The organism is Cytobacillus sp. Bac17 (genome assembly GCF_024519925.1).
Taxonomy (GTDB): domain Bacteria; phylum Bacillota; class Bacilli; order Bacillales; family Cytobacillaceae; genus Cytobacillus; species Cytobacillus pseudoceanisediminis.
On sequence record NZ_JALJRC010000014.1, the window covers coordinates 1 to 57671 of the forward strand.

The following is a 57671-nucleotide window of genomic DNA, read 5'->3' on the forward strand; positions in this document are numbered from 1 at the left end:
GAATAGAATCAGTAAGATCACGTTCGAACTGATCTGTGAGTTCCCTCGCCACATCAGCACTGTACAAGACTTGACACACCTCATAATGCAGGCGAAAACTTCTCATATCATAGTTTGCTGAGCCTACGGCAGCAACCTCCTCATCTATGATCAACACCTTGGTATGTATCATTCCTTTGTCGTACTGGTAGATTTGAACTCCAGCTTCTATAAGTTCTCCGTAATAAGTACGGCTTGCAAGACCCACGATTTTTTGATTATTGTGGCGAGGAACCAGCAATCTTACACGGACACCACGAGTTACTGCTGTCTTTAATGCCATGATAATATCCGTTTCTGGTACAAAATAGGGTGTTGTTAAATCAATAGTCTTGGTCGCCTGTGTTATACATATAAAGTAAGCTTGCCGAATGACTGGGGTAGGAATTCCAGGGTTTCCTTCCAACGTATGGATATACGCTTTATGCAATGACCTAGTTTTTGCGGATATGTCCATTTCTTTATCATCAAGGGTGCTCAACTCTGATCCCAATTCGGCTGACCATTTGGAATCATCTGCTCTGCCATTTGAATTGATTTTCGTTACCTCTGATTTTGTTTTCAAATTTATTTTTGATTTTATCCGTTCCGGCACAGCGATTTCCCAATGAACATCAAAGACAGGCTGCAAATCGGCTGATGCTTCTCCTATGACTTGCAAATGAGTATCCCGCCAGAAGCCAACGTCAGGTTTCAATCCTGTATATTCATATCCTATGTTAATGCCACCATTAAAAGCTATCTTTCCGTCGAGTATGGCCATCTTACAATGATCCCGATAATTCCAATTGGACAAAAACCAGGGAAATCGCAAAGGAAATATTGTCCTGCATTCTATCCCTGCTTCAACCATCTGCCGGATTTTTTCACGCGGGAACTTATAACTCCCCAAGCCATCTCTCATAAAACGAACCTGCACTCCAGTTAATGCTTTTTCGATTAGCAGTTCTGTGATGCGACTACCAATTTGGTCATTCCGAAAAATGAAATATTCCAGATCAATTGTTTTTTGAGCATCTTGTAGGGATTCAAGGAGTTGTTCATATTTCGCTATTCCATTGTTAAACACTTGGACTCGGCCCATTCGAAGCCCATTCACAGTGAAATGCCGTAAAGAATCGGCAATTACCGATGCTGAAGCACCGAATGTCTCAGGTAATTTGTTAGATTCATTTTTAGAACAGGTCAATCTTTTTCGATGAATAAACTTAGGGTTTGATGTGCTAAGATATAGCAAGAAACCAATGACAGGCAAAAGAAGGACGATTATTATCCAATTCAATGCCTTCGCAGGCCTAGGTACTTCCCAAATTGCTATGAATAAGATAAAGAACATATTTAACAGGTATAGATAAAAAATCCACTCCAACTGGAATCCCTCCTTCTGTTTCTCTTAACATGTACAAACTATGTAACCAGTATACGTATGGAATATGAAGGGATTGTCTGTTATATATTATGGACTACCTTTATAAGAACTTTTATAAGATATTAAGAACGAAAAAAAGAGAATTAAGGTTGGATAAGTTCTGACATCACGAAAGGCGTAATGATCTGGGCACTGTCCTAACTAGAGACTTAGTTGAAAATTACCATCTGGTAAATTCCTAAATATAGGTATAATTTTTTATAAATTTGGAAAATTAAAGTGGTAAATGCAATAAGGAGGAACTGTTCATGCAACAGCAACAACCAAATCAATCTCAAAGTCAGCCGCCGGTCTTTCAAGAGCCACCACAGGTGCTCACAGGAAAAGATTTTAATTACTTAAAGGACATGCTATCGTGGAACCTTTTAGGATTCAAAAAGGCACATTTTGCAGCAGGCCAGTGCCAAGATTAACAGATCGTAGTAGCCCTCGAAAAGGCATGCATGATGCACGAAAGACATTATCAGCGCATTTTGCAGCATTTGGAGCAAAATGTGAACCAAATGAATCAATAAGGGGACATACAAAATGAATAACAATCAAAACAAGATTCAATATCCAGAAACACCTATACCAAAACACCTGAGATGAATGAACGTGACTTCCTAAACGATATGCTTTCGTATGAAAAGTACATTACGGCATCGTATTCTACGGCAATGAATGAGGCAAGCCACGCTTCGCTTTATCAGGACATTCACGCGATTTTCGACGAAACGAAGAATTTGCAGCGTGAACTGTATAATCTGATGTTTCAAAAGGGATGGTATTCGCTTGAAGCGGAACAGCCACAAAAACTTCAACAGGCGGCACAGCAGTTTACAGGGTACATGTCCCAGTTTCCGCATAATCCTCCAATTGAATAAGGTCGTAAAAAGCTATGGTAACCAGTCCATAGCTTTTAAATTATTTAATTTTTCATATAGACTAACCTTAGTTAAACCGTTGTAACTTTTCCAGAAAATCCATTTGGCGAATAGGGGATTGCTTGTGAAGGATTTTCCTAGCAATATGATGTCAGAACCCAGAATTAGGAACCACTTGGGGATGAATTCAAAAATTTCAAGGTGTTTTTTAACTACAAAAGGCTACTTTTATAAAGGTTCATTGCCTTTTGCCTGACATGGGGTCAATAGGGGGAGTATTTCAGATTATTCATTTTGGGCTGCTTCCAGTGCATTCTTTACATCAATTAAGCCATTGCCGAAATCGCTATCATTTCCTGGGATTCCTAAATCATATGCAGAATTCTTAATAATGTCTATTACTTCTCTGTTAGTTAAATTAGGGTTTGCAGAATCAAGAGGCCAGCAAGTCCTGCCACATGAGGCGAAGCCATAGAAGTACCTGATAAAGCTGCATACTGCTGGTTAAAATAGGTGCTCGTAATTTGGACTCCGGGAGCTGAGACATCAATATAATCCCCGTAATTTGAGATAGATGCTCGTCGTCCTGTGTTGTCGACAGCTGACACACTTAAAACTTCAGGATATGCTGCTGGATAGCTCGGTTGTATAGTATTTTCATTTCCTGCTGCAGAAATCATGACTACATTTTTATTGTATGCATAATCGATTGCCTCTTTCAAAAGAGAAGAAGGCTGATAATTGCCTAAACTCATATTAATGACATTTGCTCCATGGTCCACTGCCCAAATAATCCCTTTTGCTATATCAAAGGTCGTTCCATATCCTTCAGCACCCATTGCCTTTATAGGCATTATTTTGTTATACCAAGTGATGCCAGCAATGCCTTCTTGGTTGTTTGTTTCCGATGCAATGATTCCGGATACATGGATGCCATGGCCACTGTCATCATCAGGAAAGTCGTTATTTTCCAGAGCATTGTATCCATTTGTTAATCTTCCGCTCAAATCAGGATGGTCCAGATCAACCCCAGTGTCTATAACAGCAATAATAATATGTTCATCCCCTGTTGTAATATCCCAGCCTGCTTCGGCTTGAATGATCGGTAAGTTCCATTGATATTGTTCGCGGTATAGCAGATTATTAGGAAGTCCAATTTTATTTTGCAGATAAAGATAATTGGGATAGGTGTACCACGGAAATTAACTGTACCCATTACTCTGGTGCCTATAATGGAATTAATGGTAAGTATACCTCTAATGATTGGTCTTCCAGCTATAGAAGCATCAATACCCCATACAGATGGAAATGGGATACTAATCATGGTTTGAGTGCGGTTTGCAAAGTGGTCCTCTCCCTTATTCAATTTTAAAATATTCTTATAAAAACACATATTAGCGTTTTAGAAACATTTAATAAAATCTTTTATTAACTTCCCATGATTCAACTGTTTTAAAAGCAGTTTGTGGGTCATATCCTTTTCCCAGTAAATAAGTCATTGTTGCTTCTTGCAAACCATAATTCAGAAAAGGTATTACAGTACGCAAAGTTTCACTTTTTACCCCCCATAGGGAGTATAAAAACTGGGGTATGAAAAGGGGTATAAAAACATTTGGTTTCTTAGATCCTTCCTTATAAATACTTCGAACTTAATGCTATCTTATAAATAAGGTAATATTTGGGTTGTTTGTACCATTAAAAATCCATATTTGCCTATCTGAAAATAAAATATAAGAAGGAGTAAATAAGAGAAAACATTAATTTATATTGGGAGGAAATCGTCTTAAAATTAGTCGTTAACATCTTTTTTGTTAATGGTTAATGAATGATCGGTATCTCTAACAGCAGCATAAAAAATATCTTTGATTTGAAGATATCCCTTTGCCTTTAGTTCTTCCTTTAACCACTTTTCATTTTTGTTGATAAATTTTAAATTACGCTTTTGCACTTTCCCTTCAATGACAACGGCTATGGGTAATCCGCGGTATTCCACTTTCATATGTAAATCTTTTGGAGTAATAGGAACTAATTCTTTTCTTGGAAAAATGCTAATTTCACCTGTTGCTTCCAAAATCGCATATTCAATATCGTGAATATCCGGATATCCTGATGTTCTTAAATTAGACAACAGCTCAGGTAAAGGATATCTACTTTCCTTTAAATTTCGATAGATAATTTTCCCGTGTTTAATTAGAATAGTCGGTTTTCCGATAATAAAAGGGTTTAACTTATTTAATAAACTTAACTTTGATATAAATAGATGAATGCATGTTATTACAATGATTCCAATAATCCCCTCCATCACTCCGTTTACTTTAATAGAACCAAAAGCTAAATAAGATAAAAATAGAATCGCTCCAAAATCATGAGGGGTAAGTTGGGCTAGAGCTGATTTCCCTAAAATTTTTACTGCTACAATAAACACAATATAGATAAAAATAACTTTAACTAAAAAAATAGACACTTCTAACACCTCGTAAAAAAATTCACCTTAGTCCGAAATTGGACTAAGGTTTTTAAACTTTTTTCAATTAAAAATGGTATCTTTTTTTCGTCATGTATGAATCTAAGCTAAATCCTTATCCTTTTAAAATAGGGGTCACTTTATCAATGGCTTCTTGTAATTTTTCACTGTTTAACCTATACATTTGTTTGGCCTCTTTTGATTCCGTTCCAAGAGCAAATAGTTCTAAGTCTGCTTGACATTTTTTCAAGGTTGAAAGAATTAAGGGTCTTTCTTGTGGGGGTGCGACTTGTAATTTATCGTCAAACAGATCAATCGTTAACTCTCCGTAAGAATTAACCTGTCCCAGAAATACATTTTCAATCGTTACCCCTAGTTTTTCTAATTCAGTTTGTAGCCAAGCCCGACTTCGTCCAATCGTGGCTAGTGGTTCATCCATTATTGCACCATCCATAATAATGGTCTGAGGCTCCTTGATTGAAGCAACCTTCAAGTTTATATCCTTTGCTGTTAAAGGTTGATTTTCTTTCTTTAGCATCACAGATAAATCACCTGTTGCCTCTAAAACAGCAAATTCTACATCAGAGACTTGAAAGACATCTTTCCTGCGAAGTAGCTCTAACAGTTCATCTGTCGTATATCTTTCCTTTTTTAAATTATCTTCCATAATCTTCCCATCTTTGATAAATACAGTTGCTTTTCCTTCTATAAAATTGCGAAAACGTTTACTTTTTAATGAAATTAAACCAGCGAAAAAGGGAATAGCCGCAAAAATGACAATTCCAATGATTCCATGAAAAATGTTCCGTTCCAGTCCCATAGCCACTTCAGCACCTATACTTCCAATGGAAATACCGGTGACATATTCAAAGAAAGATAGTTCGGAAATTTGCTTTTTCCCTAACCATTTTGTAATGAAAAATAAAACAGCAACAAATAATGCTGAGCGTACAGCTATATCTAACCATTCAGGCACTGCTTACACCCCCTGTAAATATAGTTTTTCTAGAAACCTTTGTACTGAAGTTCCTCTCCTTCTAGTTCTCCTACTCTTTTTTTTAAATCTTTTGTTACTTCGTGTATTACCATCATAGCCTCATGCAAAGTTCGCTTCGATTCATCATCAAGAGTCCGTAATGCTAAACTTGAGAGACTTGCTTCTACCCCTTTTAGACTGGCAAAACACTGTTTAACATCTGATCCTACTGTCATCCTAATTCTCCTTATCCTTTTGGCTTAAAAATTAAAGCTCCTATCATGCCGAAAACAATGGAAGCTGAAATACCAGAACTAGTTACTTCAAACATTCCTGTCAGTACACCAACTAACCCATGTTTTTCTGCTTCCTGCATCGCACCATGAACAAGCGAATTCCCAAAACTTGTAATCGGAACGGTAGCCCCTGCCCCAGCAAAATCAATCAAAGGCTCGTATAGTCCAAATCCATCTAAAAGCGCCCCAATCACTACAAGAGCACTTAAGGTATGACCTGGTGTCAATTTAAATACATCAAACATAATTTGCCCAATGATACAAATTAAACCGCCTACGACAAAAGCCCAAAAATAGATCATGTTAATTGTTCACCTCCGTATTCAATTGACACTGCATGGGCGATACAAGGAATTGTTTCATTTTGCTGAAAGGACAACGGTGAAAGCAAAGCACCTGTAGCCACAACTAACATTCGTTTAAATTCACCTTTTTTCATGCGGTTTAATAAATGCCCATAAACTACCGTTGCTGAACAGCCTGCACCGCTTGCCCCTGCAAGAACGGGTTGTCCTTCCCGATAAATCATAAGGCCACAATCTTGGTATTGTTCTTCACTAATAGGAGTTCCATGCTTTTTAAATAGATCCATGGACACTTCCTGTCCGATTTGGCCAAGGTCACCGGTTACAATTAAATCGTAATAAGATGGCTCAACATTTCGTTCCTTTAAATGGGCTTCAATGGTATCAACCGCAGCTGGCGCCATAGCTCCTCCCATGTTAAATGGATCTGTCAATCCCATATCGATTACACGACCAATTGTGGCAGATGTGACATGAGGTCCTTCCCCAGAATCACTTAATAGGGCTGCACCTGCACCAGTAACCGTCCATTGTGCCGTAGGTGGCTTTTGTCCACCATACTCAGTTGGATACCGAAATTGTTTTTCAACAGCTGTATCATGACTGGAAGCTCCTGTTAACAAATATTTCGCTCCTTTTGTATTTACAATATAAGCACCTAGAGCCAGTCCTTCCATCGAGGTAGAGCAAGCACCGAATAAGCCAAAATAAGGCGCTCCAATCGTTCTGCTAGCGAAACTTGTTGGGGTGATTTGATTGATTAAGTCCCCAGCTAGGATAAATTGAACTTGATCCTTTTGTATGCCCCCTTTTTCCATGGCTTTTTGGCAAGCCTCTTCAAAAAGGATTTTATGTGCTTTCTCATAGGAATCCTGCCCAAGCCATAAATCAGCATGAAGATTATCGAAATCATCTGGGATAGCACCATTGGCTTCAAATGGTCCACCAACGGTTCCAGTGGAGATAATGACAGGCTTTTGTTCGAAGATCCATGTACGATGACCTGCTAGCATTATAAACCACCCCACTGGATTAAAGTGGTTTTAATTAAGGCAATGACAAAAGCAGAAAAAACACCAAATAAAATAACCGCCCCCGCTAATTTAAACATGTTGCCACCTACGCCCAGTACAAATCCTTCGGTTCGATGCTCAATGGCAGGCGATATAACCGCATTGCCAAAACCTGTTACAGGTACAGCTGTTCCAGCCCCACCAAATTGGGCCATTCGATCATATACGCCAAAACCAGTAAGAAGCATTGTAATAAAAATTAACGTACCCACCGTCGGATTTCCGGCCGTTTGCTCAGTAAAATCGAAATAATAAATGTAAAAGTCTGAAATAAGCTGACCAATCAAACAAATAAGTCCACCGGTTAAAAAGGCCTTAATGCAATTTTTAACAACCGGTCTTTTGATCTCTCGTTGTTTTTGCAATTTTTGATATTCCTGTTGCACAGGAGTAAGTTGTTTCTTTTGATTGTTAGACATAACTCGATCCTTCCTCTTTAGGTTTGTTCCTTCATAAGACTTTTCAGTTTGTTCAAATCATTTTTTAAGTTCTTCTTATTCATATCGTTTTTTTTCAGTCTTTGCTCGACCTTTTCAAGCTCCCAGAATATTTTTTTATCAGTCGAAACAAAAACTTTATAGTCCGGATATATTTTTTCTAAGTCGGATTTTACTGACTTCTCGATACTCTTTAATCGAAATCGATCAAAATTCTCAACTTTAATCGCTGCCATAAGCTCTTTATCAGTATTCACAGCTTTTACGTCTGTAATATCTTCCTTGGCAATTATCTTTTCTTTCGCATGATTGGCAACGGATTGATCAATTGGCTTACTTGTATGTACTTGTGAAATACCAAAAGTACTATTACCTTGAATAAATTCATTTTGATTACCATTACATCCTGATGCGAAACCAATGACCATTATAATAAAAAGTAGGTTTTTCAATGTGGTTATTTTATCTTTCAAAAAAATCACCTCCATGTTTTTCCATTATTTGAACAGCTGAAAAAAGGTTGGTTAAGAGGCCAACCTTTTTTCGCCTTACTAATTACTGTTGTTTGTATTGAGGTTCTTCTTGTTCGATTTGTTGAACACGTGGTTCAATGCTGTCTACAACGGATTGGGTTTGCTTAGCTGCATCTTGGTAAAGTTGCTTAGCTTGTTGATTATCTGTACCAAGAGCAAATGTTTCAAAACTTGCTTGAGCACTTTTCAATCCTGCTAGAGCTGTTTTAACGTCATTTATTACTGTCATGATAATTTCCTCCTTGAATTATTTTTTACTCTTTTATTTTGCTTTATGGAGAATTTTTTATTCAATGATTTTTGGGAAATTTAAATCTAAATTATTTTTGACGTATAGCTCCATTTTTTCGATAATAACCCCTTTTCCATATCCCCATCATTTCTTCTATTTCTTGTTGACAGCAATAGCTCTTATAACTTTTCATTTTTTCTTTTCTCAACTTCAATTTCTTTTACACCCCTACCTTTATAAAATAAGATGATTGTATTTCCTGAAAGGACTAATATTTTTCCCATTTTTCGGATATTATCCCAAAGTTTCAAGAGTTTTTCCCTCTTAATCATCCTATTTATGGGTATTTAACATTGAAAATGTAATAACAAAGATAAACGCATGCATTTGTCGCCGTATTAAGGTTTGTCTAATACATAAAAAGGAACTGTTTTGTTATTAACATCAAATTTTTCATACATTTTAGAAGGTGAAAAAATGACAACAAAACAAAAAAGGAAAATCCTTTCAACGTTTAACGTTAAAACCAAAAAAGGACATTGAAGAAATAAAACTTGGGATTAAACTGGGAGACAAAAGGAAACCAAAAATCCGACATTGGGCGAAAGAGATGTATAGCTATATTTGATGGGGATTAATACAGAATTACAGGTAGGTGACATTGTCAAATTAAAAGTTGGAGATGTGAAAGGGAAAAATTACTTTTATATTCTGGAAGGCAAGACAACAAAAAACAGAAAGTAAATATTAGTATGCTATCTAATAGAATTGATAAAAAAATTGGATACATAATTGTTTCAAACTAAAAAGAATCAATATCTCTACATAAGAATACAGGGAAAAAAGTGTTTATAATACTCATTAGAAGGTATGATAAAGAAGGAATTGGCAAACTTTGCACCAAAGATTCACTGTAAGCCAGTTTCTTTTTTGGATAGGTTTTTAAAATCGTGTTTTAATCAAATATTAAATTATGGCTCTTATCACAAAAGGCAAAGGGATATCATCAAATTAAAGATATATTTTAGGCTTCTGTTAGAGATACCGACCATTCACTAAACATTAACACATTTGATATTAGCGACTAATCTTAAAACGATATCCCCTCTCTATATTAATCCTTTTCTAGACTTGATCGGCAAATAGAGAGATTTAACCTGAAAGTCGAGGCGGCTGCACTTGATTCGGGGTACCTTACAAATCCTATTTGTAAAGGCTTATCTGAGAATTCATAAAGGTAGTCATCAAACAAGAACTAGATGATTAACTCCCCTCTATCTATTTCAACTGAATTGGTGTCCATTTTTATGATCAAAAATAAAGTCCTCTATAAAGAGCGATAGTGCTTCTACAATTCTCAAACCTTTTTAAATAGCCGTTTAATAAGCAGTCAATCTCGTATGTTAGTTGTTACCTTATAAAACTACACAGCTAACTCGTTTCCTTTGCGTATCCAATGAACTCTTTAATATTGTCAAACCGGGGGTCATCCCGTTTTACGACAATAAGTTCGGAATCTTCATGGTGACTGATATTAAATTAAAAACTGTCCAAATTTTCTTTTCTATTGGCAGTAGGATTTATTAACCAGTAAAGTTATTTGGAGAGACCATATAAACAAGCGTATATCCATCGGGTTCGCTGTTTGCTAATTCACCCCTACCAATCCAACCTTCACCTTTTTGACACAATACACCCAAGAGAATTAAAAATGAAGGCAAAAAAACCACCCACGATGTTGTGAGGGGTCTCATTGTGTTTATATGTGTTTATAAAGTTTGTTGATGTCAATGAAAAAACGTGTTAAGAATCGAAAAAGAAAGCTTGTATGTACTTGTGAAATACTCAAATCGTTATTATTTTCACCCAACTGATTCTGGCTTTCGTTACATCCTGATCCTATTCCGATAACCGTTAATACTAAAAGACCGATCTTTAATTGTTTTATTTTATATATCATGAATAATCACCTCTGTGTTTCATCCATTATTGAGAGAGTAAAAAGGTTGGTTTACTCGACCAACCTTTTTTTGTCTTTTAATTATTGTTGTTTGTATTGAGGTTCTTCTTGTTCGATTTGTTTAACGCGAGGTTCAAGGCTTTTTAGAACGGATTGGGTTTGTTTAGCAGCATCTTGGTAAAGCTGCTTAGCTTGTTCATTTTCCGTACCAAGAGCAAATGTTTCAAAGCTAGCCTGCGCACTTTTCAATCCCGCTTGAGCTGTCTTAACATCATTTATTACTGTCATTGAATAACGACTCCTTTAATGTTTTTAATAACCTTTGTTAGAATGATGAAAAATGGTTTTCTTTATAATTCAAATGTTTTTTATCTAAAAATAATATTATGAAGTAAGGTTTGAAAACTAAATTAATATCCTTTTTCTCTTAATAAATAAAATATCCGTTTAATCCAAACGGTTGCTATATTTGATTCCAAATTCTCTTTAAATCTAATGGTACGAATACTTTATCCCCACGTATCTCCCTATGTATAATGGGATGTGAAAAGCATTGATCTAAACTTAACCCTTCTTCTTTTTTATGCCTAGCTCTTTTGAAGTCTTCGGGTAATCGCATAACAATTGCTCCTTTTTATTTTTAAAAAAAATTTTAGTAAGGGAGCGAGTCTTAACTCCCCTCTAATCTATCTAAGGATGTTTTTATTGGTAACAAATGAATCAACACATAAAAATTTTTGGCGACATAAAGCTTCAGAATTGTACAAACGTGTGATTCAGTTATTTATTTTTTAAGACTGGGCATGTTGGTTTTTTTGTCTTACTTGTTGTGCATTATTTTGGCTTGCGAACTCAGTACCGTATTGACCTTGTGACACTTGCGTACTGCCTTGGGAAGCTTGGTTTCCGTCATGAGCATATTGTGGTTCTTCTTGTTCGATTTGTTGAACGCGTGGTTCAACGCTTTGTAAAACAGATTGGGTTTGTTTAGCAGCATCTTGGTAAAGCTGCTTCGCTTGTTCATTATCTGTACTAAGAGCAAATGTTTCAAAGCTAGCTTGAGCGCTTTTTAATCCGGCTAAAGCTGTTTTAACGTCATTTATGACTGTCATGAATAACACCTCCTATTATTTTTTTTTGAAACCTTTCTTAGAATGTTTGAAGATAGAAATATTTATTCATACAAGTTTTTAAAATTCGAATTATATTTTTATTATATTTTCGGAAAAAATACTCTTGGCAAAAAAAATCAAGGAAGAGAGAATAGGGTAAATTTGACGGTTGTACTTTTGTAAAAGCTGATTAAAGTACAATTGTTTTACAATTCGAGGGGGATTTTCCTTTTCGAGAAGCAAGACTGGTATGCTTATTTAGAAATGGAGTATTGATGCAGTTTGTATTTTTCATAAAATTAAAAAAGAGGTAGACGGAGTATGTATAAGGACTATCCTGAAACGATTTATATGGACCAAAACCACGAGCAAGGTGTAAGCAATTTAATAAAAATATAAATCAGTATTTTTCCAATCCTATTATACATAAGGAAATTAATGGTGATAAAATATATGTTGCCTTGGACCTAGACAGAATCTGGAATAGGATAAATTAATATTTAGTTTAGCCACAAATACTCCCCACCTGCGTATAGGTGGGGAGTATTTAATGCTATCTAAAGGTGGGGGGTCTTTAAAACTAATCTAAAATACCTGCATATTTTTGACCGCTGTGTGGCAATCTACCCAAGTGATTACAACATTGTTAACAAGGAGGAAACATCATGCAACAAATGCAGACGGGTATGAATAATCAACAAGCACAAGCTTTAATGACACAACCGCCTGAAATAATGTCAACAAAGGATCATCTCTATGTAAACGATATGTTAAGCTGGAATTTACTTGCGATGAAGAAAATGCATTTTTTCGCTCAACAATGTCAAAATCCCGAAGTAAGAGCAGCACTTGAACAAGCTGGACAAATGCATGATCGACACTATCAACAGCTGCTTCAACAGATGCAACAGTATGTAACTCAACCTTCACAAAATATGAATCAATAAGGAGGAAACTATAGTGGAAAATAATACTCCAAACAGGATTAAAAATCCTGAAACACCAGTCCCTAAGACGCCGCAAATGAACGATAGAGATTTTCTAAACGATGCCTTAACTACGGAAAAATATATATCTTCCTCATACTCGACTGCATTAAAAGAAGCTAGCCATGAATCGTTGTATCGTACAATAGCGTCTGTTTCCCAAGAAACAGACGACTGTCACCGCAATCTATATAACTTAATGTTTAAAAACGGATGGTACGGTTTGGAAAAAGAAACTCCACAAACTATTCAACAATCGGTTCAGCAATTTTCTAACTACATGCAAAGTCAAGATCCATATAGAGGTAATGTAATACAATAAAAGAACACGTGTTCAAGAAGAATAAACTCAAGGTAAAATAACAATAGTTATGCGAGACAAAAGGTTGGTTAGTTGTTAACCAACCTAGAAAATAATTTAGAATTTACAACAATCGAAAGGGCGGCGGTAAGATGAATCTTAAGTGGATGAAACTTTTATCAACGGTTTTTCTTTCAATTTTCTTGTTATTAGGGTGTAATAATGGAGATGACGATAATAATCCACCACCGGAGGATGTAACTCCAGGGACAGAGGAACCAATTGAAGATCCTATCGACGCAACAGATTCAGATACTATTGATCAACATAATGTCACCCCTGATACAGAAGAACCAATTGAAGATCCAATCGACGCAACAGATCCAGATACTATTGATGAACATAATGTCACCCCTGATACAGAAGAATCAATTGAAGATCCTGAAGACGCAACAGATCCAGATACTATTGATGAATAAGTTTATACACCGTTTGTTCTCAAACGGTGTTCTTTATGTATCAAGATTCAAGGATGTTAATAAGAAATTTAATACTTATATTGCAACATTTTCTAATAATAAATTTATAGAGGTGTCTCATGACAAAATTACGAAAGTCCTTATTGGTTACTGTTTCCGTACTTATTCTTCTATCCATAGGGTTATTATTCATAGTACCAAATACAAGAAACAAAGAGAATCCCGAAAATAAAACAGTTGCTGTCGAAAACAAATTTAATCCCACTATAACCAATGTCCAAAATGTTGAAAACGAAAAAAATGTTCTTCAAATAAACGGCCTTTCCATGGGTCAAACCATCAAGAATCAATTAAAAAATGATCCTTCCGTTTTTCTAATTAAACACAATGAAAAAACTGAGAGTCATTATATTAAGAAAGAAGTAAACGTTACATTCAAGACTCTTCCCTCAACAAAGGAAATAAAAAGGATAACACAGGAGATAAATGGCACTATCATTAAAAAGCTAAATTCTACGATTGTTTTTCGTTCTAATACGCTTTCGACCAAGGAACTTATTGAATATTTTAACAGACAGGCTATGGTTGAATTTGCTGAACCCAATTATCTTTATCTGCAAAATCAAATTGGACTTCCTAATGATTTGCTATATAGAGAACAATACCAATGGAACTTATCGGCAATTCAAGCAGAAGCAGGCTGGGATATCACCAAAGGGGATGAACATATCATTATTGCTGTTATAGACACTGGCGTTGATCTGGACCATCCTGATTTGAGAAGACGAATTACAAATGGTTATAATGTACTGTTGAATAATAATTTCCCTGATGATGACAACGGGCATGGCACCCATGTAGCAGGAATCATTGCATCGGAAACAAACAACCATGAAGGTGTTGCAGGCATCACTTGGTATAACAAAATAATGCCTATAAAAGCAATGGGTGCCGAAGGGCATGGGACGACCTTTGATATAGCAAAAGGGATTTTTTGGGCAGTGGATCATGGAGCCGATGTCATTAATATGAGTTTAGGCAATTATCAGCATTCTTCCCTTTTAAAAGGGGCAATCGATTATGCATACAGTAAAAATGTTGTCTTGATTGCTGCAGCAGGAAATGAAAATACTATGCAGCCGAGCTATCCAGCTGCTTTTTCTAAGGTTCTAAGTGTCGCCGCCGTAAGTTACACCGGACAACGTGCCCCTTTCTCAAATTATGGAGATTATATCGATGTTGCAGCTCCCGGAGTTCAAATTCCGAGCACCTATTTTAACCAGCAGTATGCAGCTTTATCAGGTACTTCTATGGCTTCGCCTCATGTGGCAGGACTTGCTGGCCTCTTGCTTTCAGTAAACCCTAATTTAACGAACCAAGAAGTAATAGACATTATTAAGAATTCTACTTATGATTTAGGAATCCCTGGAACTGATCACGAATTTGGTAGTGGCTTAATTAATGTAAAGAATGGATTGGAAGATGCCCAAAGCAAAAGGCAATAATCCCTTTTTGAAACCGTTGCTTTTCGTTGTTATAAAACTTCTACATGATGTACGTTGTTTGTACATGATAATGGAAAAACTAAGGAGGGAATTTTAGTTGGAGTGGATTTTTTATCTATACCTGTTAAATACGTTCTTTATGTTATTCATAGCAATTTGGGAAGTTCGTCGGCCAGCCAAAGCTTTGAATTGGATAGTAATCGTCCTTGTTTTGCCTGTCATTGGTTTCTTACTATATCTTAGCATATCAAATCCCAAGCTTATTCATCGTAAAAGATTGACCTCTTCTCATAATGAGTCTGATAAGTTACCTGATACATATAGTGATTCAGCATCGTTCATCGCCGATGCTTTAAGGTATTTTACTGTACGCGGGCTTCGAGTCGGCAAAGTCCAAGTACTAAACAATGGAATAGCAAAATATGAACAACTTATCGAATCCCTACAAAAAGCCCAAAAAACCATTGTTCTGGAATATTTCATCTATCGGAACGACCAAATTGGTAATCGCATCACAGAACTGCTGGTCGAAAAAGCAGTAAATGGAGTGCGGGTTCGTTTTATTAGAGATGGTTGGGGGAGTAAAAAATTTCCGTGTCAAAAAATTTTTCAGATGGTGGAAGCAGGGATAGAATGTCGGACAATATTTCCTTTAAGTTTTCCCTGGATTTTGTCCAATTGGAATTATCGGTTCATTGTAAGATTGTGACGATTGACAGAAAGGAATCCTTTACTGGCGGTATGAACGTTGGGTATGAATATACAGGATTAAAGCCAGACGTAGGATTTTGGAGGGACACTCATTTGCAAATTATAGGGGAAGCAACAGGCGACTTGCAATACTATCTTCGACGTTCATTGGAATATCGCTGTACCAGAACGGATAAAGTCAAAAACAAAATCTGAGGCAACGAAAAAGGCCACTAAAATCCCAAAATATAAATCAAAGGAAATCAATCCAAACGGCAGCATAGATCTTTCAAGATGGTCTGCCGAATTAGGTTCTGAGTTATGGCCTATAGAAGGTAAAACAGACAATACCCAAACAAAGACAGGAGAATTGCAAAAAGCGTACATCCATATGTTGGAAGGAAACCCTGGAATTCCTACCCCAGTTATTCGTCAAGCTTACTTTATATGTATAACACAGGCGACCAAAACTATTGATATAACAACACCCTACTTTGTACCAGAAACAGATATTATCATGGCATTAAAGACAGCTGTGGCTCGTGGTGTGCACGTAAGATTGCTGGTTCCTCGCCACATTGTTCAAAAAAGCGTGGGCTATGCAAGTCGTACCTATTACGGGGAACTTATAGAAGCTGGGGTCCAAATCTACCAGTACAATAAAGGAATGTTACATGCGAAACTGATGATCATTGATGAGGAAATTGCAGAAGTAGGCGCTGCAAACTATGATATGAGAAGTTTTCGCCTGAATTATGAGGTGTGTCAAGTCTTGTACAGTACTGATGTGGCGATGGAACTTACACATCAATTCGAGCGTGATCTTGCTGATTCTGTACCATTAAGAATTGAAGACTTGTTGCAACGATCCCTGACCGAGCGCATTGTTGAACAGGGTTCTCGCCTGCTCTCTCCATTATTATGAGTTGATGTATCCTGTTTTTATTGTTCTATGTTAAATCTAGATTTAAAAAATTTCATTGTTTTTAAAATATTTCTGATTCATTTGAAAAGAGTCGAAAACCCGTGTTAGAAGAACTTTCAATATGGTTTTTTTCTTTTTTACGATGGAAATTCATTACTAAAAAACGGTAATACTAAACAGGCAGCTCAAAGTGTTTGAATTCAAAAATATCTGTTACTTTTTCATTTAAATATAGAGGTGATATCAATAGATAATATATTTGAAAATCTTAAGGAAGTACGTTTATTAGAAGATAAGCTCTATCATTTAGAATTAAATGGTTGGCTAAAAAATGAGTTTTTAACTTGGGAATGGTGGATACTAGTCGTTTTTTTAGTTGTGCCTTGGGTTATATGGGCTAAACTTGTTAAACGAGACATTATTTTAGAAATTTTGTTATTTGGTACCATAATTATCTTGACAACAACCTTATTAGATGTAGTTGGTGCACAATACAGTTTTTGGGATTACCCCATTGCATTCCTACCTTTTATTCCCAGGGCCTTTCCTTTTGATTTTTCAATGGTACCTGTAGCTTACATGTTGTTATATCAATATTTTAGAACATGGAAATCTTTTATTTTAGCCCAGATCATTATGGCACTAACATATGCCTATATAGGTGAACCCTTTTGCGAGTGGGTCAAACTTGTTAATTATTTAGAGTGGAGATATAGATATTCATTCATATATTACATCATTGTTGGAATTGTAACTCGAGCTTTAATACTAAAACTAGCCTCTTTATCTAAACCTCAAGATCTTACAACTAAGTAAAATTTAAATTGGAGGAAAAAACTTTGGAAGAAGTTAATATTGGTTTACTGACGATCAAAGTCATCGTTGGTTTTGCCACTTTATTTTTTATCATTATCATAACAGGCAGAACATCCATCTATCAGTTAACCCCGTTTCACTTAGTTTTTGTGTTAGTACTTGGAGATTTTTTAGGAAATACCATTTATGAAGATAAGGTAGGGATTTTTCATTTTTTATATGCCATCGGATTGTGGACGTTTCTTATGTTGGGAATAGAGTTTATGACTCTAAAAAATAAATCGACACGTTCTCTCTTATTAGGCAATCATAACATCATCATTCGAGATGGTGTTATGGACAGAAAGTTACTTACAAAGAACAAATTGGATGTAAATCAAGTATTGAGTATACTCCGTCAAAATAATGTCTTTTCAGTTCGCGAAGTCAAATACGGTATATTGGAAGCTAATGGGCAAATAAGTTTATTATTAAAATCCAAGTATCAAAAACCAGACAAGCAAGATCTCAATCTTCCAGAAAGTCCAGTAGACCTCCCAACATCGTTAATTATAGATGGGGAAATTTTATGGGATAATTTACATGAACTCGGATTTGATCAACAGTGGTTAGATAACCAATTAACTACCAATGGATATGATAATGTAAAGCGTATACTTTACGCAGATTGGCGAGAGAGTGAAGGCATACATGTAAGTCCTAAATAAAATTTGTTAGGATAAGAGCATTTCTTGGTGAATATAAACTTTAGTCTTCAACAATCAGGCGCTTTAATGAAGTAACTAAAGCCTAATTTTTCACTTATAACACCGAGAAATTAGGCTTTTTATATTTTGATTTCCTTAACGTTGTAAATCCGCATTTTCCTGACGCTACCCCTATAGAGAATTGTGTAGTCTTTGAATCGTCGGTTGCCATTTTGGGTATCAGCTACAATATTATCGACAATTAATTTTGCTTCATGATCAGAATCTTTCGGTCTCAGGTATATGGGGGTTGTTTCAGCCTCCTTAGTAGCCTTTAATACTTTCCCAATTCTTTTGGTATTATGTTTAATGAGATCATTACCCAGCCCTACAATCGCGTTAGTAGAACGATAGTTTGTATCAAGCGTTATTTGGGTTAGGTTCGGAAATTCTTTTTTCAAGTTTAAAATGAATTCAGGAGAACTGGATCGAAAATTATAGATGGATTGATCTTCATCCCCAACTGCAAGTAGATTTTGAGATTTATTTAATAATAGCCTCATAATCTCGTGTTGTTCTAAATTCGTATCTTGGTATTCATCAATGCAAATGTATTTAAAGCGGTTTTGCAGTTGTTCTCTTACCTCGTGATTGTATTTTAATAAGTAATAGGTCTCTAAAAGAATATCATCAAAGTCCATTAAGTTTTTCTTTTCCTTCAACTGCTCATAAGCCATGTATATACGCTGTATCTCTTTTTCTATTGGTGTTGTTACTTCTAGGTGCCTGGGCAAGATCATTTGTGACTTATAATGTGAAATTAAGCTCAGCAAACTTTCCGGCTCATAACTATCAACCAGCGATAAATCCCTTAGTATTTGAGTCATAAGGATTTCCTGGTATTTGGAATTTGAAAGTATATCGGCCCTGTAGTTATGGGATCTCAACAATCTCAAGAAAATGGAGTGGAAGGTTCCTGAAACTATACGATTTGCAATGGAGGTGCTAAGTCCTGGCAAAAGTTTAATTCTCTCTAGCATTTCAGTGGCTGCCTTTCTTGTAAAACTCACCAGGAGGACCTCTTCTGGCTTTAAATCGTCTTTAAAGGTCAGAAGATAGGCTGTCCGACATGTTAAGACTCTTGTCTTGCCGCTGCCGGCTCCCGCAATAATTAACACAGGGCCATCGGTAGTTCTAACTGCTTGAAGCTGTGAGTTATTTAAATAGATTCCTTGCTTCTCCAAAGAACGAAAGAAGAAACTATCTTTTTCATCCTCAGCAACTAAACTTATAGTGGTCTGATTATCTGCCAGGTCAGCTAAAGGAATGCCGTTTTTAGTAGTTTGAAATGGATATTTAAATCCTTGCTTTTCTTTAATGAACATCTCGTGTTCCTCCCTTAAATGGTGTTCATGGGTTAAGCTTTATTTTTGAATGACATTACATATTAACTAATCTGTTTCACCCATTTTTTCTTTGGTCCCGTGGGCCCTTTATCAATTCTAGGGCGGGCTGCACTATTCCATGAACCACCCTTGCTAAGGCCTTCCAGTTTAAATCCACAAGCTCTTAGGGATACTCCAGATTCCTCATCAAGTGTATAGGTGACAATCCTCCGGTACCCCATGGCTTTTCCAGCTTGATAGATTGAACTGATCAACCTTGATACTCCGTTCTTATATATACTGCTTTTTAAACAGCAGCGGGTGATTTCAAGGGTGAATCCATCGTTGTTGTGCCTGGCTATTGGTAAGCCAGCTATCGCAACACCAACTAGTACGTCTGTATCCCATAGACCAACCGAGAACTTATGTCCGTGAGGGGCCACACAATGCCTGTGATGTTGATCAATAAAGTTCTTTGCTTCTTTAAAGCTGATTGGTATATTTTCGAGTGTGAGCGGCTGAGGATCCTCTAATGGGAGCCGCACCAATGGATAATCTTTTTGATAAGCATCCAAGTATGCATCAATTTGTTCTTTAACATGTGTTTTAGCCATTTCTTTATTTATGGCGCTATCCCACACAATATCGTATCCGTCTTGTAAGAGATCCCACATTTCCCCTCTTTTGCAATCTTCATCGGATACTATGACATATCGATTCGTCTTTACCTTATAAAAAATCCAATACCAATTCATTCTTACGATTCCTCCTGAAAAATAATAAAGAGAGAGAATATAAATTCTCTCCCTCAGTCTTTGCCCTTAGCTGGCCATTTCTTTTTTTAATTTAAGTCCTTCATAAAGGGTGTCGATCAGCAAGTGATGAATAGCAGCATCTTTTGATTTCCCGACCATCTTATTGAACGGCTTTCCGTCTGCTCCTAGTGCTTCTGCACCATCAATGTAAAGCCAGCGAGCTACATATTCATCCGCCTCTTTTTGTGTTTGAATATCTTCCCGGGCCACTACAAAGACCGCTTTATTCCAAACTATACCGTCATCCACCAAATCATCATGATCAAAGTAGCAAAAAATTTGATCCTTCATGAATTGTTGCCTTTCTTTGATATAAGCAATCATATCGTCAAAACCAAATTTAAACTTGTACTCCACATAGAAAATGGGATTTGGATTTGTAGTTTCTTTAGTATTAAGGGTCCAATCCGGATGAAATACGATAGATCCATCATATTGATGATTGACCGGTTGGAGCTCTTTTCTGGAGAATTCAAACCCATCCTCATTCCAGGCCTCAAGAATAGAAGTGATTTCCTCTTCCTCGATGAGAGTATAGCCTACCTTTTCCTGGGTGTATAAGAGCTTCTCTAAAAGGATTTTACGTAATGTAATAGTAAAGCCGCCAGGACGGAATTCTCCATTCTCATTGCCTTTTTTGGCCCTTTGGAATGTATGATAATAGTGTGAAGAAGGATCCAACTCTTCGAATATCGTTATAGGAGTGTATTCCCCCTGATCTACACCACTTAGATGGGATCTATATTCCTTCCTTCTAAGCGGCTCCCGGTACCTTACATCATTTGCTACATCAAAGAGGAATGCCTTCCATTCTGCTAAATAGGGAGCATCCTTATGTCCCTTTTCTATTAATGTCTCAAGCATGCCATCGCGGCGTCCAGACATTAGACAGACCCAACACCCATTTCTAGAGGAATTGGAGCCACAGGCTTTGTCATTAACAGAACGAACAATCGGACATTCCTTACCATCCTCATACATAGCTCTCAGTTCCGAAACAAGTTCACCCCATGGAAACACCTGTACAAAGTTCTCAAGATATATCCACAGATCAAACGTGGTAATCGTTTTTATAGGCGTATACACTCGTAATTTCTCATAGGTATGGTGTTTGGAGAAATAATCACTTACCTCAAACTTACGTATACTATTTGCTCTGGCCACTGACTCGTCCAACCTTGTGCCGATGAGGAGCGTAGCATCAAAATCCACAACATCAAAATCAACTGGACATTGCTTAAGAATATATTCGATGGTTCTATTCATCGGGGATAGCTTGAGCTTTCCACTGCACCATCGAAATCGGGACTTGCCATTTGGTGCAGGTAGCCCTTTGCCAATTACGTTGTAAAAAAACTTTTCCTTTGGATTTGGAGCACTGAGCAAAATTTCAATCCCTAATTCTTTGCCAATCCTTCCGACTGCTTCAAGATTTTTTCTTACATACGAAGCCATTGATTCTGTCTCGACTAATGTATCTGCAGAAATCACATACACCTTTTTTTGTCTTTCAGCTGGGGTAAGGCTATTCAGCATTTCCAGAAAAAGTGTCAATACCATGGATGAATCTTTTCCAAACGACACCGCTAGAATCATTGGTTTATTGTCGGATAAGTATACTGCTTTCATATGGTTCTTAATATCCGTAAAGAGCTGCAGCTTATCCTCTCGATAAAACATCCAATCCATTAATACATCATCATACGTTTTTGACATTCTACTTCCTCCTAAAAAAGTATTTGCACAAATAAAAAAACCCATTAAGGTCATGTTTTAAGAAACACTTCCCTAATGGGCTATTGCTAATAAACGATATGCGTATTTGAGTAATCAAACCTACAACGGGTGTAAAAAAATAAAATACTTTCCCCGCTTGGGTAAAGTTAATACAAAAAAGTAATATATTTCAAGCTTACTATATATAGATTGGCAAGTAAAGGAATGGAAATGGCCAAATCCCGCTCTCTGTGGATAGACTTATGATAAAAAATCAAATTATTAGTACTCATGGGAGAGCAGTCATGAAGAAGAGGGATAACATTTATGAAAGAGGATTTGCCCAATTGAAATTTTGTATGGGGTACTACCAGCAAAAAGCGAAAAACATACGCCAAGGAATTGTTCAGGAAACCTTTAGATTCTTAATACCTTGGAACTAAAGAATATATTTGTATTTGATATTTATGGTAAAATGAATATTATTAAAACATTCACTTAATTAAAATCTTACAATAGTTGGATGAAGACATAGTAATATTCTTTACGTAATGAAGTATTTAAAAAAGGGGGATAACCTTGAAAAAAACCATAATTTTTTCCCTGGTATTAGTTTTGGGGATTTTCGGATTCATTTATTTTTATACTTTAAAAAGTTCATCATTTGAAGAAATTGTTATATTTAATGTAGAAGAGATAACTTCAATTGAGATCAAAAAAAACAGTAAAGAAATAATTCTGACTGATAAAAATGAAATAGAAAAAATTATGGATGACTTTTCTAAGATAGAATTAAGAAAAGATGAACAATCAGATAAAGATTTCAACGAATCTTATTGGATATCCCTATTTGAAAATAATAAGCAAACGTATGGATTAACTTTTTATGATAATAATTTTATAAATATTTATAGTTTTGAATCAAGGGAAAGTAGCCAATTTAAAGTAATCAATGACAATAAGTTGGAAATGCAAAACTTATTTAAATAAAAGAATGTTCGGTTATTATTCCGAACATTCTTTTTTTTGATTATAAGGTAATCCAGCCACTACCGGAGTGAACTCGTTTGATTACTCCTCTACCTGTCACAAATCGAATTCGTTTACCGTCTACTGTATATTCTATAAATGGAAGTTCAACTTCCATTAAATCGTATTTTGGATTATCCTCCATAAATCTTTCCAAGTAACCCATTTCCCAATATCCATTGTAAACCAAGTTTTGGAGCGTATTTTTAGCACTTGGAGCTAAACCCACTACTAGTCCAGTTACACCTGCTACAATTCCTGCAGGAGTACTTGCCACAAATACTAGCCCTAACACAGTGGCTGTTGTACCTAATAGGGATTGTAACTTGCTATAATTATTATTTTTGAAACCTTCAGTCCAGATATCTTGTTGTGCTCGTTGCATGTTTCTTATTTGACTCAAGCTAACTGTAATTTTAGCTGCATATTCACTTCCACCAGTTATAGCCATAATATATTTACCTCCACAATTTTAGTACAAGTAATTTCCCGCGCGGTTATTAACTTGTTACTATATAAAGAGAAATTCAAAAGAAAAAATCAACCCTTTTTAAAAAATTATAATTTAGATTTCATAAATTGCTGCAGCTGGGAAATTGCCTCTGTTAATCCCTCGATTCTCTTTTCGAACCTAATTAAAAGATAAATGGCAACCATAACAGGGAAACCGAAATTAGCCAGAATTCCCACAATTTGAGGAAAATTTATTTCCATTATCAAACACCCCCTTTAGCTATAAAGAGTTGGAACGTAGGTATAAATCAACCTTTAAGTGCTATCTAAATATAAAAAGCAAGCTAACTGTTGTTAGCTTGCTGAATGGCTTTATTGGTGAATACCTCATAGTAATCAGTAAATGTTGGAGGAAAGTCTATTTTACCGCCAAGAACCGCTTCTACAATTTTCAATTTAATTTCTTGTTCCAAATCATCTCGATCATTTAAGTCAGCACTTAATAGTGATTTCTTAATCTTTGGATTCATAATCAAAAGTGCTTTGGTTAGTATCTCCTTTTTATCTATATATTTTTCCACTTAAATTATCCCCTTTTTTCATATTGCTTCCTTATTTTCATTAAAGCTTTTTTCTTTGTTTTTGCTATGTTTTGAGGACTTTCGTTGAGTATTCTTGCTATCTCAATCTGTTTCAATTGATCCCCGAGAATAAGCTGGATTACTTCTTTTTCTTTTTTACCAAGTTTCATAAGAATTTTATATAAGGCTTCATCTACGACTAATTCAAATATGTTTGAAGATTCTCCTTCATTTACAATAGTAAGCTGTTCTTGTGTGACTGATAAATAATCCAACATAGTTGAATTACTCTCATTATTTGGTTGGTCTACTAGAAGCGGGAAATTTTCCTTTTGTTTCCTTCTGCGCTTATTAAAATCAATAGAAAAACGAAATGAAAGAGTAGAAATATATTTAATTAAACGGCATAAAAAAAAGTGCTCTACAAACCGTCTATCCAGCTGATTTTGAGCCTCTATATCCCCGTCAACTACAGATAATTCTAAGAGAGAAAGGTTCCTAGAATCATCGAAAAAACTTTGTACAATAGGTTGTGATAAAAATTCGGTATTCTTTTTCTTAAACTCGCTCAAACTACTGTATTTTTCCACTAAGACACACCCCCTATTAAATAAAGAGCAAGTTCAAGAAAAAAAACAACCAAAACAGAACATTTGTTCCTATATTCTAGCATATTTTTAGAAATACTTGTAATTATTAGGGGGAATTTACCTATACGAAAACTATTACTAATATTTGATTAGGTACTCAGATCAGGACATTTTTTCATTTCGGGTAGATAAAAAGCCCCCCTATCTAAGGGAGGCTTTGATTTATAATCCACTATCTAAAAATGATCCTAATAAAACCACTCCTACCATTACTGCAGAAACTAAGGTCCCAACAATCAAGTTGCCAATCATCCTTTTTATACGTCTTGATTTTTGATTTCTCCTTTTAATCTCCAGTGCTAGTGCTTGTTTTTTCTGTTGTTCCTCTATAATCCTATGTCTTAAAGGACTCATTTCAACTTCGTAAGTGTATTTCATTTAAATTCCTCCTTAAAAAATGGGCAATAATTATTGAATGCAAAGTATGGTTTATGCGATTTTTGCAATAAAGGATTCTAATGCAAGTTCCTTGCTTACCTGACCCGTTTTCATTTGGTAATCTAGCTCAGTAAGCTGTGATAAAATTCCAAGCAGCTCTTTACCTTCGTATTGGCCAGATAAATTCATATTCATATTGACCAAAAAAGGTGGAAGCTTTATTTTGGAAGCGATTTGACCATTACTAAGTCCCTCTTTTTTCAATTCCTGTAGCTGAAAAAGAATGCGGAATTGGCGAGCGATTAGATTAATAATCTTTATAGAGTCCTCTCCTTGTCTGAACATGTCTTCAAGTAAGAGGAATGCTTCTTCTGCCCTTTTTGAAACAATGGCATTGATCAATTTAAAAATGTCTTGCTCCAATGTGCGTGAAACGAGGTTTTCGATATGCTGCACTTCTAGCTCATTACTTGGACCTATATGTAAGGCCATCTTTATAATTTCATTTTCTAATTGATACAGGTTGGAACCTATATAGGAGATAAGAAGATTTATTCCTTCTGTGCTCATTGAGACTCCTTGTTCCCTGGTTCTTTTATACACCCAATCAAAGAGTTGGCCGCCTTTTAACGATTTCGCCTCATAGACAGCTGCCAACTTCTTTAGATTTTTAACAACCTTTTTTCGGTTATCCAATTTTTCATAAGGAACCATAATTACTAACACGGCATCTCCACTTGGTTTCTCCATATAGGAAAGGAGAGAATCCAAGTTGTGATCCACTTTCTCGCGAGCTTTTTCAGTTGTGAGAAAATATGCATCTTTGACAATTACGACCCTATTTCCACCTAAGAAAGAAATGGTTTGACAATCATCTAACGCTTCTTGAATAGAGGTCTCTCTAGCGTCATGAATAGTTACACTTAAATCTCTTTCTTCCGGTGGAATAGTATTGTTAATTATTTCTTGTTTCTTCTTTTCCAAAAAATATCTCTCAGGACCAAATAAAACATGTACGTTTTTCATTTTGCCTGCTCCTTCCTCTTCAATTTTTGAATTAATAGGGCAAATAGCAACATTCCAATGCTGTTTGCTGCCATGCTCCCTAAGTCACCCAACATTGAATAAACAGCAACTTGTAAACCGGTATAAGCCCAGTAGGAATAAAATAGAATCCGTAGCAAGACTTCCACTCTCCTTAAAAATTTTTGGCCATAAAAAAAAGCGCCCTACTCAAAATGATTAAATCCATTGCTACTAAAATAGTAGATTTAATCACTTTGAATAAAGTGCTTAGTAATTTAAATTGTTAATCCCGCATGGGTTTAACATAAAGTTACAAGATTGGTATATGTTAATTATAAGTAAATTGTGAAACTATTGGAAGAATAAAAACAAAAAGTTTGAATAAAATACTCTTGACCAAATTTGCCCCGATTTAAATAGAAAAAGCAGAGGATATATAAATATATCGGTCTGCCTTGATAACTAGCTGGCTAACCATTTTAGAATTTGTTATAGTATTAACCGGAGTTTAGCTTAATTTCTATGCGACACCATAAATGGAGAATCTGGTCAATAATCTCCAGAATTAGAATCAGAACCCGTATTTGAGCCAGAACATGTATCCATTATAACCGAGGCTGTAGTTATTAGATTGCTATTGTTTATCGTAGTATTGTAAGGTTTTGTTTTAAGCTGAAGAGCTCCAGTTTCAGAAGAATGTTTCTTATTGGGATATATAGCTTCAATAGCCCTTCGCTCATTTGTTATGTAGTTGCAAATCAAACACCTACCATCCTTAAACATACGGACATTTCGGCACTGTGGGCATTTTAAATAGGACAACCTAGTTATCACTCCTATGTTTCTTAACTAATACTTCTCTGGGTAGTGGACCATTATAGGGGCCAACAACACCTTCTTCTTCCATGCGGTCCATAATCATAACTGCAGAAATGAATCCTATTCTTAATCTCCTTTGTAATAAAGAAATGGAGGCAGTTTGTTCATCGATTACAACTTGCTGACCTTCCACATACCTTTCATTTGCTACGGATTTTGTAATTCTCCTCATTTATTACTACTCCTTGTCCTTTTTATTTGATGTTTCATAAAACGACTTAAATTTTTATGTTGGTTTGTAATTATAGGTAACTAATAGCAAGATTAAAATTTATCCATCAAAAAGTGATAAGCTTTATAAATCCATATACCGGTAAAAAATAGGCCCACAACTGTGGCATAAATATTTCTAATAATTTTCAACACGCAATAAATAATGACAACTGCAGCTATTAAAATCCAAGTTGTAGGTGTAATTAGTAATCCAAGCAAAGTGTCCATTGAAATCCCCCTTAGTAGTTCCGAAATCTTCTTATACATATAAGTTTAATAACTTGTAAATATAAGCGCAAAAAAGCACTTTTCCAGTTCTTAAACGACAAAAAAGGCACAAATGCTTTTTATGGCGTTTAAACACTCGAAAAGTGCTTTAATAGTTAGTTGACTCTTACCGCTTGGTATGAGCTGAAAAGTAAAAATCAATATATGAATATCATAGCCTCTTACAATTTATTTAACAAGATGAAAAATATTATTGCTGGGCATGATTGCTTCTATTCATATTGCTTAACATTTAAAACATATGTGATCGAACCTGGTGAAACGTTAAACAGCTTTGCAAGGTCCCTCTGCGAGTATTTTCCCGTTTGGGAAAGGAATTGTATTGTCTTACTTTGTCCAAGCGTTAGTTTATAACCAGCACGTTCCCGTAAATACGTCCAGTCATGTTCAGGAAAAGCGTGCTCGACTGCAGCGCATGCATTGTTATGAAACACTAGCTGTAACATCCTACCTAAATTGTTCCGATGAAAAGTTGATCCTGAGACATGATTTGCAATCTGCTCATTGCTCCAATTTAACTTTTGTGTGAATAACCATCTTGTTGCTTTAGCGGTCTGTTCCTCTGTCCAAAATCCTACCGGTACCCGGCTTTTTTGTAGTTCCCAGGGATTTAACTCCCATTCAGGGAAGCTTTCAGATACATAAGGGAAAATATTGTTTTTATACGCTTTTTGCAGCGCTCTATCTAATTTATATTCCTTCAAAAGTGAGAGGTTGAATGTTTGACAAAGAGTTTTACGGTTCATTGAAAGTTTTTCAAGAATTAGATAGCGGAGTAATTGCTGTGCATTTAATTTTCCTTCAGGTGTTCCGGTCCAGGTGTCTATCGGGAATCTGGATCTTTTTCCTGTTAGTACTTCTAGATAAATAGAAACAATATAATTTTCATGAGTCATATGGAATCTCCTTTATATGGAAGGCCTAATGAAATTGCAACTCTAATTCTTGAATGAATATTTGATGAATTTTGTAGATTTTGTTAACCTTTCTTAATCAAAAAAAAGAACCTTGCGGTTCTTTTTTACAGATGCGATCCTCGATTTTACAAATTTAATGAACATTACTCCAATCGACTATATCAAAATCTTCCAGTGCTTTGTCCTGCAAATCCTGTGTGATCCCAATATATTTAAGCGTTATTGATGGAGCAGAATGATTAAATAACTGCTGTAACATAGCAACATCTTTTTTCCTCTGATAAAAATGATAGCCAAAGGTCTTTCTTAAGGTATGGGTACCAATTTCCTCTAATCCAGCTTTCTTGGCTGCTTCGTTTAGGATCGCATAGGCTCTCTGCCTTAATATCGGTTGGTTGGAACCTTTTCTCGATTGAAATAGATAATCGTCATCTTTCATTTCTTCAATATAATCATTAATGATAACCCGAACAGAAGGAGATAATAAAAATCGTTTTGGCTTCTTAGTTTTCTTTTCAATAATACTCACATGAGTTCTATTCCTTATATCCCGGACTCTTAGCTTCAACAAATCCGAAATCCTTAAACCTGTCTGTGTTCCCATAACAAACAAAAAATAATCTCGAAAACTTCCTTTTTTCAAGATTGTGGCAACCTCTTGGATCTTTTCAAGGTCCCGTATCGGCTGAACTAAATTCAATTTACCTACCCCCAATCTATAAATCCAATATGTATCATTTAATCATACATTGCACTTCAATATGTCCGATATAAAAATTATACTATATGTAAAATAAGCGGTCTAGGCTTACAGCCACAAGGGGTTACGACCTTATTACCGAATGATACAAAATGACTATTGTGTATCATTCAATTTTTAAATAAGTTGACTTACCGGAGTGTATTGATTTTTATCTTTGTGGAGTGTAATAAAAAATATTGAACAAAAATTATATTTACTATTGTCGGAGAAACGTGTTTTAAGCAAATTATCTTTGGTTGGTTGATACCTTGATCATCTAATTTTACTGAGTAAAAAACGATAGAATATTCAGTAATTACTTGTTGAATCTTTTCTGAAAGAGTATATGATGAAAATATTAGAGGGGAAAATTGCTGTAGCTATGGAATTGCTATATCAGTTTTACTTTTAAGTAATAAATTCTAGGAGGAATGAAATCTGTGGATGAAAATAATTTTTCCAACAAAAATAATAGTGATGATGATATTTTAAAAGAATTTATACCGCCCTCTTTTATAGATGAGGCAACAAGGTTGCAACAAAAAATTCAAAGGCAAATCGAGCCCATTATAGAGATGCAAGAAAAAATGAGAAAGTTATATCAACCTATTATAGTTCCACAACAAGAGTTAATGAAGAAATATGAACCTATGTTAGACGCCCAGCAAAGGATAGTAAGTATCTTAGGTCCGTATTTTGAAGCTCAAAGCAGAATTCAGCAAACATTGGAAAAAGTGTATGCGCCATTAAAGAATATTGATTGGGAAGGTATAAAAGAAGCTGCAGCCGAACGTTTAAAGGAATTAGACCAGTTATTAAGAGAACAAGAAAATTCTAACTGGTGCTTAGATGTAGATCTTATGGATAGTATTGATGAAGGAGAAATCGAACTCAAAGAACTATCAAACCATGTAGATGCTAATCTCGATGGTATAGTGAAAGAACTAATTGCTGAACCTATATTTAAATTACATACTTCCTTAATTGATGAGTCCTATAGTGCTTATAAATCTGGGTTATATAAGCTATGTGCCTTTTCATTATTTGCCGCTTTCGAACATGTTATTGCATCCTGGTATGACGGTAATCTAACTAAAGAGAATATATCTGTAGATAAAAAGCCTAAAGCGAGGAAGTTATATAGAAGAATTGAAAGTATTGCAAAAAATGAGAAGGAACAGGACGAGTTTATTAAGGTATTCGCTTTATCTGTTTTACGAATGTATCAAAAGACTTTTTCTTTTATACCAGAGCAACTTAATAAAGAATTAAATCGTAATTCAATTGCACATGGATTTCATGATTACAACTCGATTACTAAAACAGATATTCTCAAGCTATTCCAATTGTTAAAAGCAAGTACTATTCTTGAACTAATTTCTGTAGATGAACTTCACGAAAAAAATGCAAAATCAAGCGGTTAACCTGGTGGAACAAAAATAAATAGCGATTCTTTTTATGAGAATCGCTTTGTTCATGGTGTTAGGTCACAATAGGAAGGTGCTCGATATATTTACTACTCTTAATTATCATCTCGGTAGACTGTTTATCATTGTATTTATTTTTTCTTAGAAATCCGTATGCCATGACTTTATGACCTAGCAGCTGATTCTCTGTATAGGTGAAATGAGGGAAATATTTCTCAAATACTACTAAGCTGAAATTTTTACCTTCTTCAAAGTTTAGGTAGTATACCTTCTCTCTTTTAATAAAATTACTTATTGTTCCATAAACAAAATATGGTGTCTTTTCAAGAGATTTATTCTCCCATAATAGTTCATGGGCTCGTTCCGGCGTAATGATCAGCTGTGATAAGGGAATTTTATTACCTTTAACATGTATGATAATAGATGCCAGGACATCCGGTTGGTGGTCTTTTATTAACTTTACAACAGACTTAAGTGAAGATATGCTGCTAGGTGTTAAGGAAGAATCATTCCTTACTTTAATAGCCTGTGGCGGTTTATTCTGTAGTTCCCTCTCAACGACCTTAGCTTCAAAATCTGGATCAATTCTATTCAAATTCATCTTGATGACAATCTGCTGCATGTCCTTGGCAAGCAAATCATTTTGATACTGCTCACATTTTTCTATGGTTTCTACAAAACTCAATTTTTTAGAAAGCCCACAAATGTCTGTATGCTTCGACTTCCCTTTTCCACTTGTTTTAAAGTATGGTGCTACACTGCCTTGAGCTGGAACGAAAATCACAGGAGCTTTGCAAGAGCTATCCAAGCAGTAAATGTTGTGGCCATGTTTTACCTCTTGGTACTCAAAAGCACTAATTACTTTTCCGTTTGCTAAAACTGCAGCATTCACGTTTATCCTCCTTCCTTTGAAAGGCTGCGGATTTGTTCCTGTAATCCGTGATAACGTCTTGTTAGATCCCTCATTTCCTCCTTAATAGATTGAGGGATTTCATTCAGAGTATCTGCAATTGTAAATCCTATAGACATTTGCTGAAAAGCTCTTCCCATAAAAACCAAAGTCTGAAAAATATAGTCTTCCTGTTTTCCTAATTCTTTAAATCTCTCTTTTTCAAACAATTCATTTTCCCTTTCCTCAACCCACATATCAAATTTAGTTTCAACATCCATGAAATGATATCTCCTTTAAATTTTTATCATCAAAAAAAATGATAATAGCGGGCTTTAATTACTGTAAAAAGAAGTTAGCTTCTGAATATCATATGAATTACTGTGGGTACCCATTTCAATTTTTAGAATGGTACTTGGGAGCAGTCCACATTGATTACTAACTTCAATAAGCAGTAAATTCATAGCTTTTCTTTTTTTCTTAAGTCCATTTGCAATTGTGTTCATAAATTTTTCCTCCTAATAAAAAACGGAAGAACTACAAACAAGGTTTCATCCCTGATTGCGGTTCTTCCGCTTTTAGTAATATGTATTTACCATATTTTATCATAGATTAATTGAAGATTTCAATCTTAGAATATACGAAATGGTGCAGCTAAGACCATTCTTTTTCTGTATTGTGAATATAAGCGTTCATCGCTCCTGGCTAAGTGGCTTATCATTGATGTACTAACTCCATAAGCCTTACCATCACCATAGTAGATCCAATTAAAAAGGCTTGGAGCTATATTGTTTAATTCAGAAATTTGATGTATTAATTTTTTTAACTTATTATGTGACAGCTCATTTTCTGTTAGTTCTAAAAGATGAATGTGGCCACGTTTAATGTCTGTAAACATTTCGATTCGTTGATGATAGCAAAAAGGGATATTCATACTCTCTCCTTCATTTGGCTTAAATTGTAAAAATGATCTTAAGCTATTATTGCTTAAGATCATGGTTTGTAATATTAAGCTCGAACTTGGCTTGTTCAAGTGCTGCAAGATTAACTGAATTTAAGATTAATGGCTCAAGCTTTTTAAATTCTACCTTTCCTTTTTCCTTTTGCTCTTTGTTACCGTAATTAATCATTCCATTTATCACAATCATCTTCTGTAAAAGAACCGCTGTATCTAATTGATCTAACCCATTCATATCAGGTTTATTAGTATTCACAATTGTTTCCCCCTTAAAGACTAGTAGATATATTCCATTTTTATTATTAGAACAATCATATGCGGAAATGGTTTTTATTGCAAAATCAAGAGAAAAAATACCATTTGTTAAAATTTAACCATTATAATCAGGTAAGAAGAACTATTAAAAATTAGAAATGGGGACTTAATATTGGAAATCATACACTTACCGAAAACCATTAATCCAAATTTAAAAGAGCTTTTAAATCAGAAGGAAATAAATATTTCCGACATAGAATTTATCGTAATTGCGGAGCATCCTATTAACAAGGAAGAAAAACAAGAAATGGAGGATGTAGCAAATCGATTAGGAAATAAAGAGAATATTCAAGTTCATGAATTTACATATTTGGAAGCGGATTCTACTATAGAATTTGATTCATTTGAAGATTCCTTACCGGCTAAACATGCTGCTTTTGTTATTTTAAATAAAAATACCAATAATGATATTACTGAACAACTCGGTATAGTATATAAACCGAAAAACAGTACTAAAACACTTCCAATCTTTACTTTAAGCGAAAATGCTGAATTCTTAATTCAGGTAAAAGCTGACCCTTCTGATCTGGGTGATACAAATGAATATTTGCAAGATATTAAAAATAGGCTTATGGGGAATAATAGAACTTCACTAAGTTTCAGTTATTGTACTAGTGATGAGAACTGCACTCAATATTGTTTTATCATAAAATAATAGTATATTTGGGGATAGATGAAATATATTCTTCAGTTCATCTATCCCTTTTTACTAAGGTTGTATAAACGATTTATCTATTGTAAAAAATGAATTCAAGTTTCTGCATTACTCCAAGAACGTCTTCCATTAAAGCACGTTCGTCCTTTTGGTTAAGAGTAAACAAGATATTATCTAATGTATTTTCAACCTCTTCCTGCAACAGCTTTTTATCAATACCTATATTCTGAGGTCTTAGTTGCTTATATTTATTTTTTTTAAAATTAGCTAAACACCTTTGAAATGCTTGCTTAATATCCGCTGTTTCAATTACTCCGTGGCAGGAAGAACAAAGTGTAACTAGATTATCAGGGTGGTGAATTCCCCCTTTTTCACGCGGGATCTTATGGTGAACATGGAGATCTGTTTCAGACTCGCAAACAACACATTTCCAACCATCCCTATCTTTCACTTCATTTTTCAAACTTTCATTGAATGGTTTATTCCAAACGTTTGCAAATGTGATTTTTCCCCCATTCTTTTGAATTAGATCTATAACTTCAAGGTGTGGCAAAATAATCATTTCTACTAAGCTCATGATACTGTCTGCCACACTATCAATGGATTCAATTACATCTTCTTCATCCTCTTCATCTTGATTGACATCTTGGTCAAAAATTATTTGGGACATTTCAGATATGAAAGGAATCACTTCATTTCTATGTGTAGGGATCAGAGCTTTAGCTTGATCGTATATAGTGTGTATATCTTCTTTTCTCCAGTTCCTTACAGTATTCTTAACTACTCCTGGAATCATACTGCGCCAAGAGTCATCTATTTTTGCTTCCTTTTGATCAACGGTTTTGATTCTTCCATCTTTATACTTGTCAATGACTTCAAGAATATCAATAGCTTCTTCATTTTCTGAATACCTCAGATCTACAAGAGTACCTAGAAAATCATCAATCTCATCTCTAAGGCTGCCAGAAGTTTTGTACCTAATATAGTCACTTATTTCTTCTTCTAAATCAATTGGTGGGTATGTATACCAACCTGGAATGGATTCTCTTACAATTTTGGGGGTTTGGTAGCGCCATGCATCTTGTAATGGAAAAATAGCAGGTTCATGGATAAAAGTATCATAGTCCTCGAAGTCGTCTTGTTTTTCCTGAAGACCTACTAAAATTTTTAAAAAATCATCTATTTCATTTCTAAGGCTGCCAGAAGTTTTGTACCTAATATAACATCTAATTTCTTCCTCTAAATCAGCTGGGGGATATGTATACCATCCTTCTATCGAATCTCTAACAAACTTTGGAGTTTTATACCTCCAAGCATCCTGTAATGGGAAATTGGCAGGTTCATGGTTAAATGGCTCAGTAGCAGGAGAATGGTCTTCCTTATCAATTGTTACACTGCTTAACTTTTGATCATCCACATGTGGTTGGTCATTACCAATCTCAGAATGATCATTGAATCTTCTGTTTTCAAATATACTATCCAGTTCATCAAGTAAAACTGATAGTTCATCTGTAAGTATTGAAGTATTTTCTTTTAAAGAAGATATTTTAGTGAAAGGAACATCCTCCCATCCCGCTAATTCTTTTATTTCCAAGACATTTACTAGGTTTATAATTTCGTTAATTAGCAATTCCCTAGTAAATTCGTTAAAAGAGGATTTTTTTTTGTTTTTATTTCGAGTTTTTGTAGCCATTTACCCTTCCACATTCGCTGTTAATTAGTTTCGTTAACCTTATCGTATGTAATACGAATTACCTAAATTATAACAATTATTAGGAGTTATGGGATTATATTTTGGAGATTAAAAACACCCTTTAGTTTTTTCTTTACTAAAGGGTGAAATTTGTATTTGATTATTACATCAAATAAGCTTTAAGATAACTTTCGTAAGCTAATACTACAAGTAGTTTAAGACAGCAGTTAAATAATGTTGTACAGTTTGGACCCTTTCAGCTGCAGAATCCGCGATTTGTTTATAGTGATGTTTTCCATCCTCCGTAATTCTCAACAAACGCTTCGTCCTGGTTTCGCCTTCCCACTGGCCAACTAATAGACCGTTTCTTTCCATATCCTTTGCCAGTTCATAGTGATAGCCACTACTGGTCACCCATCCATACTTTTGTTTTAAAATATCCTCAATGCCGGCCATATGAACGTGGCCGCGTTTCATTGCTGCTTTTAATGTGACATACCGGACTAGATCCATAACTGAAACCAATTTGGCAAAATACTTTCGATGCTCATCCGGTAGCTCATGCTCAACCGGCGGATTCTCACCGGACCCGGTCAGATCGTAGACAAACCGGTCGATGACCATTTTCACTTCACTGAGGCGTTCTTTGAAAGTCAGCTGATACCACTGGTAAAGGGATTCCCCTTTCTTCGTAATGTGGTAGACATTAAAGGAGCCCTCTTTTTCCAGGAGCAGATGCCCGCTTTCGGCCAGCTCTTTAGCCACTTTGCAGAAGTAAGCATAACTATGCCTTTTACCGCTAAACCGCTCGGATAACTCTTCATAAAGGGCTTTGGGGAAATTCGGACTTTCCATCAAAGTCTTTAAAATAAAAAGAGTATTAAATTCCTTCTGGCTAAGTCCAATGGTTTCGATAGAAACCGGCTGCCTTTGCTTTTCCTCCATATAACTAACCTCCCTTACAGCAAAATCAGATCCCCGCTGTAAAAGTAACCTTTCACGTCTCTGTCAAAGCCAACCTCATAGCATTCCTTCCCCTGAGAATTTGTTTTAGCGGAAAGGATAATGCCTTTTTTATTGCTGAAGTCTTTCAAATAATAAAAGTCCTCTGGATCCAGCGGTTCATTCTCCTGGACCTTTCTCACCTTCACGTCATCCCCTATTTGATACACCATATCTTCCTTCGAAAGAGGGGAGACTTCCTCGCTCTCAAATAACGTCAGCTGTTCCATTAAAAACATCACCTTCTATCATAACTATAAACTATTTTCAAATTCAGCAAACCTCGTTAGAGTATTCTTCTACACTGTATGCCGCTTATCCTCCCTTCTCCCGCTTTTTTTACCTTGAACAGCCCGTTTTTTCATTTAATTTTTCCGAATCCATTCCATATATTCGATTCATTACATTTATCGGACTCATTGAATTATTCAATTTTCTCGGATCCATTCCATCCCTTCGATACATCCAATCCTTCGGATCCATTTTCTCGGAAGAATGGGTGGGGGTTTGTCGCGCGTCGCAAGCGGAACCTGCAGCGAGTCCGAAAAAAAAGCTCTCCCCCTATTCAAAGTCAAAAGCGGGCGGTTTAAGAGGACCGACGGGCCAACGAACAGTAAAAAACTGGATATAAAGAGTATATAAGCGGGAGAGGAGCGGATCTGGAGCATGCTGAAGGAAGGAATACTCTAGCGAGGTCTGCTGTTAAGTACACAATGTATTTTATGTGGCCAGCTGCTGTTCCCATCCGATTACATTCAGGCCGTTTCTTCAGTAGAAACATATAAATGCTCCCATTCTTTTCTTATATCAAGGCAATGGTAATGATAATCTAGTCGAATAATTTCAGTTTGATGTAAAATTTTTAGAAACGTTAAAAATTCACTAAGGTGGTAATTCAATACATGAGCTTTACCCAACCTTGCTGCAATTAGACTGCCTGGTATATTGTGAGTGGCATCCGACAACTTCCCAATAACAGCAAGGTGAAAATGTAGATTTGACTTGCTCATATTTTCTGTTTTAATTGTTGAGATATTTCTAACGAAGCAACAATATAAATATAAGACATCAGCTGCCAGCCTTTCTATTTCCTCTGGTGTATATGATTCTAAGTTTTCTTGAACTACCTCTTGCAACTGAAAATATTTATTACTTTCATCGTAAAAATATTCCTTAAAATCTATATTAGTTTCTTTAGTTGTTCCTATACTTTTTAATCCATCTTCCTTTGTAAATGTATACTTCCGTTTCCGTAACCACCCTAACATTATTACTTCCCCCTAATCCAATTATGAAAGCTGTTGCTACACTTTTCTCAAATAAGCTTGCAATTAATAAGATATTCTATCTTTTATAAAGGACAATTTTAAAGTGAGTGGAGTGATTTCTTAATTTTTTTTCGAATATCTTCATTACTTTCTCCTTATCTAGGCCACCGGTCCCAGTGCCCAATAGAGGGATTGTCGAAGATTGAATCCCTTTTTCAACACAAAAGGCACAAATGTTATTTAGGCATTTTTCAATCGTTAAGATATCTGCTTTTTGCCCGGGTTTTAGCATCGTTACTGCATGCAGTACACCTTCTTTAAACCCCAATCTTCCTGAGCCAGTAATATAAATATCTCCCAGGCAGATCTTTCTTGACCTGCAAATAATTTTAGCCTCCCTCTCAATTGAGTGATCATTATAGTGGATTGTATCTGCAACACCTTTTAGTGGAACATATCGACCGAAAATCCCACCCATCCATCCTTTGCCGTTAGCAGCATTGATTAACAGATCAGATTTATAATCTAATAAATTTCCATGGAGCTGTTCGATCATGGCAATTCATTCCCCTTATTAAAATATTTTTCAAGCTAGAAAAGACTTCATTGCCATTCCCCTCTATGCCTTAAAAAACAAAAAAGCACCTGATTCATAGGTCATCCCTATGGATCAAGTGCTTCTTGATATTTCAATATTAACAGAATTTGGACATTGAGTATATGTATTTTTTGCTACTATTTTATTTTTCTTTCATACTTTAGGCTTCCCAAATGGAGCAAGTATTCTCGTGCTCTTTCATAACTCATTCCCTTGTCCTCAAGGTAATTCATTGAATCGAATTTATTTCTTCCCACACCATCTATTACATAAATCTCTTCGTAGATACCTTTTTCACAATGTAAATACCAGTAGTCCCCTTCATTAGGCGTTCTATTTCTTTCCTTCATTTTTTCATAACTTAAAAACAATAGCACCACTATTACAAATGAAGCAATCAACGATATAATGAATCCAATGATTGAGAAATTCATCGCATACCATAAGAAGACCAACACTACGAAATAGATTAATATATAATCATGTAGCATTGTTTGGGGATAGTTAGCTTTCCAGCCGGCCATTATTTTATACCTTCCATTCTTTGCTTAATTTTTTTTAGCTTTTACGAATATTTAACAAATCATTACCAAACTCAATTAAATGGATTAATGAAGTTATCCTGGCATCATGAATCAGCCCTTCTTGAACTAGTACTTTTTCTAAGTTTGTCGAAAATGCAATAAATTCATTAATATACTGTAGGAGCAGCTGCTTATCGTGGAAATTGTGACGATCTGGGATATTTTCTAAAACATCATTGACAGCAAAAATAATGGTTCTATACAATTGGGGATTTTCATCTATTAAAAAACTGTGGCTAAAACCTTTGATGCTTATAATACCATGTCTAATAATTTCTAATCCTACACTTTGTAGGTAGGAGAGGTCCTTATCTTTAAAGAGCTCTTCGTTCTCTTGGGGATGATTTAGCAACATATTATGATATTTATTGTTTAGTTTAATATTCATTCTTCCACCCTTTCATTTGGTATAAAAAAAGAAATTAGCCTACCAAATAAATTTCAACATGCTCAAATTTTGCATTAGGGGGTGCGAACTCCTTTTTAAATTCTTTTTCATTAATACAAATTGCTTTATAACAATTGTTCGATGAACCAATAATTAATTTGTGTAACTTAACTGCGTTATTATAATTTTTCTTCATATAAGATTCCCCTTACTTAATGGCTTTCACCACCACCTATAATTAGGATGTCGCTATTTGGTACTCATATTTTTTTATATTCCTCATATTGATTGTTTAAGAATTCCTTAAGCGTAATGAGAATTTTTTCTGCATAAAGTTCACTTTCAACTTCTGATTTGAAATAATCTTTTCTTTTTTTTAATGAATTCATCTTTATGACCCCATCCTTAGTCAAATGAGTTTGCACTAACCCTAAGGTCAATGTTTCTAAAATGAAAGCGTCAGATGTAGTTATCACTTGCTTCGTCATGTACATCTGAAGGTTAGTTTTATACATAGGTTTGAAAATGGAGCCTTCGTTTTCTTCTTTAAATTCATACACCAATAAATATTTTTCTTCTTTCAACACAGCTGACAATCTCTTTTTAAAAATTGGATCACCAAAGCTAATAAATGTTTCGATGAAGTAGGGCTTTGTTTTTGAAGCATCTACCCCTGGATTTACATGTACCTCAAATGGGGACCTTTCTGGGAATAGTGACTTTGAGTGTGCTTTTAAAGTTTCCTTAGCAAGTCTTTTGACATTATTAAGCGGCAACTGAATCATCCCTTTGCAAATTTATATAAATATTAATTTCTGTTCCACTCTTTACAGCTACTATTCTGGAACACTATAAAAAAGAATCTAAAAATATTTTGATGCTTTTATCATCTTACTCCCTCTGTTCTTCTACCCTGTTATTACTAATAAACTTTTTATAAATTTGGAAGTTTAGGGCCAAAGAGTCAGTGTGATAATCCATCCACTTATACTCTTCTTCAATTCTGTATACTTCTTTACCATACAAAAGGGACAAACATCTTGACACAATTCTCTTTGGTAACCTCGATGAAATCTATTACAAGACGAACAATCATAAATGAAATTTAGCCTTTTAACTGGAAAATGATTTTTCCTATTCATGTATTGTATCCGCAGCACAATATCCTTTAAAATCCCCTTATATTTATAGCAATAATATCATCAATCAACACTAACAAACTTAGTTATTTCCTCACCTTCAAATCTAACCAGATACTCTTTCCCATCATAAATCACTTGATAATCACTGGACGAAAAGCTCTTTCGTTCAAGTATCAGCTCAGATGTTTCCGCTTTTAAATAATCAGCAACTAAAGCTTCTTTTTTAGTTGTTTCATGAGAAATATCTTTTGACATATTATTCATTGTATTAATTAGAGCACGACCCACAAATATAAGGATTAATAATAAACACATAACTGTAAGAGTAGTATAAAGTGTATCCCTACTAATGTTTAGATTAAATTTCATCTTATTCGCTCCTAAAATTTGACTTCTGTTCCTAACTTCTCTATTTTCATCAGTCAGTTTCATGTAATTTTGTTTTTGATTTTCAACGAATTTCTCTAGGGTAAATACCATTTGATTCATTATATTGTTAGCATCTTCTTTACTTTTGAATGAACGAACAATCACATCACTTATAGAATTATCCTTTTCCATCTCAATTCGAAATAAGTGAGTAAATTCTAAAAGTGGTTTCTCAATCTGAAGCAGGTTGGAATGATAATCCACTATCTTAACTTTATATCGGGAAGAAGATAGAAATCTTTGATTAATAAAAATTGCATATTTTATACTAGTAATCCGTAGTCTTTCGTAAAAGTCCTTATTGGGGTATAGTCAGGAAAATGCGGATTTACAACGTTAAGGAAGTTCCAATATAAAAAGCCCAATTTCTCGGTATAACGCAAAAGAAATTGGGCTTTTGGGTATTCCTAAAATGAGAACTCAATCTTTATTAAACTCCACTAATATCAGTTTCAATATGTTGATTTCCTAAAAGTAATACCATAATTCGATCAAATAGTTCTCTGGAGGAGACAGCTCTCAATTTGCTTTTTCGACGAAAAGGCAGAACCCTTTAAAGAATTCTGTTGCCAGGAACTAATACTACTATAGAGCTAGCAATAAAATTGACTAATGTTTTATTCATGTTCTCCTTCCAATCAACAGTTCTATGAAATAGGAAATGTCAAACTTTTAATACATTTCCTATTCTAAAATGAGAGCATTCCCTTTTCAGTTAGTAGTTCACTTTTTGATCTAATAAACTCATATGTCTCATTACCATATAATTCTTTTATAAATCGTTTTTCTTGTTCGTAAGCAGGAACGTATTCATCTAAAACAAACACACCATCAGGAAGTGATGCTTTACTATATTCGCTCTGTGGTTTCCTAGTATCCATGATGAGTTTACGATGATTTTTGTTCAAACAGATATAGTTCAAATCAAACTTATTCCATCTGCTGAAACCTTTATTATCATTAACTGTTGATAAAATAACTTCATCATTTTCAGTTAGTTTTACGACATCAAGTACTGTATTATCATCAGCACCAAAAACAAAATCACTATTATCTGATAACTTTACTATATCTAAAGGATACATCATACAACCCTTGGGTTTTAGTTTTGTGTAGTTTATATTGTTCTTTATTGCATAACCATGAATTGCACAACCATGTGAGCCTTTTTCACCTATTTTAATTGAAAATATACACTTCCCACAATGCTCTATAAAGCTTCCGTTTTTATCTAATATCCCGTTTTCACTATAATATTTTTTTGATTTAAAATAGTCGGAATTTGATTGAGTTTCTTTAAAAATATTATCTACGTGGTTGTATACCTTATTAATATCTTCCTTAGTTGGGGGATAGGGAGAGCCATCACAACAAAGTGAAAAATGCGCTAAGTGACAATTCATACAATCTAGATTAACGGGTCTGCTTAGAGATTTAATATCAAAAAGATTCCCCATAAATTCAAATACACTAATATTGTAATTTTGTGAGATGTATTTATCTAAGTTCTCTTTTAAAACAGTTGCCATTGGAAAGTTAATGTAAGCATACTCCCTCGCTTTTTTATTTGATAATATACTAAACCCTCCTCTCTTTTTCAAATAGATTTAATAAAATAATTATAAAACAACAAAATAAATAATTACAATATTTTAAATTAATAGAAAATATTCGAAATTTAAAACAGAATATTGTATTATAATTCTGAATTTGGAAAAAGGAGGTGGGCTGATGTCTAAAATCAATGAAAACATAAAGCTATTCTCAAAGAACCATTTTAATGAAAAAGGAAGACGTGTTGTTGTCGTCCTAGTAATGCAATTACATGATGAAGGTAATAAAACAAGCGAGGAGTAAGCAGTGATTTGATTGGGGCAAGCCCCCTATTAAGTCATAAGGGGCTTGCCCCTAACCAGTAATTATCGAAAGGGGTTGTAAAAATATTGAGTAGCGTTGTCTCAAAGAAAACAAACCTAACTTTTTTAAACAAAAGGGAAATTAACAGAAACATTGATGCTGTTATTGATTATCATTTTGGGGAAGGTACTAGTAGCGGAATTCCTGATAATGAAAAAAAAGGATACTTTATTCAAACATTAAACGCCCTTCAACAATCACAGATTCCTTTTGAATTGGATAATATTAAGATAATTTTTGATAGCGATATTCTGTGTGAACATTTAATCAATAATTACTTAATAGAAAAAAAGGATACCTTAGATGATAAACATTTATTCAACGAAGAGGAACGCAGAGAAATTGTTTATAATGTTGAAAAAGCGTTAGATTTAATAAAATTACTCCATCCTGATCTCCACTACCTAATTAATAAACACATTGGAACCCTCTACTTTATTAAGAAAGAAGGATTTGGTGGGGGTTCTGTCTCTGGTTTATTAGGCTTAATATGGCTTAACCCCCCTAAGAGATGGACCGTGATCGACTATGCTGAAGCACTTTACCATGAATTTATTCATAATAGTTTATTCTTGGATGACATGGTCAATTGTATTTTCCCAGATCCCCTTTCTTGTGAGAATGAAGAAGCTCTTACTACGTCGACGATTTTAAAAAAGAAGCGGCCATTAGACAAATCTTTCCACGCTGCTAATGTATCTATTGGAATAATGCATATGTACCATTTGTTAAGCGATAAAAAGAAATCTAGAATGTACGAAGAAGATCTGAAACGTACTATCGTAGAAATGAATGATAAAACTCAATTCTTAGGAGAACGTGGACTAGAAATACTTAAAGAAATGAATCACTTTATCAATACTTATGATTTCGATAGTATTACACTATCTCTAAGCGGTAAATGATTACTTGAAAACTATGCTTGCAGAGAACTTTTTTCTGCAAGCATATATTCCGTGCTGTCAATCTATTACAGAAAAAAATTTAAAAGGATCAATGGAAAGAAAGGTGTTTATTGAATGGAATTAAGCATTCTTGATTTGGCTACTCTCGCTGTAGGGAAAACAGCAAAGGATGTTTTAGAGGATTCCACCAGATTGGCAAAGGCCGGAGAAGAATTTGGTTATACAAGATTTTGGATCGCTGAACATCATAATATATCTGCGCTCTGTTGCCCATCACCTGAAGTTATGCTCGGATACATTGGTGCTAATACTGAAACTATCCGTCTTGGTTCTGGAGCTACACTTCTCCCCTACTATAAACCTTATAAAATAGCTGAAACATTTAATTTGCTTTCATCTCTATTTCCTAACCGAATAGATTTAGGAGTAGGAAGAGGTCCTGGAGGCTCTCCAGAAGCGAAGTTAGCTCTTTCGGATAATTTTTCGGAGCAAGCAAAAAAATTTCCCGATACTGTGAAAGAGCTTAAAGACTTTCTTGATAATAGTTTCCCACATAAACACCCGTATTCGACTATAAATGCTTATCCAATCCCATCAGTTCCTCCACAATTATGGATTCTAGGAACTTCTTTAGAAAGCGCGAGGCTTGCAGCATTATACGGGGTCCCTTATGCATTTGGTCACTTTTTAAGTGCAAACAAAAGCTCAGAAATCATGAATTATTATCATAATAATTTAAAAGGTAAAGAAAGCGGCATTAAACCGAAAACAATTTTTGCTGTTTTTGTGATTTGTGCAGAGACAAATGAACGCGCCCAGGAGCTTGCAAGAAGTGCTTTATTATGGGAGGTACAATTATCAACAGGCATTGGCGATAAAGGACTTCCGTCTTTTATAGAGTCAAACGGCTATACTTTTAGTCGACAAGAGATGGAATTAATAAGAAACTTTAAGAATAAAATGATAATAGGATCACCAACAGAAGTGAAAAAAAAACTAATAGATATACAAAATACATATAAAGTAGATGAAATTATGATCTTAACTAATACTTTCTGTTTTGAAGATAGGATAAAATCATATAAGTTAATTGCAAAAGAAGTGTTTTCCGTGTAATTATTACATAGCCGAATTTAATTTTTTTCAAAGGAGAAGAATAGAGTAGAGGTGATTAAAATATGTAATCCTAATAAATAGTACTCAAATTATATGTAAAGGAGTATATTTTTTGCAAATAAAAACATCTTTCCGTTTTTTATGGATAGGCCAGTCAATTGCAAATTTAGGAGACATATTATATATAGTAAGCATAATTTCAATAGTGTACGAAATCACTGGGTCTGCATTTTATATGGCTCTATTTCCTTTTGTTAATACAGTTTCAAGGTTTATTAGTGGTTTTATTGCTCCTATTCTTTTAGAAAGATATAGAACGAAGCCACTTTTGGCATTTTCACAGTTTGGTAAAACAATCATTGTATTAATGCTCACAGTAAATTCAATCTATCTTTTTTCAATAGATAATATAATTTTCACCTTTGTATTTGTAATGTTTATTTCATTTCTAGATGGGTGGGCTAGCCCTGCTAGAGATTCATTGATTCCCAGGTATTTCGATTCAGAGGAGAAATTGGTTAAAGTAAATAGTTTTCTTTCTATAGTCGATCAGACAATCACTTTAGGAGGATGGCCAGCAGCTGGTATTTTAATCACTCTATTAGGATCAGGTAATCTACTAATTATAACAACTATATTATTCGTTATTTCAACCATTTTTATGTTTTTAATTAAGGATTTAGATAGAATTGAGGATGAACTCAATAAAGACGAACAAGAATCAGAAAAAATGACAAAGAAGGTTTTGCTGGAAGGATGGAATACAATATGGAAGACACCTTCTTTAAGAACAATTACGATTGTAGAATTTACGGAATCCATAGCAAATGTGGTATGGGTTGCAGCTATTCTGTATATCTATGTTGAAGAAGTTCTACAGGTTAGTGAAAATTGGTGGGGATATATCAATTCAAGCTTTTTTGCTGGTTTAATGATCGCTGGTTTTATTAGTTTAAAGTGGTCACAAACAATAACTAATAATTTGAGATTTGTAATCATTAGTGGAGCATTTCTTACCAGTATTACTACACTTATTTTTGGATTAATTTCAACTCCTTGGCTCGCACTTGTCATTTCCCTTTTTTTCGGTTTTGGTAGTCAAATTAAGGGAGTTGCTCAACAAACTATAGTCCAAACGAGTGTTAATTCAAAATTATTATCAAAGGTATACTCTGCACAGGATAGTATCGTCTTTGGAACATTTGGTGTTTCAACTATTTTATTTGGGATATTTGCTGATCAATTTGGTGTGAGATTTACATTTTTATTAGCTGCATTTCTACTTTTCGCTTCAGCCTTTTTTGTCTCAATAAATCAAAAAACACTAAAACATATTAAAAGTGGGGAAATAAATAAGTGATTTGATAATTGAAATAAAGAGCCTATGTCAAAGATTTTAATATTCAATTTGACATAGGCTTTTATATTTTATTATTTTATCAAAATGCACACTTCCTCTTACAAGCTAATATTACCTTGCCCATTATTGGACTAAAGATCAACTAATTGTCCGGATCTGATAGCTTTCTGTATAATGAAGCTCTTGATACATTTGTGATTTCACAAATTTGATTTACAGTCATATTCCCTTCCTTATACAGCTTTACTGCATAATTCATTCCTGCGTGATTTTTATGATACTTCTTTAACCGACCTTTAAATTTTCCTTCTTTCTTAGCCAACTCAATCCCTTCACGTTGTCGCATACGAATAAGATCTCGCTCTAATTGGTTAACACCAGCCATTACCGTAATTAAGAATTGGCTGTATGGATTATCTTCTGATAAATCTAGCCATGTATCTTTTAGTGATTTTAAGCTTCCCTTTTTACCTCGTATGTTATCGATTAATTCAAATAGATCTTGTGTACTACGAGTGATTCGAGTTAAGTCTGTAACATAAATGATGTCATCTTTCTGTAAATTCCCTAACATTCTTTGAAGTTGCTCGCGATCCTTTGTTGCTCCTGAAACTTTCTCTTCATAAATAATATCCATTCCGATCTCGTTCAGCTGCTGAAATTGCCTTGAAGTATTTTGGCTAGTCGAACTGACACGTATATAACCGATCTTTCGCAAAAATACCACCTCACTTTTGAGACAAGTCTTGTGAGACACTCTTAACTATGATTCTATCAGTCTACTTCACTTGTATCAATAGAGTACACTCTATTGATATATAATTGAAGTAATAAATTAAAAAAAACAGAAATGAGATGATGCTAAATGAAAATTGCGAGAGGTAGGGAATTACTTACACCCGAACAGAGACAGGCTCTTATGCAAACTCCTGAAGATGAGTGGGTGCTAGGAACCTACTACACCTTTTCCAAACGAGATTTAGAAATTATAAATAAACGAAGAAGAGAAGAAAACCGGTTAGGGTTCGCCGTTCAATTAGCCGTTCTTCGGTATCCCGGTTGGCCGTACACACATATCAAAAGCATCCCAGATTCGGTCATACATTATATATCAAAACAAATCGGTGCCAGTCCACCTTCACTTAGTCTTTATCCTCAAAGAGAAAATACACTTTGGGATCATTTGAAAGAAATTCGAAGTGAACACAATTTTGTAACTTTTACCCTAAAAGAATACCGAATGACATTTAAGCATCTTCATCAATTAGCTTTGGAAAATGGCGATGCCATTCATCTACTACATGAATGTATCGACTTTCTAAGAAAAAACAAAATCATACTGCCTGCTATCACTACACTTGAGAGAATGGTGTGGGAGGCAAGAACAATGGCTGAAAAAAAGCTATTTAATACAGTTAGTCAGTCTCTAGCAAATGAGCAAAAAGTAAAACTTGAAGAGATCATTACTTCGCAGCATCCATCCGAGTCCAATAAAACGATATTGGGTTGGTTAAAGGAACCACCGGGTCATCCTTCACCCGAAACATTTCTCAAAGTAATAGAACGACTCGAATACATACGGGGAATAGAATTAGAGACGGTAAAAATTAGTCATTTGCATCGCAATCGCCTGTTACAGCTATCTCGTTTAGGTTCAAGATATGAGCCTTATGCATTTCGAGACTTTCAAGAAAATAAACGATATTCGATATTAACCGTCTTTTTATTACATCTTACTCAGGAGCTAACGGACAAAGCTTTTGAAATACATGACAGACAAATACTTAGTCTGTTATCAAAAGGCCGTAAGGCTCAAGAGGAAAATCAAAAACAAAACGGTAAAAAGCTAAATGAGAAAGTTATACACTTTACGAACATTGGACAAGCTTTAATCAAAGCAAAACAGGAAAATTTAGACGTTTTTGAGGTTTTAGAATCCGTTATTGAATGGAATTCTTTTGTCTCTTCGGTGGAAGAAGCTCAAGAGCTTGCACGTCCTGCTGACTATGATTATTTAGACTTATTGCAAAAACGATTTTATTCACTTAGAAAATATACGCCTACGCTATTAAGGGTATTGGAATTTCATTCTACAAAGGCAAATGAGCCTCTTTTACAAGCTGTTAAGATTATCCGAGGAATGAACGAATCCGGAAAGCGAAAAGTGCCTGATGACTCGCCTGTGGATTTTATTTCAAAACGCTGGAAAAAGCATTTATACGAGGATGATGGTACAACAATCAATCGTCATTACTATGAAATGGCTGTTTTAACAGAACTTCGGGAGCATGTACGGGCAGGAGATGTTTCCATTGTTGGCAGCAGACAGTATAGAGATTTTGAGGAATATTTGTTTTCAGAAGATACATGGAACCAAACGAAGGAAAATATGAGATTATCAGTTAGTTTATCATTCGAAGATTATATGATGGAGAGAGCCAGCAACCTTAACGAAAGGTTAAGGTGGTTAGCTTCCAATTTCAACAAGTTAGACGGAGTTTCTCTTGAAAAAGGAAAGCTGTCACTTGCACGCTTAGAAAAAGATGTTCCAGAAGAAGCAAAAAAGTTTAGTTCAAGCCTTTATCAAATGCTGCCAAGAATAAAATTAACTGATTTACTCATGGATGTTGCTCATATAACAGGATTTCATGAGCAATTCACTCATGCTTCCAATAATCGAAAACCTGATAAAGAAGAAACAACCATTATCATGGCCGCCCTTTTAGGAATGGGAATGAATATAGGCTTGAGCAAGATGGCTGAAGCAACACCCGAACTTACATATAAACAATTAGCCAATGTAACTCAATGGCGCATGTATGAAGATGCCATGAATAAAGCCCAAGCTGTATTAGTAAATTTTCATCACAAATTACAATTATCTTCCCATTGGGGAGACGGTACAACATCCTCGTCAGATGGTATGAGAATGCAGCTGGGTGTTTCGTCACTACATGCAGATTCAAACCCACATTACGGAACTGGAAAAGGAGCCACCATCTATCGATTTACAAGTGACCAATTCTCTTCTTACTACACAAAGATTATTCATACAAATTCAAGGGATGCGATTCATGTTTTGGATGGTTTGTTGCACCATGAGACGGATCTAAATATAGAAGAGCATTATACAGACACAGCTGGTTACACAGACCAAATATTCGGGCTGACTCATTTATTAGGATTTAAATTTGCTCCAAGAATAAGGGATTTATCGGACTCAAAATTATTTACAATAGATAAAGCAAGGGAGTATCCAAAACTAGAAGCCATTTTACGTGGACAAATAAATACAAAGACCATCAAAGAAAATTATGGGGATGTTTTGCGATTAGCTCATTCTATAAGGGAAGGAACGGTTTCAGCATCCCTCATTATGGGGAAACTAGGTTCCTATTCAAGACAAAACAGCTTAGCCACAGCCTTACGTGAGATGGGCCGAATAGAAAAAACGATCTTTATTCTTAATTACATTTCAGATGAATCTCTAAGAAGAAAAATACAAAGAGGATTGAATAAAGGAGAAGCCATGAATGGGTTGGCAAGAGCTATTTTCTTCGGAAAACAAGGAGAGCTTAGGGAACGAACCATACAGCATCAGCTTCAAAGGGCCAGTGCTTTAAACATAATTATCAATGCCATTAGTATCTGGAATACCTTACATCTAACAAAAGCAGTTGAATATCAAAAACAATCTGGTAGTTTTAATGAAGAATTATTGCACCATATGTCGCCTCTAGGTTGGGAACATATTAATTTGCTAGGAGAATACCATTTTAATTCCGAGAAAATGGTCTCGTTAGATTCTTTAAGACCATTGAAACTTTCTTAACGTTGTTAAAAATAGGGGAATTGTCTCGGAATTGTGCTTAACGTTGTAAATCCGCATTTTCCTGACGGTACCCCTTATTGTTTGAACTAATTTTTATAAAAATTCTATAGGGTTCCTCCTGGTTGTTAAATGTCTGAATCTCTCCAATAATCTTTGCTTCTGTGATCATAAGGTTTGCTTTCCTTTCACGTAACTGGTAAATAAAAATTGTTGTTTATTGTTCCAATATCTTGAACCTATAATCTCCTGAACAATTTTATTTTTTAATTCCATCACAGACTAGTTACAGCAACACCTGAAGTGGAATTATAAAAATCATCATGCAGCAAATAAACATCACCGTATATGTGATATAAAGATTTATACTCTTCTCTACTCAGTTGATGAGTCAATAGCTTCTTTAAATGATCCATGCATAAATTCCATGTTATATCATCGTTAAATGGATCCAATTCTGAAGCTTCTAATGCCGCTTCAGAGCAACAATCACAAGTTTTATCTAATTTGCTGCTACTTATTTGAGGAGCTGTTTCCTTTAGTGTGATCAACCGCTCGTCACTTGCAAATATTGTTGCATGATTAAAACAAAGGTTCAGCCTGTCTTCTCCATCATTTATTGAAATTAACATCAATTCATTGACACAGTTCTTTTCCATGCATTTCATTGACATCTTGATTCTCCTCCTCTTGATTTGAAGCTTACTTCCTTTTATTTCTTTTAAGTATCTTATAATTTTTATGTGCCACAACGGTGTTTGAGCTCTCCAAACCTAATAGAAACGCATCAGTTGCTGATATATGGTAGAAAAATTAACCTCAAATTCCTTCAATTTCATTTCCTCTGCGGGAGAATAGTATAGAGTCACCTTTACTTGCATGCCTAATTGCCATTTATTTGACCTCCTTTTAAGGGTATAATGTCTTAATTTCAGCAGAAGCGCAAAAAAGCACCAATAAGCCTTAACAGCTAATTGGTGCTTCCAATTTGTTTTCCCGTATAATTTCCAAATCAATTATACCATAATTTTCATAATGAAAAAAGATTTCTTGGTATTTTTTTCTATTCAACTATGTGTATTCCAAAGAGTAAAGGATGAAAGAATCTATTCAATTTGTTGAAAGGCTATTCCTGTTTCAGGGTCATAAAAATCATCATGTAATAAATAGACATCACCATATTGGTTATAAAGCTGGTGAAATTCTTTTGGGCTTAATGAATGTGTCAGCAGCTTTTTCAAATGGGTTTCACAAAGCGTCCACTGCGTATTCTCGGTCGGGAGATGTTCAATCATGTTAATGGCTAGGTTATTGCAACAGCTACAATCAGCCTGTTCCTTTAACTCACTCTTAAGCGGATATCCTTTTTTATAAGTTAATTTTGATTCGTTTAAGGCGTACATTATGGAGTGAACTCCACAAAGAACTTTCACGGTTTGTCCGTCATTGATTTCTTGCACTAACCCACCAAATTGACAGTCTTTCTCCATACAGGTCTTAGTCATCACTATTATCCTCCCTATATTCTTAATATTTTGTAGAACTACAACCATTATCATCAAGGGCAATCGTTCCAGCAAAAAGCCGGCCAAAAGAAAAAAGAGCATAAAAACAATGCTCTTTAAGGTAAATACCGTTACTATCCGTATTTTTATATTTTCATAACAAGATGCTTTAAACTGATTCTCCCCTAGTATCAAGAAAGTTTTTGATTACATGAACTATTTTTTTCCTGACTCTTTTAGATATTTCTCAACCTCATGATTTATATCCCTCGCTAACTGCTCCTGGTTAGCAGGTATATATATACCTTGTCCAGATACCAATCGGCGCTCTTCTAATTGATTAGATTTTTTCTTTGGTTTGCTGCTAAGCGAATATGTTATCGCTATTGCAGCAATTGTTAAGAATAAACCCGCTCCCGCCATATAAGACTGAAATGTTGTAAAATCATTTTTTAGATCTTGCAACCCAAGTCCCGCAGTTTGTACTGCAAACTCATCTTGTACCAACTTATCTAACAAGGATTCCTTATTTTCAATTAAGGCTGCTTGCTTCTTGCTATCAAGGCCTCCTATTTCCTTGTTAAGCAAATATTTTTCTTGTTGAAGCCTTAATAACGATTCCTGATTAGACTGTAACTGCTTGTCCAATTCACTCCCCATATGGGTACTGTAAAAACTGATTAATAAGAAAACAAAGGCAATTGATCCCCATATCCATCCAAAGATTGATTTTCTCATAAGAATTGATTCCTCCTTTACATTAAACGATTTAAATCACTAAGTGTTTTTATTATTATCTGTCCGATTAAAGTATTCTGACATTTATATACTACATATCGGCATTTTTATTAATCTCTCTAACAGAGAGAATTTCATTTGAAACAAAATCCGTTGCTCTTGTTTCTCCTTCTGGCCATAGAATGACAAAAATAGTTCCATCACTCTCATCACACCAAAACCCTCTTACTTCGTAAGTTCTTGTTTCTTCTCCCTCAATTTTAATTTCATAGCATTTTCCTTCCTGCAGTTGCTCCCATGGCTGAACTTTTCTTTTAGTACTCTTTAAATGTTTTGAAGGATTAAATTGAGGGTTGTTTACAAATGGATTAAAGTCCATGTTTTCACCTCCTAAAAAATAAAAAAGCCCTATACCGGCTAATTAATGCTTTAAGCAGCAAAAATTCACCAATATAGGGCGTATTAAATAAAATGGGAAAGTCCTTCTCGCATGAGTGGGATAATAATAAAAACTAGACGTATATATTTATTATATAGAAAATCCTTCCATGGATACAAGCGATTTCTCTGCTAAGTACTGAAACGTTGCTACACCAATTCAAACAATTTTAAGAAATAAATAACTGTATTCAAAATTTGTTCCTCTGATTCCGTATACGGTATATCAACTACAGGTAATCCTAACGACCAACAAAACTCCCTTTTGATTCTATCCCGCTTCATTCTCTCTCTAGACCCCTTAAAACCTCCAAAGTATTCTGATCTCATATATTTATAATGCTGTATCCCATTGAATTCTATAGCAAACAGCGGAAAGTTATTTTGACATATTACAAAATCCAGCCGGAAGTCTCTATCACAACCAAATCGCTTCATAGACACTTCTTTGATAAATTCAATTTTTTGAGATGCCAGTAAATTTGTTATAAACTTGGCTCCATTTGACTCCTTGATTTTCTTTCTACAATGGCTACAAGTTTCACCTCGCTTAACTTTGATTGGTTCAATTACCCACTCATGACCTCTGCTGCATAAGTGTAGTCCTTTTCGTCTCATAGCTTTATACGGACCAACAAACCGAATATCTTCTCTATTCTCTGAAAGGAAGTTTATGTATTTTTGATGGTTTGGAGAGATTGTTTCATTTAGGCCTGTCCTCCAGGTGTCGGTACACCTAATATAAGTATTGCTGCCTTCTTCATTCTTAACTATGAATGCTTTAACTAACTTATTCGTCAATTCTTCTTCCAACCTATCAACATATTCCTGGTATTTTTCTATTTCTGCAGGTTCTTTGGACTTCTTTTTATAAATATGAACACAATTATAAGTATCTTTCACATAGAAGATAATTTTCCCTTCAAACTTCATAGTTGGGACCACCTTTTTTATACATGAAAATAGTAATATATTCCTTCTATTAAAATATATCAAATCAAAGAGGTCGAATAATATCTTAATGATATTTGAAACTCTCGTTTAAAATTAGTTAAATTATTTTATAAGAGAAGCGATAATCCATAAAGGACTATCGCTCTTTTTAAATTTCTTTCTTCTCTGTAATTCTACGTTTAATTAATGTAATAAATATAATTGAATTAACGATAACCGGGACACTTAAAATGAAAAAGAGAGTCCTATTGATACCTAAAACTACAAAAATCAAAAAAACTATTCCAGCAATTAAAAAGCAAACCGCATTAAGTTTAAGTAGTTGCTCATAATTCAACATTCATCACCCTTTGTATGAATTAGTGATTTGAAGATGTAACATATAAACATCAATAAATTCATTAAAGCCTAAATTCTTATTAAACTAAATTACCGCGTTAGTATAAATACAGAAATTCACATATTCTATTAATGAGGCCCTTCAAAAAATTGAAGGGCCCTAAAATTTTTATTCCGCTAAATTAAGAAAATAATTCCGGAAAATTAAGAACAAATTCCGGCTATTAAAGAAAAAATAACATCTTGTGCTAACCCTTATTGGTTTCTATGAAAATTAAGGGCTTCATAAATATTTGAATCTATTGTCACATCATATAGGCCTTCAGCGAAAACCTTCTCTGAACCAGCATCATGAACGGACTTAAATTCAAAGTAATATTGCCCCTCCGGAATGTATGCAAAGTCTTCTCGCCACAACTCCGCTTCCCATATAGTTCCAACTCCATTAACTTTTGTAAATAAAGAAGTTGGAATTTCAACAGGGCCGATAGAACCTCCAAAATCAACAGTTCCAGACACCGACTCTGCAGGAGATGTAGTGAGACGAATTAAGAATTTCTCACCAGCATAAAAGAGCTTGAATGGTCGATTATTTTTAATCCGTATTTCTTCCCACTCAGGAGTGTGATAAACAAGCGGCTCTAAAACAGGATTCACAAAAACATACTGTGTAACAATCTCTGATTTAGCCCCTTCATTATCAGTAACAACCAAAGAAACTTTGTTTCTAAATGAGTTAGTTGGAAACTCTGGGTATTGCTGCGTACTTGATGTTACATTTCCGCTTAAATCCTCAAATGTCCAATTCCATGCTACAACCTCTCCATCGGGATCGTAACTGTTGTCAGGATTAAATTTGACAGTATCTCCATAGGTTAACTGTAAAGGACTCCATGTAAATGATGCTACTGGGATTTCATTTGGCGGCTTCTCCTTAACAGTAATAACCTGGACAGCAGGTACTTCACTTCTCAAGTTATCATTGTCATACACATGAAGCTGAGCCTTATAATCACCTTTAACTGCATTCGTGATTATTGGATTCTTAGCGCTAGAGGTAGTTTTTTGGCCAGCAGGATTTGTAATTTCCCACTCCCATTTCTCTACTGTACCATCCAAGTCAAATGATTTTGAAGGGTCGAGTGTAATAGTATCTCCTTCTACTGGCATTTTCGGTGACCAATCGATTAAAGCAAAAGGTTTTTGTTTTCCAATGATCACTTCAATTCTTACCATGCTTGTATCCGAAAGGGATGGTAAAGGAGCTGGAGGATCATCAAATACTGTCTGATACACGTCATATGTGCCAACACCATATTGACTAAAATCTGTAGGTGGCACCCCAGTTTCCCAGCTATTTATAATATTTCCATCCTCATCAACTTTGTTAATCTTCCAAGAATAATTTATCAATGGGTGCCCATCGATGTCATAGCTAGAATCTTTATACGTAGCTTCCTGGTTTAACCCCAACTGAATTGGATTTGGTGTAAGTGAAAAGACAGAAGTAGGCGGATTATTGTCTAAGATGACTTTAATATTCCGCTCATACAAATCCGAGCGCAAGCTAGGACCAGTTTTCGGAATATCATCAACGGTTAATCCCATTGTATAGGTGCCTTCTCCTAATCCCAACTCAGCGAAACTTTTCGGGAAAGTTGATAATGTTTTTAGAATGGTTGAAGAACCTTGTTTACGAATAGTAAATTGATAGTTCGTTAATGGGTCCCCATCCGGGTCATAACTTCTATCAACGATATTTAAAGGCTGGCTTCGATAAACTACATCCGGTGCATCAAACAAAGCAATTGGTTTTTGGTTCATGCCCATAGTGCTTATCCGCTTGGTTGTGCTGCCATATGCCCCATCAATATCTTTTACTTGGAGCGTTACATCATATATCTTATTTACTTGCAAATTGCTAGGTGGAGCACCATTGTACTTCACTCCATCCACCATATAAGACGTCCATTCGTACTCTACAATACCTTTATCATCTCGATTAAACTGATGTTCAGGGTCGTATGAAAGCTTGGGATCTAAATCCAACCTGTAGTTATCAGCCACATCAATTTTAAAAGTAAAGTCAGCAATTGGGCGCCGGTGAACATTTACCGTATATTCTCTAACGATTTCCTCATCCGACCATTTTTGATAATTATTAAAGCGATTATCACCAAAATGCACCGGGTTGTCCTTGGACCTTAGTTGAATTTTATAGGTACCGACCGCTTTCAATTGAAGTGGAGCACTTACCCAAAAATCACTTTGTGCAATTTTAGAATGTTGGTTATCAATCGTTCTGCCATTTACCTTTGTAGGATCATGAGAAAATTTCCACTCTCTTGCTAGCTCAGGATCATTCTCAAAATCTTCATATGTGACGCTATAATCAATTTCTTCACCTAAAAGGATTGTATGATTCTCACCAGGGTTTGTAACTAAATACTGCCCGATAATGTAATCCTTAATATCCTGTACATTTCTCCCTTTATAGAGGAAATCATATAGCGAGAACTTACCTAATGTTGCAGCAGTTGTGGTAAACCGATCAAAATTGGCACGATTTGAATTATAGGCAAAGTGCCAGAAGAAAGGATTATCCTGCCTCATTTTACTCACAATTGGATTTACCTGACTCGTATCATTCACCCATGTCCAACTTTGATTATCAAACCGAGAATAAACTACATCCGCATTATCTCGATAGGTTTGTGAAACAAAGTTGTCTTTCATTCTCGTTGGATCCGTTTGTTCTGTGGAATTACAACCTTGGTTGTAATAGTATTGAACTTCCCACACCTGATAAGGCTCTTGTTTTTCTAAATAATATGTGTAGGAGTGAACCCATTGATAACGAATAAACGTACAGCTATATACTGTATTATCAGCATTCCAGCTGCAAATTCGGCTATCACGTCCAACTGGATAAGCATCAGCTTCTGCTGCACTCGAGAATGACCCGCTTCCTACAACCGTATAATTGCTTGTATTTTGATAAGAACCGGTATGGACAGTATTTGTAATCGTATAACCCGGTGGCGGACTATAGGAGCCTCCAGGTGGTGAAGAAGAGTAATTTGAAACGGTATTCGATGCTGTAGTTTGGATAGTTCGGTAATAGGTCGACCAACCCCACTGTGGAATGCTTTTAATACATGTTCCATCATTGTCGTATAAGTGGTAAAAATCATTATCTATTACCACTCTGGCATCAATTCCCTTGGTCTTCAGATCTGTTTCTAGACTGGCAGCAAGACTTGCAATCTCATTTCTTTCCGAATAGTCATAGGTATAATACTTATGGTCATAATAACCACCACCATCATTATTCGATGTTCCACCAGGACGATTTCCTGTCATATGCTGCTGACTTGCTTTTGTCAAACCACCAATATCTAATACAAGGTCAACCTTACGATGTGTCTGCATTCCGAAATCAACAACCGGAGGAGTATTTGATACTTCCACTGCTTTATCTTTGTCGATTATGTTAAAGTTGGTTAGCTTTGTGTATTCTGAAACTCGATCGCCGCTATCAACTTTTTCGGTAACATCCCTACGATAATCACCATCGGTAATAAACCTCTGAATGGTTGGCTGTCCAAATCCTTCTACAACTTCTAAGCTAAAACGATAATGACCTACTCGATCAGTTTCGTAATAAACAGTTGTTTCATTTCCACTTGATATAACCTGACGAGAGGTATCCATCGCTGTTCCAAAAAGTCCATCATTATTGGTGTCATATTCCACATACCAAATTCTCTGTTTAATAAAGTCATCGTCTATAGAATTACTAAAATCTTTTAATTCTATAGTTGCCTTTTTGGTTGTACCATCTCTAAGTGCAACCTTTTGATCAACCGTAAACTTAGCTATCGGCTTCTCATCGGGCATGATAGTAATCTTTGTAGTGTAAGGCTCGCTGACTTCTGAATACTTATTGGTTACCGTTATCGTAACCTCATACTCACCTGCTTTTTTAAATAAAACATCTTTTATACCACCATCGGAAGTGTGCTCAATTTTAAAATCCC

Annotated in this window: 66 protein-coding genes and 3 pseudogenes (1 of these 69 running past the window's edge); 18 read left to right on the forward strand and 51 right to left on the reverse strand. The window is 35.1% G+C overall.

The annotated features are described in order from the left end of the window. Positions 1 to 1408: phospholipase D-like domain-containing protein (locus tag NR125_RS16405; RefSeq protein ID WP_256815723.1), on the reverse strand; the 1408-nt coding region annotated here is incomplete at its 3' end. 308 nt (positions 1409 to 1716) lie between these two features. Between NR125_RS16405 and NR125_RS29945 the strand changes: the two genes are divergently transcribed. Then, positions 1717 to 1881, forward strand: a complete 165-nt coding sequence (locus NR125_RS29945; RefSeq protein WP_372675464.1) for a hypothetical protein — start codon at positions 1717 to 1719, stop codon at positions 1879 to 1881. A 115-nt stretch (positions 1882 to 1996) separates the two neighbouring features. After that, a pseudogene (locus NR125_RS16415) lies at positions 1997 to 2334 on the forward strand (spore coat protein). Between the two features lie 413 nt (positions 2335 to 2747). On the opposite strand, the gene NR125_RS16420 reads toward NR125_RS16415, so the two are convergent. From NR125_RS16420 to NR125_RS16465, 11 genes are all read right to left on the reverse strand, one after another. Next, positions 2748 to 3341 (reverse strand): S8 family serine peptidase, encoded by a 594-nt coding sequence (locus NR125_RS16420; RefSeq protein ID WP_306219839.1) that lies wholly within the window; start codon positions 3339 to 3341, stop codon positions 2748 to 2750. A gap of 29 nt (positions 3342 to 3370) precedes the next feature. After that, a complete protein-coding gene (locus tag NR125_RS29625) occupies positions 3371 to 3658 on the reverse strand; it encodes a hypothetical protein (RefSeq protein ID WP_306219840.1) in 288 nt (95 codons plus the stop codon). A 465-nt stretch (positions 3659 to 4123) separates the two neighbouring features. Next, entirely contained in the window at positions 4124 to 4798 is a 675-nt protein-coding gene (locus NR125_RS16425) for a DUF421 domain-containing protein (protein ID WP_071156738.1), read from the reverse strand. A 115-nt stretch (positions 4799 to 4913) separates the two neighbouring features. Continuing rightward, on the reverse strand, positions 4914 to 5774 hold the full coding sequence (locus tag NR125_RS16430; protein WP_071156736.1) for a DUF421 domain-containing protein: 861 nt from the start codon (positions 5772 to 5774) through the stop codon (positions 4914 to 4916). A 29-nt stretch (positions 5775 to 5803) separates the two neighbouring features. Further along, positions 5804 to 6010, reverse strand: a complete 207-nt coding sequence (locus NR125_RS16435; protein WP_061794310.1) for a DUF1657 domain-containing protein — start codon at positions 6008 to 6010, stop codon at positions 5804 to 5806. Positions 6011 to 6021: 11 nt separating this feature from the next. Continuing rightward, entirely contained in the window at positions 6022 to 6372 is a 351-nt protein-coding gene (spoVAE, locus tag NR125_RS16440; RefSeq protein ID WP_009336484.1) for a stage V sporulation protein AE, read from the reverse strand. Then, the gene (gene spoVAD, locus NR125_RS16445; protein WP_071156734.1) at positions 6369 to 7388 is read right to left on the reverse strand and encodes a stage V sporulation protein AD; all 1020 of its coding nucleotides are present in this window, start codon (positions 7386 to 7388) and stop codon (positions 6369 to 6371) included. Before spoVAD ends, spoVAE begins: the two co-directional genes overlap by 4 nt. After that, positions 7388 to 7867: a stage V sporulation protein AC gene (gene spoVAC, locus NR125_RS16450; protein ID WP_009336486.1), complete on the reverse strand. Its 480-nt coding sequence runs from the start codon at positions 7865 to 7867 to the stop codon at positions 7388 to 7390. The genes spoVAD and spoVAC overlap by 1 nt, the downstream gene beginning before the upstream one ends. Before the next feature lie 17 nt (positions 7868 to 7884). Next, positions 7885 to 8358, reverse strand: a complete 474-nt coding sequence (locus NR125_RS16455) for a YhcN/YlaJ family sporulation lipoprotein (RefSeq protein WP_071156732.1) — start codon at positions 8356 to 8358, stop codon at positions 7885 to 7887. An 82-nt stretch (positions 8359 to 8440) separates the two neighbouring features. Next, complete coding sequence (locus NR125_RS16460) at positions 8441 to 8647, reverse strand: DUF1657 domain-containing protein (RefSeq protein WP_009336488.1); 207 nt, start codon at positions 8645 to 8647, stop codon at positions 8441 to 8443. 182 nt (positions 8648 to 8829) lie between these two features. After that, the gene (locus tag NR125_RS16465; RefSeq protein WP_256815724.1) at positions 8830 to 8961 is read right to left on the reverse strand and encodes a hypothetical protein; all 132 of its coding nucleotides are present in this window, start codon (positions 8959 to 8961) and stop codon (positions 8830 to 8832) included. Positions 8962 to 9277: 316 nt separating this feature from the next. Here NR125_RS16465 and NR125_RS16470 point away from each other — a divergent pair, with 316 nt between their 5' ends. Further along, a complete protein-coding gene (locus NR125_RS16470; protein ID WP_256815725.1) occupies positions 9278 to 9394 on the forward strand; it encodes a site-specific integrase in 117 nt (38 codons plus the stop codon). A 548-nt stretch (positions 9395 to 9942) separates the two neighbouring features. On the opposite strand, the pseudogene NR125_RS16475 reads toward NR125_RS16470, so the two are convergent. The 3 genes and pseudogenes from NR125_RS16475 to NR125_RS16485 all read right to left on the reverse strand — a co-directional run. Beyond that, positions 9943 to 10067: pseudogene (locus NR125_RS16475) on the reverse strand (tyrosine-type recombinase/integrase); the annotation flags it as partial. A gap of 624 nt (positions 10068 to 10691) precedes the next feature. After that, entirely contained in the window at positions 10692 to 10898 is a 207-nt protein-coding gene (locus NR125_RS16480) for a DUF1657 domain-containing protein (RefSeq protein WP_071156728.1), read from the reverse strand. Positions 10899 to 11401: 503 nt separating this feature from the next. Then, the gene (locus NR125_RS16485) at positions 11402 to 11722 is read right to left on the reverse strand and encodes a gamma-type small acid-soluble spore protein (protein WP_082804588.1); all 321 of its coding nucleotides are present in this window, start codon (positions 11720 to 11722) and stop codon (positions 11402 to 11404) included. A gap of 674 nt (positions 11723 to 12396) precedes the next feature. Between NR125_RS16485 and NR125_RS16490 the strand changes: the two genes are divergently transcribed. The 7 genes and pseudogenes from NR125_RS16490 to NR125_RS16530 all read left to right on the forward strand — a co-directional run bounded on the left by NR125_RS16490 (position 12397) and on the right by NR125_RS16530 (position 18131). Next, positions 12397 to 12669, forward strand: coding sequence for a hypothetical protein (locus NR125_RS16490; protein ID WP_034298115.1), 273 nt, complete (start codon positions 12397 to 12399; stop codon positions 12667 to 12669). Between the two features lie 13 nt (positions 12670 to 12682). Next, on the forward strand, positions 12683 to 13030 hold the full coding sequence (locus NR125_RS16495; RefSeq protein WP_175502156.1) for a spore coat protein: 348 nt from the start codon (positions 12683 to 12685) through the stop codon (positions 13028 to 13030). Between the two features lie 131 nt (positions 13031 to 13161). Further along, on the forward strand, positions 13162 to 13488 hold the full coding sequence (locus NR125_RS16500) for a hypothetical protein (RefSeq protein WP_009336493.1): 327 nt from the start codon (positions 13162 to 13164) through the stop codon (positions 13486 to 13488). A 119-nt stretch (positions 13489 to 13607) separates the two neighbouring features. Then, complete coding sequence (locus NR125_RS16505) at positions 13608 to 14993, forward strand: S8 family peptidase (RefSeq protein ID WP_071156726.1); 1386 nt, start codon at positions 13608 to 13610, stop codon at positions 14991 to 14993. 97 nt (positions 14994 to 15090) lie between these two features. Beyond that, a pseudogene (locus NR125_RS29630) lies at positions 15091 to 16608 on the forward strand (phospholipase D-like domain-containing protein). Positions 16609 to 16845: 237 nt separating this feature from the next. After that, on the forward strand, positions 16846 to 17424 hold the full coding sequence (locus tag NR125_RS16525; RefSeq protein ID WP_071156724.1) for a CBO0543 family protein: 579 nt from the start codon (positions 16846 to 16848) through the stop codon (positions 17422 to 17424). 23 nt (positions 17425 to 17447) lie between these two features. Beyond that, positions 17448 to 18131, forward strand: a complete 684-nt coding sequence (locus tag NR125_RS16530) for a DUF421 domain-containing protein (protein WP_256815728.1) — start codon at positions 17448 to 17450, stop codon at positions 18129 to 18131. Between the two features lie 119 nt (positions 18132 to 18250). Here NR125_RS16530 and NR125_RS16535 read toward each other — a convergent pair whose 3' ends face one another. The 3 genes from NR125_RS16535 to NR125_RS16545 all read right to left on the reverse strand — a co-directional run bounded on the left by NR125_RS16535 (position 18251) and on the right by NR125_RS16545 (position 22026). Continuing rightward, a complete protein-coding gene (locus NR125_RS16535; protein WP_071159770.1) occupies positions 18251 to 19495 on the reverse strand; it encodes an ATP-dependent helicase in 1245 nt (414 codons plus the stop codon). A gap of 62 nt (positions 19496 to 19557) precedes the next feature. Then, positions 19558 to 20250, reverse strand: coding sequence for an XF1762 family protein (locus tag NR125_RS16540; protein ID WP_206845621.1), 693 nt, complete (start codon positions 20248 to 20250; stop codon positions 19558 to 19560). Between the two features lie 66 nt (positions 20251 to 20316). Next, positions 20317 to 22026: a phosphoadenosine phosphosulfate reductase domain-containing protein gene (locus tag NR125_RS16545; protein ID WP_071159772.1), complete on the reverse strand. Its 1710-nt coding sequence runs from the start codon at positions 22024 to 22026 to the stop codon at positions 20317 to 20319. 579 nt (positions 22027 to 22605) lie between these two features. On the opposite strand from NR125_RS16545, the gene NR125_RS16550 reads away from it, so the two are divergent. After that, entirely contained in the window at positions 22606 to 23016 is a 411-nt protein-coding gene (locus NR125_RS16550) for a DUF5301 domain-containing protein (protein ID WP_071159774.1), read from the forward strand. A 40-nt stretch (positions 23017 to 23056) separates the two neighbouring features. On the opposite strand, the gene NR125_RS16555 is transcribed toward NR125_RS16550, so the two are convergent. From NR125_RS16555 to NR125_RS16600, 10 genes are all read right to left on the reverse strand, one after another. Then, positions 23057 to 23506: a hypothetical protein gene (locus tag NR125_RS16555; protein WP_035333514.1), complete on the reverse strand. Its 450-nt coding sequence runs from the start codon at positions 23504 to 23506 to the stop codon at positions 23057 to 23059. 107 nt (positions 23507 to 23613) lie between these two features. Continuing rightward, positions 23614 to 23769 (reverse strand): YvrJ family protein, encoded by a 156-nt coding sequence (locus tag NR125_RS16560; RefSeq protein ID WP_081757371.1) that lies wholly within the window; start codon positions 23767 to 23769, stop codon positions 23614 to 23616. A gap of 83 nt (positions 23770 to 23852) precedes the next feature. Continuing rightward, positions 23853 to 24089, reverse strand: coding sequence for a hypothetical protein (locus NR125_RS16565; protein ID WP_071159777.1), 237 nt, complete (start codon positions 24087 to 24089; stop codon positions 23853 to 23855). A gap of 5 nt (positions 24090 to 24094) precedes the next feature. After that, the gene (locus NR125_RS29950; protein ID WP_035333512.1) at positions 24095 to 24679 is read right to left on the reverse strand and encodes a sigma-70 family RNA polymerase sigma factor; all 585 of its coding nucleotides are present in this window, start codon (positions 24677 to 24679) and stop codon (positions 24095 to 24097) included. Between the two features lie 222 nt (positions 24680 to 24901). Continuing rightward, on the reverse strand, positions 24902 to 25117 hold the full coding sequence (locus NR125_RS16575; RefSeq protein WP_035333511.1) for a hypothetical protein: 216 nt from the start codon (positions 25115 to 25117) through the stop codon (positions 24902 to 24904). Between the two features lie 51 nt (positions 25118 to 25168). Next, a complete protein-coding gene (holA, locus tag NR125_RS16580) occupies positions 25169 to 26143 on the reverse strand; it encodes a DNA polymerase III subunit delta (protein WP_071159779.1) in 975 nt (324 codons plus the stop codon). An 823-nt stretch (positions 26144 to 26966) separates the two neighbouring features. Further along, the gene (locus tag NR125_RS16585) at positions 26967 to 27194 is read right to left on the reverse strand and encodes a DNA translocase FtsK (RefSeq protein ID WP_035333507.1); all 228 of its coding nucleotides are present in this window, start codon (positions 27192 to 27194) and stop codon (positions 26967 to 26969) included. A 92-nt stretch (positions 27195 to 27286) separates the two neighbouring features. Beyond that, the gene (locus tag NR125_RS16590) at positions 27287 to 27463 is read right to left on the reverse strand and encodes a hypothetical protein (RefSeq protein WP_160169290.1); all 177 of its coding nucleotides are present in this window, start codon (positions 27461 to 27463) and stop codon (positions 27287 to 27289) included. Positions 27464 to 27735: 272 nt separating this feature from the next. After that, entirely contained in the window at positions 27736 to 28419 is a 684-nt protein-coding gene (locus NR125_RS16595) for a DUF4046 domain-containing protein (protein ID WP_071159781.1), read from the reverse strand. A 154-nt stretch (positions 28420 to 28573) separates the two neighbouring features. After that, positions 28574 to 29140 (reverse strand): site-specific integrase, encoded by a 567-nt coding sequence (locus NR125_RS16600; RefSeq protein WP_071159783.1) that lies wholly within the window; start codon positions 29138 to 29140, stop codon positions 28574 to 28576. 482 nt (positions 29141 to 29622) lie between these two features. Here NR125_RS16600 and NR125_RS16605 point away from each other — a divergent pair, with 482 nt between their 5' ends. Continuing rightward, complete coding sequence (locus NR125_RS16605; protein WP_206845608.1) at positions 29623 to 30606, forward strand: hypothetical protein; 984 nt, start codon at positions 29623 to 29625, stop codon at positions 30604 to 30606. A gap of 58 nt (positions 30607 to 30664) precedes the next feature. On the opposite strand, the gene NR125_RS16610 is transcribed toward NR125_RS16605, so the two are convergent. From NR125_RS16610 to NR125_RS16630, 5 genes are all read right to left on the reverse strand, one after another. Next, on the reverse strand, positions 30665 to 31501 hold the full coding sequence (locus NR125_RS16610) for a hypothetical protein (protein WP_206845607.1): 837 nt from the start codon (positions 31499 to 31501) through the stop codon (positions 30665 to 30667). A gap of 2 nt (positions 31502 to 31503) precedes the next feature. Further along, a complete protein-coding gene (locus tag NR125_RS16615) occupies positions 31504 to 31779 on the reverse strand; it encodes a hypothetical protein (protein WP_206845606.1) in 276 nt (91 codons plus the stop codon). Positions 31780 to 31833: 54 nt separating this feature from the next. After that, positions 31834 to 32004 (reverse strand): hypothetical protein, encoded by a 171-nt coding sequence (locus NR125_RS16620; protein WP_206845605.1) that lies wholly within the window; start codon positions 32002 to 32004, stop codon positions 31834 to 31836. A 125-nt stretch (positions 32005 to 32129) separates the two neighbouring features. Further along, entirely contained in the window at positions 32130 to 32432 is a 303-nt protein-coding gene (locus NR125_RS16625) for a hypothetical protein (RefSeq protein WP_206845602.1), read from the reverse strand. A gap of 46 nt (positions 32433 to 32478) precedes the next feature. Beyond that, on the reverse strand, positions 32479 to 32712 hold the full coding sequence (locus NR125_RS16630; protein WP_206845600.1) for a hypothetical protein: 234 nt from the start codon (positions 32710 to 32712) through the stop codon (positions 32479 to 32481). 171 nt (positions 32713 to 32883) lie between these two features. On the opposite strand from NR125_RS16630, the gene NR125_RS16635 reads away from it, so the two are divergent. Beyond that, positions 32884 to 33426: a hypothetical protein gene (locus NR125_RS16635; RefSeq protein ID WP_206845598.1), complete on the forward strand. Its 543-nt coding sequence runs from the start codon at positions 32884 to 32886 to the stop codon at positions 33424 to 33426. Positions 33427 to 33499: 73 nt separating this feature from the next. On the opposite strand, the gene NR125_RS16640 is transcribed toward NR125_RS16635, so the two are convergent. The 11 genes from NR125_RS16640 to NR125_RS16690 all read right to left on the reverse strand — a co-directional run bounded on the left by NR125_RS16640 (position 33500) and on the right by NR125_RS16690 (position 42059). Next, positions 33500 to 35119: an HNH endonuclease gene (locus NR125_RS16640; protein ID WP_206845596.1), complete on the reverse strand. Its 1620-nt coding sequence runs from the start codon at positions 35117 to 35119 to the stop codon at positions 33500 to 33502. A 204-nt stretch (positions 35120 to 35323) separates the two neighbouring features. After that, entirely contained in the window at positions 35324 to 36064 is a 741-nt protein-coding gene (locus tag NR125_RS16645; RefSeq protein WP_206845594.1) for a helix-turn-helix transcriptional regulator, read from the reverse strand. A 14-nt stretch (positions 36065 to 36078) separates the two neighbouring features. Further along, positions 36079 to 36351: a hypothetical protein gene (locus NR125_RS16650; RefSeq protein WP_206845592.1), complete on the reverse strand. Its 273-nt coding sequence runs from the start codon at positions 36349 to 36351 to the stop codon at positions 36079 to 36081. A 525-nt stretch (positions 36352 to 36876) separates the two neighbouring features. Then, entirely contained in the window at positions 36877 to 37389 is a 513-nt protein-coding gene (locus NR125_RS16655) for a hypothetical protein (protein ID WP_035333491.1), read from the reverse strand. Between the two features lie 76 nt (positions 37390 to 37465). Then, positions 37466 to 37945, reverse strand: a complete 480-nt coding sequence (locus NR125_RS16660) for a macro domain-containing protein (protein WP_206845591.1) — start codon at positions 37943 to 37945, stop codon at positions 37466 to 37468. A 179-nt stretch (positions 37946 to 38124) separates the two neighbouring features. Then, positions 38125 to 38511, reverse strand: coding sequence for a hypothetical protein (locus NR125_RS16665; protein WP_035332677.1), 387 nt, complete (start codon positions 38509 to 38511; stop codon positions 38125 to 38127). 34 nt (positions 38512 to 38545) lie between these two features. Further along, positions 38546 to 38959 carry a hypothetical protein gene (locus NR125_RS16670; RefSeq protein WP_035332676.1) on the reverse strand — a complete coding sequence of 138 codons (414 nt, stop codon included), beginning with the start codon at positions 38957 to 38959 and terminating at the stop codon, positions 38546 to 38548. A gap of 34 nt (positions 38960 to 38993) precedes the next feature. Further along, positions 38994 to 39155 carry a hypothetical protein gene (locus tag NR125_RS16675; RefSeq protein WP_160169274.1) on the reverse strand — a complete coding sequence of 54 codons (162 nt, stop codon included), beginning with the start codon at positions 39153 to 39155 and terminating at the stop codon, positions 38994 to 38996. Between the two features lie 64 nt (positions 39156 to 39219). Further along, a complete protein-coding gene (locus NR125_RS16680; protein WP_256815740.1) occupies positions 39220 to 39744 on the reverse strand; it encodes a hypothetical protein in 525 nt (174 codons plus the stop codon). Positions 39745 to 40161: 417 nt separating this feature from the next. Then, a complete protein-coding gene (locus NR125_RS16685; protein ID WP_256815741.1) occupies positions 40162 to 40662 on the reverse strand; it encodes a hypothetical protein in 501 nt (166 codons plus the stop codon). Between the two features lie 557 nt (positions 40663 to 41219). Further along, the gene (locus NR125_RS16690) at positions 41220 to 42059 is read right to left on the reverse strand and encodes a DUF3109 family protein (protein WP_034297793.1); all 840 of its coding nucleotides are present in this window, start codon (positions 42057 to 42059) and stop codon (positions 41220 to 41222) included. Between the two features lie 202 nt (positions 42060 to 42261). On the opposite strand from NR125_RS16690, the gene NR125_RS16695 reads away from it, so the two are divergent. The 4 genes from NR125_RS16695 (at position 42262) to NR125_RS16710 (ending at position 45828) form a co-directional block, all read left to right on the forward strand. Beyond that, entirely contained in the window at positions 42262 to 42387 is a 126-nt protein-coding gene (locus NR125_RS16695; RefSeq protein ID WP_256815743.1) for a hypothetical protein, read from the forward strand. A gap of 86 nt (positions 42388 to 42473) precedes the next feature. After that, positions 42474 to 43352, forward strand: a complete 879-nt coding sequence (locus NR125_RS16700; RefSeq protein WP_252244936.1) for an aKG-HExxH-type peptide beta-hydroxylase — start codon at positions 42474 to 42476, stop codon at positions 43350 to 43352. 114 nt (positions 43353 to 43466) lie between these two features. After that, entirely contained in the window at positions 43467 to 44468 is a 1002-nt protein-coding gene (locus tag NR125_RS16705) for an LLM class flavin-dependent oxidoreductase (protein WP_009335985.1), read from the forward strand. A 112-nt stretch (positions 44469 to 44580) separates the two neighbouring features. Then, positions 44581 to 45828, forward strand: coding sequence for an MFS transporter (locus tag NR125_RS16710; protein ID WP_009335986.1), 1248 nt, complete (start codon positions 44581 to 44583; stop codon positions 45826 to 45828). 142 nt (positions 45829 to 45970) lie between these two features. On the opposite strand, the gene NR125_RS16715 is transcribed toward NR125_RS16710, so the two are convergent. Beyond that, positions 45971 to 46546 carry a recombinase family protein gene (locus tag NR125_RS16715; protein WP_009335987.1) on the reverse strand — a complete coding sequence of 192 codons (576 nt, stop codon included), beginning with the start codon at positions 46544 to 46546 and terminating at the stop codon, positions 45971 to 45973. 147 nt (positions 46547 to 46693) lie between these two features. Here NR125_RS16715 and NR125_RS16720 point away from each other — a divergent pair, with 147 nt between their 5' ends. Then, positions 46694 to 49660, forward strand: coding sequence for a Tn3 family transposase (locus NR125_RS16720; protein ID WP_256815747.1), 2967 nt, complete (start codon positions 46694 to 46696; stop codon positions 49658 to 49660). Between the two features lie 272 nt (positions 49661 to 49932). Here NR125_RS16720 and NR125_RS16725 read toward each other — a convergent pair whose 3' ends face one another. The 6 genes from NR125_RS16725 to NR125_RS16750 all read right to left on the reverse strand — a co-directional run. Beyond that, on the reverse strand, positions 49933 to 50331 hold the full coding sequence (locus NR125_RS16725) for a hypothetical protein (protein WP_035332668.1): 399 nt from the start codon (positions 50329 to 50331) through the stop codon (positions 49933 to 49935). 432 nt (positions 50332 to 50763) lie between these two features. Next, entirely contained in the window at positions 50764 to 51165 is a 402-nt protein-coding gene (locus NR125_RS16730) for a hypothetical protein (protein WP_152539716.1), read from the reverse strand. 213 nt (positions 51166 to 51378) lie between these two features. Continuing rightward, positions 51379 to 51900, reverse strand: a complete 522-nt coding sequence (locus NR125_RS16735) for a hypothetical protein (RefSeq protein WP_035332665.1) — start codon at positions 51898 to 51900, stop codon at positions 51379 to 51381. A gap of 91 nt (positions 51901 to 51991) precedes the next feature. Continuing rightward, the gene (locus NR125_RS16740) at positions 51992 to 52279 is read right to left on the reverse strand and encodes a hypothetical protein (protein WP_035332664.1); all 288 of its coding nucleotides are present in this window, start codon (positions 52277 to 52279) and stop codon (positions 51992 to 51994) included. A 209-nt stretch (positions 52280 to 52488) separates the two neighbouring features. Then, entirely contained in the window at positions 52489 to 53271 is a 783-nt protein-coding gene (locus tag NR125_RS16745; RefSeq protein WP_206842705.1) for a DUF2726 domain-containing protein, read from the reverse strand. 615 nt (positions 53272 to 53886) lie between these two features. Next, positions 53887 to 57671: the 3' portion of a PKD domain-containing protein gene (locus NR125_RS16750; protein ID WP_206842708.1), read on the reverse strand. 1375 nt of this gene lie beyond the right edge of the window; 3785 of the gene's 5160 nt are visible here — the last part of the coding sequence; its start codon lies beyond the right edge, outside the window — the gene reads right to left on this strand; its stop codon occupies positions 53887 to 53889.

Bases quoted from the DNA above. Each gene is read 5' to 3' on its own strand.
- NR125_RS16695 (WP_256815743.1), top strand. From the start codon at position 42,262: ATGTCTAAAATCAATGAAAACATAAAGCTATTCTCAAAGAACCATTTT.
- NR125_RS16500 (WP_009336493.1), top strand. From the start codon at position 13,162: ATGAATCTTAAGTGGATGAAACTTTTATCAACGGTTTTTCTTTCAATT.
- NR125_RS16725 (WP_035332668.1), bottom strand. From the start codon at position 50,331: ATGTCAATGAAATGCATGGAAAAGAACTGTGTCAATGAATTGATGTTA.
- NR125_RS16670 (WP_035332676.1), bottom strand. From the start codon at position 38,959: ATGAATATTAAACTAAACAATAAATATCATAATATGTTGCTAAATCAT.
- NR125_RS16620 (WP_206845605.1), bottom strand. From the start codon at position 32,004: ATGAACACAATTGCAAATGGACTTAAGAAAAAAAGAAAAGCTATGAAT.
- NR125_RS16745 (WP_206842705.1), bottom strand. From the start codon at position 53,271: ATGAAGTTTGAAGGGAAAATTATCTTCTATGTGAAAGATACTTATAAT.
- spoVAE (WP_009336484.1), bottom strand. From the start codon at position 6,372: ATGATCTATTTTTGGGCTTTTGTCGTAGGCGGTTTAATTTGTATCATT.
- NR125_RS16485 (WP_082804588.1), bottom strand. From the start codon at position 11,722: ATGACAGTCATAAATGACGTTAAAACAGCTTTAGCCGGATTAAAAAGC.
- NR125_RS16655 (WP_035333491.1), bottom strand. From the start codon at position 37,389: ATGTTAGGGTGGTTACGGAAACGGAAGTATACATTTACAAAGGAAGAT.
- NR125_RS16490 (WP_034298115.1), top strand. From the start codon at position 12,397: ATGCAGACGGGTATGAATAATCAACAAGCACAAGCTTTAATGACACAA.
- NR125_RS16480 (WP_071156728.1), bottom strand. From the start codon at position 10,898: ATGACAGTAATAAATGATGTTAAGACAGCTCAAGCGGGATTGAAAAGT.
- spoVAC (WP_009336486.1), bottom strand. From the start codon at position 7,867: ATGTCTAACAATCAAAAGAAACAACTTACTCCTGTGCAACAGGAATAT.
- NR125_RS16735 (WP_035332665.1), bottom strand. From the start codon at position 51,900: ATGAGAAAATCAATCTTTGGATGGATATGGGGATCAATTGCCTTTGTT.
- NR125_RS29625 (WP_306219840.1), bottom strand. From the start codon at position 3,658: ATGATTAGTATCCCATTTCCATCTGTATGGGGTATTGATGCTTCTATA.
- NR125_RS16540 (WP_206845621.1), bottom strand. From the start codon at position 20,250: ATGAATTGGTATTGGATTTTTTATAAGGTAAAGACGAATCGATATGTC.
- NR125_RS16640 (WP_206845596.1), bottom strand. From the start codon at position 35,119: ATGGCTACAAAAACTCGAAATAAAAACAAAAAAAAATCCTCTTTTAAC.
- NR125_RS16435 (WP_061794310.1), bottom strand. From the start codon at position 6,010: ATGACAGTAGGATCAGATGTTAAACAGTGTTTTGCCAGTCTAAAAGGG.
- NR125_RS16615 (WP_206845606.1), bottom strand. From the start codon at position 31,779: ATGGATGTTGAAACTAAATTTGATATGTGGGTTGAGGAAAGGGAAAAT.
- NR125_RS16650 (WP_206845592.1), bottom strand. From the start codon at position 36,351: ATGGAACAGCTGACGTTATTTGAGAGCGAGGAAGTCTCCCCTCTTTCG.
- NR125_RS16720 (WP_256815747.1), top strand. From the start codon at position 46,694: ATGAAAATTGCGAGAGGTAGGGAATTACTTACACCCGAACAGAGACAG.
- NR125_RS16680 (WP_256815740.1), bottom strand. From the start codon at position 39,744: ATGATTCAGTTGCCGCTTAATAATGTCAAAAGACTTGCTAAGGAAACT.
- spoVAD (WP_071156734.1), bottom strand. From the start codon at position 7,388: ATGCTAGCAGGTCATCGTACATGGATCTTCGAACAAAAGCCTGTCATT.
- NR125_RS16685 (WP_256815741.1), bottom strand. From the start codon at position 40,662: ATGGAAAAGGATAATTCTATAAGTGATGTGATTGTTCGTTCATTCAAA.
- NR125_RS16675 (WP_160169274.1), bottom strand. From the start codon at position 39,155: ATGAAGAAAAATTATAATAACGCAGTTAAGTTACACAAATTAATTATT.
- NR125_RS16690 (WP_034297793.1), bottom strand. From the start codon at position 42,059: ATGGCAACTGTTTTAAAAGAGAACTTAGATAAATACATCTCACAAAAT.
- NR125_RS16555 (WP_035333514.1), bottom strand. From the start codon at position 23,506: ATGGCTATAACTGGTGGAAGTGAATATGCAGCTAAAATTACAGTTAGC.
- NR125_RS16740 (WP_035332664.1), bottom strand. From the start codon at position 52,279: ATGGACTTTAATCCATTTGTAAACAACCCTCAATTTAATCCTTCAAAA.
- NR125_RS16560 (WP_081757371.1), bottom strand. From the start codon at position 23,769: ATGGAAATAAATTTTCCTCAAATTGTGGGAATTCTGGCTAATTTCGGT.
- NR125_RS16625 (WP_206845602.1), bottom strand. From the start codon at position 32,432: ATGAATATCCCTTTTTGCTATCATCAACGAATCGAAATGTTTACAGAC.
- NR125_RS16595 (WP_071159781.1), bottom strand. From the start codon at position 28,419: ATGACTCATGAAAATTATATTGTTTCTATTTATCTAGAAGTACTAACA.
- holA (WP_071159779.1), bottom strand. From the start codon at position 26,143: ATGAAAAACGTACATGTTTTATTTGGTCCTGAGAGATATTTTTTGGAA.
- NR125_RS16545 (WP_071159772.1), bottom strand. From the start codon at position 22,026: ATGTCAAAAACGTATGATGATGTATTAATGGATTGGATGTTTTATCGA.
- NR125_RS16460 (WP_009336488.1), bottom strand. From the start codon at position 8,647: ATGACAGTAATAAATGACGTTAAAACAGCTCTAGCAGGATTGAAAAGT.
- NR125_RS16660 (WP_206845591.1), bottom strand. From the start codon at position 37,945: ATGATCGAACAGCTCCATGGAAATTTATTAGATTATAAATCTGATCTG.
- NR125_RS16705 (WP_009335985.1), top strand. From the start codon at position 43,467: ATGGAATTAAGCATTCTTGATTTGGCTACTCTCGCTGTAGGGAAAACA.
- NR125_RS16665 (WP_035332677.1), bottom strand. From the start codon at position 38,511: ATGGCCGGCTGGAAAGCTAACTATCCCCAAACAATGCTACATGATTAT.
- NR125_RS16585 (WP_035333507.1), bottom strand. From the start codon at position 27,194: ATGAGGAGAATTACAAAATCCGTAGCAAATGAAAGGTATGTGGAAGGT.
- NR125_RS16470 (WP_256815725.1), top strand. From the start codon at position 9,278: ATGGGGATTAATACAGAATTACAGGTAGGTGACATTGTCAAATTAAAA.
- NR125_RS16645 (WP_206845594.1), bottom strand. From the start codon at position 36,064: ATGGAGGAAAAGCAAAGGCAGCCGGTTTCTATCGAAACCATTGGACTT.
- NR125_RS16535 (WP_071159770.1), bottom strand. From the start codon at position 19,495: ATGTTCATTAAAGAAAAGCAAGGATTTAAATATCCATTTCAAACTACT.
- NR125_RS16590 (WP_160169290.1), bottom strand. From the start codon at position 27,463: ATGGACACTTTGCTTGGATTACTAATTACACCTACAACTTGGATTTTA.
- NR125_RS16575 (WP_035333511.1), bottom strand. From the start codon at position 25,117: ATGAAATACACTTACGAAGTTGAAATGAGTCCTTTAAGACATAGGATT.
- NR125_RS16505 (WP_071156726.1), top strand. From the start codon at position 13,608: ATGACAAAATTACGAAAGTCCTTATTGGTTACTGTTTCCGTACTTATT.
- NR125_RS29945 (WP_372675464.1), top strand. From the start codon at position 1,717: ATGCAACAGCAACAACCAAATCAATCTCAAAGTCAGCCGCCGGTCTTT.